At 71.8% G+C, this 56435-nt stretch carries 53 protein-coding genes and 4 pseudogenes (2 of these 57 running past the window's edge); 34 read left to right on the forward strand and 23 right to left on the reverse strand.

Annotated elements, in window-relative coordinates:
* Positions 1–29, reverse strand: the 5' end (the start) of a protein-coding gene (locus MDN94_RS24900) for a SpoIIE family protein phosphatase (protein ID WP_482728075.1). 1858 nt of this gene lie to the left of the window's left edge; only the first 29 of its 1887 coding nucleotides appear in the window; it begins with the start codon at positions 27–29; its stop codon lies beyond the left edge, outside the window.
* A 294-nt stretch (positions 30–323) separates the two neighbouring features.
* Here MDN94_RS24900 and MDN94_RS24905 point away from each other — a divergent pair, with 294 nt between their 5' ends.
* The gene (locus tag MDN94_RS24905; protein WP_482728076.1) at positions 324–1268 is read left to right on the forward strand and encodes a lytic polysaccharide monooxygenase auxiliary activity family 9 protein; all 945 of its coding nucleotides are present in this window, start codon (positions 324–326) and stop codon (positions 1266–1268) included.
* Between the two features lie 196 nt (positions 1269–1464).
* Positions 1465–2442 carry a glycosyltransferase family 2 protein gene (locus tag MDN94_RS24910; RefSeq protein ID WP_482728077.1) on the forward strand — a complete coding sequence of 326 codons (978 nt, stop codon included), beginning with the start codon at positions 1465–1467 and terminating at the stop codon, positions 2440–2442.
* Here MDN94_RS24910 and MDN94_RS24915 read toward each other — a convergent pair.
* Entirely contained in the window at positions 2417–3925 is a 1509-nt protein-coding gene (locus tag MDN94_RS24915) for a DUF6056 family protein (protein WP_482728078.1), read from the reverse strand. The two genes, MDN94_RS24910 and MDN94_RS24915, sit on opposite strands and share 26 nt — an antisense overlap.
* 123 nt (positions 3926–4048) lie before the next feature.
* Here MDN94_RS24915 and MDN94_RS24920 point away from each other — a divergent pair.
* Together MDN94_RS24920 and MDN94_RS24925 are read left to right on the forward strand one after the other, a co-directional pair.
* A pseudogene (locus MDN94_RS24920) lies at positions 4049–4300 on the forward strand (transcriptional regulator); the annotation flags it as partial.
* Positions 4301–4314: 14 nt separating this feature from the next.
* On the forward strand, positions 4315–5079 hold the full coding sequence (locus MDN94_RS24925; protein ID WP_482728236.1) for an MFS transporter: 765 nt from the start codon (positions 4315–4317) through the stop codon (positions 5077–5079).
* Positions 5080–5139: 60 nt separating this feature from the next.
* On the opposite strand, the gene MDN94_RS24930 is transcribed toward MDN94_RS24925, so the two are convergent.
* Positions 5140–5268, reverse strand: coding sequence for a hypothetical protein (locus MDN94_RS24930; protein WP_482728079.1), 129 nt, complete (start codon positions 5266–5268; stop codon positions 5140–5142).
* Between MDN94_RS24930 and MDN94_RS24935 the strand changes: the two are divergent.
* Positions 5248–5456: pseudogene (locus MDN94_RS24935) on the forward strand (coagulation factor 5/8 type domain-containing protein); the annotation flags it as partial. The gene MDN94_RS24930 and the pseudogene MDN94_RS24935 sit on opposite strands and share 21 nt — an antisense overlap.
* Positions 5457–5582: 126 nt before the next feature.
* On the opposite strand, the gene MDN94_RS24940 reads toward MDN94_RS24935, so the two are convergent.
* Both MDN94_RS24940 and MDN94_RS24945 read right to left on the reverse strand, forming a co-directional pair.
* Entirely contained in the window at positions 5583–6218 is a 636-nt protein-coding gene (locus MDN94_RS24940) for a hypothetical protein (protein ID WP_482728080.1), read from the reverse strand.
* Complete coding sequence (locus tag MDN94_RS24945; protein ID WP_482728081.1) at positions 6215–7888, reverse strand: serine/threonine-protein kinase; 1674 nt, start codon at positions 7886–7888, stop codon at positions 6215–6217. The genes MDN94_RS24940 and MDN94_RS24945 overlap by 4 nt, the downstream gene beginning before the upstream one ends.
* A 250-nt stretch (positions 7889–8138) precedes the next feature.
* Between MDN94_RS24945 and MDN94_RS24950 the strand changes: the two are divergent.
* Positions 8139–9273: pseudogene (locus tag MDN94_RS24950) on the forward strand (S1 family peptidase).
* A 150-nt stretch (positions 9274–9423) separates the two neighbouring features.
* Here the strand turns inward: MDN94_RS24950 and MDN94_RS24955 are convergent.
* A complete protein-coding gene (locus tag MDN94_RS24955) occupies positions 9424–11067 on the reverse strand; it encodes an FAD-dependent monooxygenase (protein ID WP_482728082.1) in 1644 nt (547 codons plus the stop codon).
* Positions 11068–11287: 220 nt separating this feature from the next.
* On the opposite strand from MDN94_RS24955, the gene MDN94_RS24960 reads away from it, so the two are divergent.
* The 5 genes from MDN94_RS24960 to MDN94_RS24980 all read left to right on the forward strand — a co-directional run bounded on the left by MDN94_RS24960 (position 11288) and on the right by MDN94_RS24980 (position 15798).
* The gene (locus MDN94_RS24960) at positions 11288–11557 is read left to right on the forward strand and encodes a hypothetical protein (RefSeq protein ID WP_453465749.1); all 270 of its coding nucleotides are present in this window, start codon (positions 11288–11290) and stop codon (positions 11555–11557) included.
* A gap of 377 nt (positions 11558–11934) precedes the next feature.
* Positions 11935–12639: a response regulator transcription factor gene (locus MDN94_RS24965; RefSeq protein WP_482728237.1), complete on the forward strand. Its 705-nt coding sequence runs from the start codon at positions 11935–11937 to the stop codon at positions 12637–12639.
* 28 nt (positions 12640–12667) lie between these two features.
* Positions 12668–14650 carry a sensor histidine kinase gene (locus MDN94_RS24970; RefSeq protein WP_482728083.1) on the forward strand — a complete coding sequence of 661 codons (1983 nt, stop codon included), beginning with the start codon at positions 12668–12670 and terminating at the stop codon, positions 14648–14650.
* 96 nt (positions 14651–14746) lie between these two features.
* Positions 14747–15088 carry a sortase-dependent protein gene (locus MDN94_RS24975; RefSeq protein WP_482728084.1) on the forward strand — a complete coding sequence of 114 codons (342 nt, stop codon included), beginning with the start codon at positions 14747–14749 and terminating at the stop codon, positions 15086–15088.
* An 80-nt stretch (positions 15089–15168) separates the two neighbouring features.
* The gene (locus MDN94_RS24980; RefSeq protein ID WP_482728085.1) at positions 15169–15798 is read left to right on the forward strand and encodes a class F sortase; all 630 of its coding nucleotides are present in this window, start codon (positions 15169–15171) and stop codon (positions 15796–15798) included.
* 16 nt (positions 15799–15814) lie between these two features.
* Here the strand turns inward: MDN94_RS24980 and MDN94_RS24985 are convergent, their stop codons facing one another.
* Positions 15815–16726: a PaaX family transcriptional regulator C-terminal domain-containing protein gene (locus MDN94_RS24985; protein ID WP_482728086.1), complete on the reverse strand. Its 912-nt coding sequence runs from the start codon at positions 16724–16726 to the stop codon at positions 15815–15817.
* Positions 16723–17367, reverse strand: coding sequence for a GNAT family N-acetyltransferase (locus MDN94_RS24990; RefSeq protein ID WP_482728087.1), 645 nt, complete (start codon positions 17365–17367; stop codon positions 16723–16725). Before MDN94_RS24990 ends, MDN94_RS24985 begins: the two co-directional genes overlap by 4 nt.
* A gap of 104 nt (positions 17368–17471) precedes the next feature.
* Between MDN94_RS24990 and MDN94_RS24995 the strand changes: the two genes are divergently transcribed.
* A complete protein-coding gene (locus tag MDN94_RS24995) occupies positions 17472–18536 on the forward strand; it encodes an alpha/beta hydrolase family protein (RefSeq protein ID WP_482728088.1) in 1065 nt (354 codons plus the stop codon).
* A gap of 783 nt (positions 18537–19319) precedes the next feature.
* Here the strand turns inward: MDN94_RS24995 and MDN94_RS25000 are convergent.
* A complete protein-coding gene (locus MDN94_RS25000) occupies positions 19320–20060 on the reverse strand; it encodes an NAD(P)-dependent oxidoreductase (RefSeq protein WP_482728089.1) in 741 nt (246 codons plus the stop codon).
* A 97-nt stretch (positions 20061–20157) separates the two neighbouring features.
* On the opposite strand from MDN94_RS25000, the gene MDN94_RS25005 reads away from it, so the two are divergent.
* Both MDN94_RS25005 and MDN94_RS25010 read left to right on the forward strand, forming a co-directional pair.
* Entirely contained in the window at positions 20158–20838 is a 681-nt protein-coding gene (locus MDN94_RS25005) for a TetR/AcrR family transcriptional regulator (RefSeq protein WP_482728090.1), read from the forward strand.
* 117 nt (positions 20839–20955) lie between these two features.
* Entirely contained in the window at positions 20956–21525 is a 570-nt protein-coding gene (locus MDN94_RS25010) for a DinB family protein (protein WP_482728091.1), read from the forward strand.
* Positions 21526–21666: 141 nt separating this feature from the next.
* Here MDN94_RS25010 and MDN94_RS25015 read toward each other — a convergent pair whose 3' ends face one another.
* Complete coding sequence (locus MDN94_RS25015; RefSeq protein WP_482728092.1) at positions 21667–22221, reverse strand: pyridoxamine 5'-phosphate oxidase family protein; 555 nt, start codon at positions 22219–22221, stop codon at positions 21667–21669.
* A gap of 223 nt (positions 22222–22444) precedes the next feature.
* Here MDN94_RS25015 and MDN94_RS25020 point away from each other — a divergent pair, with 223 nt between their 5' ends.
* Both MDN94_RS25020 and MDN94_RS25025 read left to right on the forward strand, forming a co-directional pair.
* Positions 22445–23665: an MFS transporter gene (locus tag MDN94_RS25020; RefSeq protein WP_482728093.1), complete on the forward strand. Its 1221-nt coding sequence runs from the start codon at positions 22445–22447 to the stop codon at positions 23663–23665.
* Positions 23666–23714: 49 nt separating this feature from the next.
* Entirely contained in the window at positions 23715–24077 is a 363-nt protein-coding gene (locus MDN94_RS25025; RefSeq protein WP_482728094.1) for a DUF952 domain-containing protein, read from the forward strand.
* An 88-nt stretch (positions 24078–24165) separates the two neighbouring features.
* Here MDN94_RS25025 and MDN94_RS25030 read toward each other — a convergent pair whose 3' ends face one another.
* Both MDN94_RS25030 and MDN94_RS25035 read right to left on the reverse strand, forming a co-directional pair.
* Positions 24166–24552 carry a VOC family protein gene (locus MDN94_RS25030; RefSeq protein ID WP_482728095.1) on the reverse strand — a complete coding sequence of 129 codons (387 nt, stop codon included), beginning with the start codon at positions 24550–24552 and terminating at the stop codon, positions 24166–24168.
* 191 nt (positions 24553–24743) lie between these two features.
* Entirely contained in the window at positions 24744–25358 is a 615-nt protein-coding gene (locus MDN94_RS25035; protein ID WP_482728096.1) for a dihydrofolate reductase family protein, read from the reverse strand.
* 324 nt (positions 25359–25682) lie between these two features.
* On the opposite strand from MDN94_RS25035, the pseudogene MDN94_RS25040 reads away from it, so the two are divergent.
* Together MDN94_RS25040 and MDN94_RS25045 are read left to right on the forward strand one after the other, a co-directional pair.
* Positions 25683–26120 (forward strand): annotated as a pseudogene (locus MDN94_RS25040) (LacI family DNA-binding transcriptional regulator); the annotation flags it as partial.
* 136 nt (positions 26121–26256) lie between these two features.
* Positions 26257–27738 (forward strand): hypothetical protein, encoded by a 1482-nt coding sequence (locus MDN94_RS25045; RefSeq protein ID WP_482728097.1) that lies wholly within the window; start codon positions 26257–26259, stop codon positions 27736–27738.
* A gap of 195 nt (positions 27739–27933) precedes the next feature.
* Here MDN94_RS25045 and MDN94_RS25050 read toward each other — a convergent pair whose 3' ends face one another.
* On the reverse strand, positions 27934–28953 hold the full coding sequence (locus MDN94_RS25050) for a PRC and DUF2382 domain-containing protein (RefSeq protein ID WP_482728098.1): 1020 nt from the start codon (positions 28951–28953) through the stop codon (positions 27934–27936).
* A gap of 192 nt (positions 28954–29145) precedes the next feature.
* Between MDN94_RS25050 and MDN94_RS25055 the strand changes: the two genes are divergently transcribed.
* Positions 29146–29532, forward strand: a complete 387-nt coding sequence (locus MDN94_RS25055; protein WP_453458719.1) for a VOC family protein — start codon at positions 29146–29148, stop codon at positions 29530–29532.
* Positions 29529–30164 (forward strand): TetR/AcrR family transcriptional regulator, encoded by a 636-nt coding sequence (locus MDN94_RS25060; protein ID WP_482728099.1) that lies wholly within the window; start codon positions 29529–29531, stop codon positions 30162–30164. Before MDN94_RS25055 ends, MDN94_RS25060 begins: the two co-directional genes overlap by 4 nt.
* A gap of 7 nt (positions 30165–30171) precedes the next feature.
* On the opposite strand, the gene MDN94_RS25065 is transcribed toward MDN94_RS25060, so the two are convergent.
* Positions 30172–31062 (reverse strand): LLM class flavin-dependent oxidoreductase, encoded by an 891-nt coding sequence (locus MDN94_RS25065; RefSeq protein ID WP_482728100.1) that lies wholly within the window; start codon positions 31060–31062, stop codon positions 30172–30174.
* A 160-nt stretch (positions 31063–31222) separates the two neighbouring features.
* On the opposite strand from MDN94_RS25065, the gene MDN94_RS25070 reads away from it, so the two are divergent.
* The 4 genes from MDN94_RS25070 to MDN94_RS25085 all read left to right on the forward strand — a co-directional run bounded on the left by MDN94_RS25070 (position 31223) and on the right by MDN94_RS25085 (position 38352).
* Positions 31223–32701: an aminotransferase class I/II-fold pyridoxal phosphate-dependent enzyme gene (locus MDN94_RS25070; protein ID WP_482728101.1), complete on the forward strand. Its 1479-nt coding sequence runs from the start codon at positions 31223–31225 to the stop codon at positions 32699–32701.
* 214 nt (positions 32702–32915) lie between these two features.
* Positions 32916–35090 (forward strand): SpoIIE family protein phosphatase, encoded by a 2175-nt coding sequence (locus tag MDN94_RS25075; RefSeq protein WP_482728102.1) that lies wholly within the window; start codon positions 32916–32918, stop codon positions 35088–35090.
* 143 nt (positions 35091–35233) lie between these two features.
* Positions 35234–35962: an SDR family NAD(P)-dependent oxidoreductase gene (locus tag MDN94_RS25080; protein ID WP_482728103.1), complete on the forward strand. Its 729-nt coding sequence runs from the start codon at positions 35234–35236 to the stop codon at positions 35960–35962.
* A 161-nt stretch (positions 35963–36123) separates the two neighbouring features.
* Entirely contained in the window at positions 36124–38352 is a 2229-nt protein-coding gene (locus MDN94_RS25085) for a catalase (protein ID WP_482728104.1), read from the forward strand.
* Between the two features lie 67 nt (positions 38353–38419).
* Here the strand turns inward: MDN94_RS25085 and MDN94_RS25090 are convergent, their stop codons facing one another.
* The gene (locus MDN94_RS25090; RefSeq protein WP_482728105.1) at positions 38420–39157 is read right to left on the reverse strand and encodes a class E sortase; all 738 of its coding nucleotides are present in this window, start codon (positions 39155–39157) and stop codon (positions 38420–38422) included.
* 154 nt (positions 39158–39311) lie between these two features.
* On the opposite strand from MDN94_RS25090, the gene MDN94_RS25095 reads away from it, so the two are divergent.
* Both MDN94_RS25095 and MDN94_RS25100 read left to right on the forward strand, forming a co-directional pair.
* On the forward strand, positions 39312–39761 hold the full coding sequence (locus MDN94_RS25095) for a helix-turn-helix transcriptional regulator (RefSeq protein ID WP_482728106.1): 450 nt from the start codon (positions 39312–39314) through the stop codon (positions 39759–39761).
* Positions 39762–39817: 56 nt separating this feature from the next.
* Complete coding sequence (locus MDN94_RS25100) at positions 39818–40267, forward strand: VOC family protein (protein ID WP_482728107.1); 450 nt, start codon at positions 39818–39820, stop codon at positions 40265–40267.
* A 68-nt stretch (positions 40268–40335) separates the two neighbouring features.
* On the opposite strand, the gene MDN94_RS25105 is transcribed toward MDN94_RS25100, so the two are convergent.
* The 3 genes from MDN94_RS25105 to MDN94_RS25115 all read right to left on the reverse strand — a co-directional run bounded on the left by MDN94_RS25105 (position 40336) and on the right by MDN94_RS25115 (position 44298).
* Positions 40336–41472: an FUSC family protein gene (locus tag MDN94_RS25105; protein ID WP_482728108.1), complete on the reverse strand. Its 1137-nt coding sequence runs from the start codon at positions 41470–41472 to the stop codon at positions 40336–40338.
* 315 nt (positions 41473–41787) lie between these two features.
* The gene (locus MDN94_RS25110; protein WP_482728109.1) at positions 41788–42669 is read right to left on the reverse strand and encodes a diacylglycerol/lipid kinase family protein; all 882 of its coding nucleotides are present in this window, start codon (positions 42667–42669) and stop codon (positions 41788–41790) included.
* A gap of 30 nt (positions 42670–42699) precedes the next feature.
* Complete coding sequence (locus MDN94_RS25115) at positions 42700–44298, reverse strand: FAD-binding oxidoreductase (protein WP_482728110.1); 1599 nt, start codon at positions 44296–44298, stop codon at positions 42700–42702.
* Positions 44299–44381: 83 nt separating this feature from the next.
* Between MDN94_RS25115 and MDN94_RS25120 the strand changes: the two genes are divergently transcribed.
* Positions 44382–44981: a TetR/AcrR family transcriptional regulator gene (locus MDN94_RS25120; protein WP_482728111.1), complete on the forward strand. Its 600-nt coding sequence runs from the start codon at positions 44382–44384 to the stop codon at positions 44979–44981.
* Complete coding sequence (locus MDN94_RS25125; RefSeq protein WP_482728112.1) at positions 44978–46594, forward strand: glycerol-3-phosphate dehydrogenase/oxidase; 1617 nt, start codon at positions 44978–44980, stop codon at positions 46592–46594. Before MDN94_RS25120 ends, MDN94_RS25125 begins: the two co-directional genes overlap by 4 nt.
* A gap of 195 nt (positions 46595–46789) precedes the next feature.
* Here the strand turns inward: MDN94_RS25125 and MDN94_RS25130 are convergent, their stop codons facing one another.
* A complete protein-coding gene (locus MDN94_RS25130) occupies positions 46790–47203 on the reverse strand; it encodes an SRPBCC family protein (protein ID WP_482728113.1) in 414 nt (137 codons plus the stop codon).
* 399 nt (positions 47204–47602) lie between these two features.
* On the opposite strand from MDN94_RS25130, the gene tgmA reads away from it, so the two are divergent.
* Positions 47603–47794, forward strand: coding sequence for a putative ATP-grasp-modified RiPP (gene tgmA / locus MDN94_RS25135; RefSeq protein WP_482728114.1), 192 nt, complete (start codon positions 47603–47605; stop codon positions 47792–47794).
* Between the two features lie 12 nt (positions 47795–47806).
* Positions 47807–48736 carry an ATP-grasp ribosomal peptide maturase gene (gene tgmB, locus MDN94_RS25140; RefSeq protein WP_482728115.1) on the forward strand — a complete coding sequence of 310 codons (930 nt, stop codon included), beginning with the start codon at positions 47807–47809 and terminating at the stop codon, positions 48734–48736.
* Positions 48737–48840: 104 nt separating this feature from the next.
* On the opposite strand, the gene MDN94_RS25145 is transcribed toward tgmB, so the two are convergent.
* Positions 48841–49239 (reverse strand): DnaJ family domain-containing protein, encoded by a 399-nt coding sequence (locus tag MDN94_RS25145; protein ID WP_482728116.1) that lies wholly within the window; start codon positions 49237–49239, stop codon positions 48841–48843.
* 693 nt (positions 49240–49932) lie between these two features.
* On the opposite strand from MDN94_RS25145, the gene MDN94_RS25150 reads away from it, so the two are divergent.
* Positions 49933–50739: a CAP domain-containing protein gene (locus MDN94_RS25150; protein ID WP_482728117.1), complete on the forward strand. Its 807-nt coding sequence runs from the start codon at positions 49933–49935 to the stop codon at positions 50737–50739.
* 120 nt (positions 50740–50859) lie between these two features.
* Here MDN94_RS25150 and MDN94_RS25155 read toward each other — a convergent pair whose 3' ends face one another.
* Positions 50860–51690 carry a DUF427 domain-containing protein gene (locus MDN94_RS25155; protein ID WP_482728118.1) on the reverse strand — a complete coding sequence of 277 codons (831 nt, stop codon included), beginning with the start codon at positions 51688–51690 and terminating at the stop codon, positions 50860–50862.
* A 409-nt stretch (positions 51691–52099) separates the two neighbouring features.
* Between MDN94_RS25155 and MDN94_RS25160 the strand changes: the two genes are divergently transcribed.
* The gene (locus tag MDN94_RS25160) at positions 52100–53089 is read left to right on the forward strand and encodes an aldo/keto reductase (RefSeq protein ID WP_482728119.1); all 990 of its coding nucleotides are present in this window, start codon (positions 52100–52102) and stop codon (positions 53087–53089) included.
* Between the two features lie 179 nt (positions 53090–53268).
* On the forward strand, positions 53269–54699 hold the full coding sequence (locus tag MDN94_RS25165; RefSeq protein ID WP_482728120.1) for an amino acid permease: 1431 nt from the start codon (positions 53269–53271) through the stop codon (positions 54697–54699).
* A 68-nt stretch (positions 54700–54767) separates the two neighbouring features.
* Here MDN94_RS25165 and MDN94_RS25170 read toward each other — a convergent pair whose 3' ends face one another.
* Positions 54768–55205, reverse strand: coding sequence for an SRPBCC family protein (locus tag MDN94_RS25170; protein ID WP_482728121.1), 438 nt, complete (start codon positions 55203–55205; stop codon positions 54768–54770).
* A 48-nt stretch (positions 55206–55253) separates the two neighbouring features.
* Complete coding sequence (locus MDN94_RS25175) at positions 55254–55451, reverse strand: hypothetical protein (protein WP_482728122.1); 198 nt, start codon at positions 55449–55451, stop codon at positions 55254–55256.
* Positions 55452–55855: 404 nt separating this feature from the next.
* Here MDN94_RS25175 and MDN94_RS25180 point away from each other — a divergent pair, with 404 nt between their 5' ends.
* Positions 55856–56435: the beginning of a ribonuclease J gene (locus MDN94_RS25180; protein ID WP_482728123.1), read on the forward strand. The gene runs 1106 nt beyond the window's last position; 580 of the gene's 1686 nt are visible here — the first part of the coding sequence; its start codon is at positions 55856–55858; its stop codon lies off the right edge, out of view.

Raw genomic sequence — 56435 nt, forward strand, 5'->3', positions numbered from 1 at the left:
GGCCAGGACTGGAATCCGACCCCTGTCACCGGTCACTCCCCGCTGTAGGCAACGACGTCTTCTGAGAGTCATGTGACGAGGTATCAGCGTAGAACCACCATGCCCGCCGTGCGGAGACGCGATCAACCGGACACCTGAAAGGATGATCCTGTCGCAGAAACTGGACTTTCTCGCCGGGGTTCCCCGAGTGCGGATTCTGTTCGCCGGGGCGCCGGTCCCGCGCCGCCCGGCCCGTAACCGCCCGCCCGCCCCCGACGGTGAACGCCCGCGCCGCCCCGCCCGTACAACACGGCAGCCGTCGAGCCCGAGGAGGTCAGCAGCCGATGACCGGACGTCGCCGTACCCCTGTTGCCGTCGCCGTCGCACTGACCGGCGCCGTACCGCTGCTGCTGGCCGCCGGCGGACCCGCCCTCGCCCACGGGACACCGACCGACCCGGTCAGCAGAGCCGCCGTCTGCGGACTCGACGGAGCACAGCGCGCGTCGGGCGCGTGCCGGGCCGCCGTCGCCGCGAACGGGGGAGCGGCGCTCGGTGCTTGGGACGATCTGCGGCTGCCCGGCGTCGAGGGCAGGGACCAGGAGGCCGTACCCGACGGACAGTTGTGCAGCGCGGGCCTCGACGCCTACCGCGGCCTGGACACCGTCCGCACCGACTGGCCCGCGACACCGCTGAAGGCGGGTGGCACATTCACTCTCACCTACCGCTCCAGCATCCCGCACGAGGGAACCTTCGAGCTGTACCTGACCCGGCAGGGATACGATCCGTCCACGCCGCTGCGGTGGGCCGATCTCGGCCCCCGCCCGTTCGCGACGGCCACCGACCCCGCGCTCACGGACGGCGCGTACCGGATCAGCGGACGTCTGCCTGCGGAGCACACAGGACGGCATGTGCTCTACACGGTATGGCGGAACACGGACACTCCCGACACGTACTACTCGTGCTCGGACGTAGTCCTCACACCCGGCGACGACGGGCAGGCCGCGACGCAGCAGGGAACTCCGCCCGCGCAACAGCCCTACGACCCGGCCGGCCGGACCTCCGGCCCGGCGACGCCGGGACCGCCCGCCGACCCCGCTCCGTCCCAGGCGCCCGGGGAACCACCGCCCGGCGCCCCGGCTCCGGCACCGTCCTCCGGCCAGGCCGTCCCGGCGCCTGCGGGCAGCGCCTTTGGCGACCGTCCCATGGTCCTGTTCGGTGCGGCAGCCGCCGCCCTCGCCCTCGTCTCCATCTGCGGATCGGTGGTCCTGCGGCGCCGGAACCGTCTCTGACAACACGCCACCGAAGGACCGCGAGAGAGACCGGCTTCCCGGCCGGGGCACGCCCTCCGACAGCTCAATTCCGGGTGACGAACAGGCACCGGAGCCATCATGAGAGCAACCTCCGCGGCCCGTCGGCCCTCTTCCCTCCATGCAACGGGCCTACCGGGAAGCACAGCCCGCCCGCACCACAGCTGCATGGAGTGACATGACAACGGTCCACACTTCGGTCGTCGTGCCGTGCTTCAACGAGGACGACGTGCTCGACCTGTTCCATCAGGAACTCGTCGCGGCACTCGAGCCGACCGGCACGGTATTCGAGATCTGCTACGTCGACGACGGCAGCGGCGACGGGACCGGAGCGCGCCTCAAGCAACTCGCCGCCGTGGACCCACGCGTCCGCTACACCTCCTTCAGCCGCAACTTCGGCAAGGAGTCCGCGATGCTCGCCGGACTGCGCATGTCCCGCGGGGACGCCGTCGTACTCATGGACGCCGACCTTCAGCACCCGCCCCACCTCCTGCCCCGCATGCTGGAGCTGCACCGCCACGGCTACGACCAGGTCGTCGCCCGCCGCGACCGCACCGGCGAAGGCACGCTTCGGACGGTCCTCAGCCAGGGCTACTACCGGCTCGTCCGCCGCTTCATGGACGTCGAAGTCCTCGACGGCGCGGGGGACTTCCGGCTGCTGTCCCGCAGGGCCGTCGAGGCCGTGCTGAGCATGCCCGAGTCCAACCGCTTCTCCAAGGGACTCTTCTCCTGGATCGGCTTCGACACCGTCAGCTTCGCCTACTCCAATGTGCAGCGGGCCGCCGGAAGCTCCAAGTGGGGCGGCCGGCGGCTGCTCAACTACGGCATCGACGGTCTGCTGTCCTTCAACACCCGCCCGCTGCGCCTGGCGATCCACACCGGCCTGTGGCTCTTCCTGTCCGCGCTCGCCTACACGGTGTGGATCATCCTCAACGTCGTCCTGGACGGCGTCGACACCCCCGGCTACGCGACCCTGATCGCGGCCATAGTGGGACTCGGCGGAATCCAGCTCGCCACCCTCGGGGTCATCGGGGAGTACGTGGGCCGCATCTACCACGAGACCAAGCGCCGCCCCCACTACGTGGTACGGGAGACCGAGGAGACCGGCGCCACGCAGCCCGGCGCGCCTGTCAGGGAAGCCGCTCTGAGTAAGTGACCTTGTCCAGGCGGTAGTAGTCGGCGACGCACTGGGCGGGCCACACCTTGCGCCCCTGTTGACCGAACGGCTCCAGCATCCTCGCCACCGGCGTGGGCGTGTACGGGAGTTCCCTCGCGCCCCGTGCCGCTCCCTCGCGCAGATACCGGTCCTGGCGGTCCCAACGCTCCGCCCGCACCTGCATGTCGCGGCCCAGATCGACCAACGGGCCCACCAGACTCAGTACCGTGGCCGCGCACACGGCGGCCACGGCGGCGACGGGCACCGCGGAGCGCCGGCTGCGTACGTACGGCAGCAGCGAGCGCCCCAGGAAGGCCCCGGCCACGACGAGGAGCCCCACGAGGAGCAGCAGGTAGTCGTTCCATGTCCGTTCGGTGGTCACCACCCGTTCCCCGAAGACCGGATAGGTGATGACGGTGCACAGCCAGCCCGCGACCAGGAACGCCGCCACGCCGAGCCCCATCAGCAGCAGCGGCCTCGGCAGCAGCACCGGGGCCCGGCCGGGCCGGCCCCGCGCCACCAGCCCCAGCAGCACTCCGGCGGCCACCGCGCCCAGATACTGCCAGGTGCCGAATACCCTCCCGAGGATCTCCGCGTAGCCGTGCAGCGAACCCAGCAGCGAGTCGGGGGACAGCATCGACGCGTTCTCGGCGCCGTAGCGCTCACGGCGGTTGCGGGAGCCGGGGGAGAAGAACAGCAGCAGGGTCCCGACCACGACACCGGCCGCGCCCGCCAGCGACCAGATCCGGGCGACGCGGCGCACCGGCTCCGCGAGAATCCGGTGTGCGAAGAGCACCACGCCCGCGAGCACCACAAGCGCGACGACCGACGCCTCCTCTGACAGAGTCCCCATGAACGCGCCGGCGAACGCGGCCGACACCACCGCGGAGATCCTGCCCGCACGGCCGCGTGAGCACAGCAGCGGCAGCACGGAAGCGCACGCGAGCACCGGCGCCACCGTGTGCGACACGGACGCGGCGGGCCAGTAGAACGTCTTGTACGTGTTGGGTGTTGCGAAGAGGAAGACGGCGCAGACCATCGCCGCGACGAACAGCGGCACACCGCGCGGCACCTCCTGCCCGGCCCTGCGCAGCACCTGTACGACCAGGGCCCACAGCAGCACCAGCATGACGAGCCCGCTGACCGATCCGAACCACTGGTGACCCGCGACCGGGAACTCGGCGTACAGACCGACGAGCAGGCCGTTGCCCAGCCGCCCGTTGTCGGTGAACCAGAACTTGCCGACCAGTCCCGAGATGCCGTCGTCCCGTACCACCGGCAGGAAGCACCACTCGTCGGCGCTGGGCCGCACATGACGTCCGAACCACGACGCGACCGCCAACAGCCCGAGTGGCAGACACGCCAGGACGAACGGCCAGACCCCGGCCCACGCCGCCGGACCACCACGCCGCCCCGCCGCCACCGGCTCGCCGTGGTCGTCCACTTCACTCGCGACGGTGACGCCCGATGCGCCGACGGCCATATCACCACTGCCTTTCCGCAAACACTGATCCGGCACCGAAGAGGCGAATTCCCGGTGCACCGTTCCATCAGCATCCAGTGGCAGCCGGCCGTGAAGCGGGTGACGCGCACGGGTGGACGCTCGGAGGAACGTCCAGCGGTGCTGATGCGGCATGCGGTGGCGGATCTGGAGGCGTCGCCGGTGGATGGCGAGCGGCACGTACGGATGGCGCATCTGCGGCTCACCGAGGAGCAGTTCGCGCAGCTGGGGGCGCGGTTGCAGGCTCTGGCGGACGAGTACCGGGAGCTGTCCGATCCGTCGCTGCCGGACGCGTCACTGGTCTTCGCACTGTTCCACCCGGCACCGCGCGAGCAGGCCGAGGGGGGCACCAAGTGACCTCGGTACGGAAGTTGCCGATCGGGTTCGGACGGCTGTGGACCGCGCAGACGATCTCCTCGCTCGGTGACGGGGTGTCGCATGCCGCGCTGCCGCTGCTCGCGTTGACGTTGACGCGGGATCCGATGGCGCTCGCCGTCGTTACGGCCGCCGGGACGCTGCCGTGGCTGCTCTTCGGGGTGCTCGGCGGTGCGCTGGTGGACCGCTGGGACCGCCGGCGCACGATGTGGGTCATGGACGCGGCGCGTGCGGTGCTGCTCGCGACACCGGCGGCAGCGGCCGTGCTCGACGTGCTGAGCATTCCGCTGCTCGCGGCCGTCGCCTTCCTGCTCGGCCTCGGCGGACTCTTCTTCGATACGGCCGCCACGGCCTATCTGCCGGATCTACTCGGCCGAGACCCCGCACTCCTGGAGCGCGCCAACTCCCGCTTGCGCGGCGCCCAGACCGCCATGTCCGGCTTCGCGGGGCCGCCTGCGGGCAGTGCGCTGCTCGCGCTCGGGCGGGCGCCCACCTCATGCCGGGTCGCCTCCACCTCCCGCATGCTGGCCATGTGCGCCGCCCTCATCGGGGCTTTCCTCGGCGGCTGGCTGGCCACCGCCTACGACATCCGCACCCCGCTCTACGCCGCCGCCGTCCTCCTGGCGATGACGGCCGTCACGGCATCCATGACCAGCAACCGCCGGGTCGAAGCGGTGCTGCGTGCCGCCGCCCCGGCCGGCGGCCCAGACCACCCGGCATCCAGGGATCCCGCCCAGGAGAGTGCACGTGACTTGTTGTGACGCCTGCCGCGAAGGCGTTACAACGAGTCGAGCGCCAGGCCCCGCGGGGCGCAAGGAGTGTCAGTGCGTGGCGATCTTCTCCAGGTTGATCTTGTTGTGGGCCGCGTCCTCCAGCAGCCCGTACCCGCCGGCCGCCTCCTCGCCGTCCGGCAGATCCCATGAAGGAGGGGGATGGGCAGCTACTGCCACTACAACGTGGATCCGACGTTCCGGCAGGACGACTGCTTCAAGGCCCCGGTCAAGCCCGGCGTGAGTTCCACAGCCTGCTGGTCGTCCCGCTCAGCGGCCACGGCCACTACGAGCACGTCATCGACGACATGGGCTCTCCCACGTCAGGGACCTCGACGGCGCCTTCGACCGTCGTCGACTTCCCCTGACACGGCGACAGGCGGGCCGGCGCCGACGGCCCGCGGCCGCACGGGAGGGAGGGGCGTATCCACCGGTACGGGCACGACGGTGCCCGTCCGGCGGGTACGCCCCTCGTCCACCGTCAGGGAGAGTCCTTACGGGCAGCGGTAGGTGAACCGCGCCTCCGCGGAGTGCCGGGACGGCGAGACGACCCTCAGTTCCGCACTCGCGCGGTACTCGCCCCGTCCCTCGAACGTCCACAGCAGGTGCAGCCGGGCCTGCTTCTGGCCGCGCACCACCCGCTCGCGCAGCATCCCCGAATCGGTGCCGTCGCTGCGCACCCAGCGGTAGGTCAGAGTGCCGGGCCGGCCGTCGGTCCGGACCACGCCGACGACGTCGGCCGTCCCGCCGCAGCCGGGCCCGTCCGGCGAGGTCCTGACCACCACGTCCCGGACGGCCACCCCCGGCCCGTACCGCTGCCAGGCGAGGAATCCGAGCACGGCCAGCAGCACGGCGGCGGCCAGGGCGTACCGGCGCAGGCCGCGTCCGCGCCCGCGCGGCCCGGGGCCGTCGGCGGGCTGCCCGGCGAGCGTCCCGTGCCACACCCCGGCGGCCGTGGTACCGCCTCCGTGCTGCCGCACGAACGCGGTCACTCCCGGGCCGAAGCGCAGGACGTTCCCCTCGACGCGGTCGGGGACCGGCCCCGGTTCGGGCCGTTCGAACCAGTGGCTGCCCAGGGCGGTCGCGCTGTACTCGTCCGCGTCGCCCGCGGGCGTGTGTGGGTCGTTCACAGGACCGGGCACCCCCTCCTGGTCAGGAGCTGCTGCATGGATGTGCCGCTCGCCGCCGTCGGATCGGTGCCGGCCTGCACGGCCCAGTAGCAGCCCGTGCCCTGGAACGTGTGGTCCAGAGCGAGGGTGTACTGCGTCGCGCCGCTCCGCTCGAAGGACTGTGTGCTCTCGACGGCGCCCAGGACCCCCTTCTCGTTGCTCGTGAACCACGAGACGACGACCTTCACGGGGCCGGTCCCGGAGGTGGCGACGTCGACGGTCGCGGCGGCCGTGGACGTGCCGGTCTGCCGGAAGCCCGTCACGGAGACCGACTTGACCTGCACCGGCGCGACGGTCGGCGGGGTGCTGGTCGTCGGTTGCGTGGACGGCTCGGTGGAGACGGTCGGAGTGGGGGAAGCGGCCGGCGCGGACGTCGTCGGCGGGTCCGGCGGCGTGGACGACGTCGCGGGCGACGGGTCCGCGGGCCCGGTGGTCGTGCTCGCCGACGGGGAGAGCGGGACACCGTCCGACGGCGACGGCCCGGGGCCGCCGTCCCCCTCCGCCACCGGCGAGGCCGAGCCGCCCGGCATCGCGCTGGTCGTCGCGACGGCCTGCGCGGTCGTCCCGGTGCCTGCGTCCTCACCGGCCCGCGCCGCGACGGTGATCACCGCGACCACGGCCAGCGCGGCGACGCCGACGAGCGCCTTGCGCAACGCCGGCGGCACATACCCGCCGGCGCCGATGCCCGAGCCGATGCCCGCGCCCGCGCCGGGACCGGCGCCGATGGACGTCGTCGCGCTGTCGGTGGTCCCCGCCGGCCCCCCGGCCGACGGGAACAGCAGGGGCAGCAGCGCGGCGAGCGCCGCGAGCTTGCGCTGGCCCCGCTCCTCCCAGTCGGGCCCGTACGCCGCCCGGGCGATCTTCTCGAGCTCGGCCACGAACGCCGCCGCGTTCGCGGGCCGTTCCGCCGGCGACTTGGCGAGCCCCCGCCGGATGAGGGGGCGGACCGGCTCGGGTGCGTCATGGTCGGGGACCGGCGCGCCGATGTGCTGCAGCGCCAGCTCGGCGAAGTTGTCGCCGCGGAAGGGCTTGCGGCCCGTCAGGCACTCGTAGAACGTGGCGGTCGCGGCGTACACGTCGGCGGCGGGCGAGGCCGGTTCGCCGTTCCACTGCTCCGGCGCCATGTACGCCGGGGTGCCCGCCACTCCCGGTGTGCTCCCTCGGTGCGCGGCGATCCCGAAGTCGACGAGCTTGGAGGAGCCGTCCGCCGCGACGAGCACGTTCTCCGGCTTGTAGTCCCGGTGCACCACCCCCGCGCCGTGCGCCGCGGCGAGGCCGAGCAACGAGCCCTTCAGCACGGCCAGCGCCGCCTCAGGACCGGTGGCGCCCTCCCGGAGCAGCAGTGTACGCAGCGCGATGCCGTCGACCAGCTCCATCACGATGGCCGCGCCCTGCGGCGCCTCGACGTACTCGTAGAGCCGCACCACGTACGGGGTGTCGAGGCCGCCCAGCAACTGGGCCTCGGCGCGGAACTCATGGACGAAGCCCGAGTCCGCGCGCAGCTGCTCGCTGAGGTACTTCACCGCCACCGGCACGCCGGTGGAGTCGTGTACGGCGAGTACGACACGCCCGCAGCCGCCCGCCCCGAGCTCCCGGGACTCGGTGTACCCGGGCACCGACCAGGTGTTCATCATGTTCCCCCTGCCACGCGCTGTCCCCACCACAGACACATTTCTTTCACGTCCGGTTCCCGCGGGGAGGCTGCGTGTGCGGCGCCCGCGAACCTACGGCGCGTACTTGGCATGGACCTGACCCTGGAGTTCCGCTACGCTCCGGCCGGGAGCGATGAGAGCGCTCTCAAACCGCCTCTCGACACGCGCTCCAGTACGGCCTGTTCCATCCCCCACGATGCTGGAACAACGAAAGGTCAACGCCTTGAGCATGACAGCCATACGTACGGGCCTGTCCGCACTCCTCCTCCTCGGCTCCTGGACAGCGGTCGGCGCCGGCCCTGCGGCAGCCTCCGCCCCCACTGCCGAGCCCAAGCTCTCCACCGGCCTGCTCGCGGCCATGCAGCGCGACCTGGGACTCGACGCGGACGAGGCGACAGCACGCCTCGCCGCGGAGAAGACCGCCACCGCCGTCGAAGGAAAGGCCCGCCGCGCCGCCGGAACGGCCTTCGGCGGCTCCTGGTTCGACGCTGACACCGGCAGACTCACGGTGGCCCTCACCGACTCGGGCAAGGCCCGTGCCGTACGGGCGACCGGCGCCGACACGGCACTCGTCCGCCACAGCGCCCGGCAGCTGGACGCGGTCAAGCGTGAGATCGACGCCCTGAAGGCGCCCGCGGGCGTGGCGAGTTGGCACGTCGACCCGCAAGCCAGCCGGGTCGTGGTGAACGTCGTCGCCTCCGAGCGCGGTGACAACGATGTCCGGGCCCTTCCTGGACCGCGCGAAGGACGCCGGCCCGATCACGGTCAGGGAGACCGCTCAGGCCCCGACGCCGTTCGCCGCCGGGACCGTCGGCGGCGACCCGTACTACACGGGCAACGTGCGATGCTCCATCGGCTTCTCCGTGCACGGCGGCTTCGTCACGGCGGGCCACTGCGGACGGGCCGGCGCGGCGGTACGCGGCTGGGACGGTACGCACATCGGCACCTTCCAGGGCTCCTCCTTCCCCGGTGACGACCACGCCTGGGTCAGCGTCGGCAGCGGCTGGTGGACCGTGCCCGTGGTCCTGGGCTGGGGAACCGTCCCCGACCAGCTGGTCCGCGGCTCCGCGGAGGCGCCGATCGGCGCCTCCGTCTGCCGCTCCGGTTCCACGACGCGCTGGCACTGCGGCAACGTCCTCGCCAAGAACGAGACCGTCAACTACAGCCAGGGAGCGGTCCATCAGATGACCAAGACCAGTGTCTGCGCGGAACCGGGCGACTCCGGCGGCTCGTTCATCAGCGGCGACCAGGCGCAGGGCGTCACCTCCGGCGGCTGGGGCAACTGCTCCGGCGGCGGCCAGACCTGGCACCAGCCGGTCAACGAGATCCTCGGCCGCTACGGGCTGCGTCTGCACACCGCCTGACGCACCCGCACCACACCCGAACGATCCCGGGAAGGCGCGGGCCACCACGGCGGTGGTCCGCGCCTGTCCCCGTCCCGCTGCCGGGCACATCAACGTGCCCGGTCGCCACCCGCCGGCGGCACGTCCGCCGACCCCCGGCCGCCGCCCGGGTCAGAGCCGCAGGACCTTGGCGAGGTGCGCCGACAGCTCGGACAGGGACGGCGGCGTCCGCCGCAGCGCCACGTAGCCGTCCGGGCGGAGCAGCAGAGCGGTCGTGCCCCGCACGTCGTAGACGCGCCCGAACTCGCCGCGAGTGTCCCGCCACCCCTGGGGAAACGTGCCGTCCGCACCGATGGGGGCCGCGACGTCGGGGTGCAGGACGAGAGTGGACGCCACCTGTCCGTGCGTCAGACGGGCGGCCTCGTCCGCCAGGCCCGCGCACGACTCCCAGTCGCTCCCGTCGTCCGCGTACAGCAGCAGCGTGTGCGCGTCGCGGCGGCGGAGCACGTCGAACAGCCGAACCGGGAACGTGGCGATCGGTCCCACCAGACCACCGCAGTCGGGCGCGCGGTCGCCCGCGTCGGGACCGGCGTGGCCGCTGCCGCGGGAGGCGACGACCGGGCTGTCCGGGTAACCCACGAGCAGTTGGGCCTCGCGCAGCATGACCATCTGCGGGTCCTCGGGATCCGCCTGGACGCCGCCCGCCGTCGCATGGCGCACGGTGCGCCCCACCACCTCCTCGCCCACCGGGCGACGCTCGGCGTCGTAACTGTCGAGCAGGCTCGGGTGCGCGGTCCCGGCAACGGCGAGCGCGAGTTTCCACGCCAGGTTGCAGGCGTCCTGGATGCCGGTGTTCATGCCCTGGGCGCCGGTCGGCGGATGGATGTGCGCGGCGTCGCCCACGACGAAGACCCTGCCCCGCGAGTAGCGGTCCACCAGCCGGTGGCTGATGCGGAACACCGAGGACCAGCGCAGCGCCGACGCCGTGGTGGGCTCCGGAGCCAACCGGTCGAGGACGGCCTGCACATCCTCCAGCCCTGGCGCTCTGCCGCCCTGAAGTCCGTGCGCCACGCTGTCGGCGTCCCGCTGCTGCCCGAGGGACAGCTCCGGCGGCACCAGCATCGACATTCGGTAACGGCGGTGTCCGGGCAGCGGGATGCACACCAGCAGATCGTCGGCGGCGCCGTCGCCGACATGTGCGGCCCGCACGCTGTAGCCCGGCGGCATGCCCCAGTCCACCTCGACGTCCGCGAGCATGTACTCCTCCGGGAAGGCACCTCCCTCGAAGGTGAGGCCCAGCGACTTGCGGACGACGCTGTGTGCGCCGTCGCAACCGGCGAGGTAACGGGACCTGATCTCCTCCCTGCGTCCGGACGGTGTGGTGACCGTGCTCCACACCCCGTCCTCGTCCTGGGCGAACGACACCAGCTCCGTCTCCCGTTCGACCCGGGTGCCCAGACGGGCGAGGTGCTCCTCGAGGATCCGCTCGGTCTCGCACTGCGGCAGGGCGGCGAAGCCGTACGGGACGTCCGGCGGCAGTTTGAGTTCGATCCGCATGCGTTCCACGCCGTTCACGTACGCCAGCTGGCCGCGCATGGGAGCGGCAGCGGCCAGGGCGTCGCGCGCGATCCCCATCCGGTCCCAGATCTCCAGTGTCCTGGGCTGGATGCCGACAGCCTTCGCATAGGGCAGCCGGGCCGGCAGCCGGTCGATGACACGGCACGTGACACCGCGTCCGCGCAGTTCGGCCGCCGCCGTGAGTCCGACGGGGCCCGCGCCCACCACCAGCACATCGGTCCGCTCCATATCCGGCATCTCCTGTCGGAGCCCCGGCGCGCGGGGCGATCGGCCCCGTTTCTCATGGTCGCCCCCTGGACGGGGCCGCGTCGACTCGAGCGACACGGCCTGCGCCGTTGCCCGGCGTGGCCTTTCCCGAGTGCGCTGAGGCCCGCCGCCGTGCTGTGCGCGCAGGCGGGTGAGGGCGGCCCGCCGGCCGGCCCACCCACTGTCAGTGGCGGCTGCGACGCTGGACACCATGGACGAGCAGATCATGCGCGGACGCGTCTACGGTGCCGACCACGACGATCCCGACCCCGGCCCGCGGCCAGGACACGACTACGTCGAGCTGGTGGGCGGACCGCTCGACGGGCTGTTGCTGGACGTCACCGGCTGGACGCCCCGGCAACTGCACGAAGGAGCCGCGCTGGCCACCGAGCTCGGCCGTTACGGAGCGGGCGGCCGCTCACTGTACGGACCGAGGAACGGCACGCCCAGGCTCTTCGACTGGGAGGAGGACACGCCCTGAGCCACCGGGCCCGACGCCGCCCGGTCCGCCCGCGCGAACCGTCAGGGTGCCCGAGTTGCGAGCAGGCGTCGCAGCGCCGTCGGCGTACGCCCCAGGTACCGGCGCTTGTCCTGCACAGGTGCGCCTGGTCGGCGAAGCCGAGATCCGCGGCGAGGTCGCCCAGGCTGCTCGCACCCCAGGCGGTCCAGGGCCTCGCCGGCCCCATCACGGAGACGGTCGACCAGGGAGCGCGCATGATCAAGCAGACGTTGGAGACGGCGCCCACCCGGGACGACTGGCCGAGCGGCCCTCAAGTGTGGCCGCGGCTCCGGCGGGGGCGGCCCCCGGAGAGGCGGGCCATGCACCCGCATAGGATCGAGCGCGTGTGCGCACACGTCATGGTCGCGGAAGACGACGAGAAGCAGGCCGAGTTGGTCCGCCGTTACCTGGAACGGGAGGGCCACACGGTCACGGTCGTACGCGACGGCCGCGCCGCCATCGAATCGGTCCGGCACCGCGCACCCGACCTGCTCGTCCTTGATGTGATGATGCCGCGGGCCGATGGCCTGGACGTCCTGCGGGTGCTGCGCGCCGAGGCCCGAGAGCTGCCGGTGCTGATGCTGACCGCCCGCTCCACGGAGGACGATCTCCTGCTCGGCCTGGACCTGGGCGCCGACGACTACATGACCAAGCCGTACAGCCCGCGTGAGCTGATGGCCAGGGTCCGCACCCTCCTGCGCCGTCCGCGGCTCGCCGCCGCGGGCGACGCGGAAGCCTCCTCCGCCCTGTCGGTGGGCACCCTCGTCGTGGACCCGGACCGGCACGAGGTGAGCGTCGACGGCGCCCCGGTCGACTGCACCCCCGGCGAGTTCCGCATCCTCCACGCGCTGGCGACCGAACCCGACCGGGTGTTCACCCGCCAGCGGCTGCTGGCGCAACTGCACGGCTTCGACCGCTACATCAGTGCCCGCACCGTCGATATGCACATCATGAACCTGCGCAAGAAGATCGAGGCCGCACCGCACCGGCCCGCCCGGCTGCTCACGGTCTTCGGCGTCGGCTACAAGCTGACCGACCCGAGCGCCTCCCGTGTCCCGTCCTAGGCCCCGCCCGTCCCGCCCCGGGCCTGCCGTGTCCCGCGGCCCTGTGCGGGGCGAGCGGCTGCCGCTCCGCAGGAGCCTGCTCGGCCGGCTGCTCGCCGTCTCCGCCCTCGTCGCCGTCTGCTCGGTCGGAGCGACCGCGTGGATCGCCGTGCAGACCACCTCCGGCGCCATCAAGCAGGAGCAGGGCCAGAACCTGGCCGACGACGCCCGGATCTACCACACCCTCCTCGGCTACGCGGCGACCCACCCCGGGTGGGACGGAGTCGAGGCGACCGTACGCGACCTGGCACGCCGGACCGGTAGGCGCGTGGCCCTTACCACCGAGGAACGGGAGCCGATCACCGACTCCGCCACAGGAGCCTCGCCGCCGGGACTCCCGCCCCGCGCCTCCGCGATCGTGGACGCGCTCTCCACGGAGACCGCCCTGGCTCCCGTGTCCGGCGACGGTTCCGAGGCCGGCGCCGACCGCATCGACCCGCGCGCCGTCGGCCCCTTCCGGCTGCCGGAACACGAACGCGTCGCGCTGCGGAAGATCGCGGAACGGACGGCCGACTGCCTGCGCGGGTACGGCATCGGCTCGGACATCGCCGCCGGCCCCAGCGGGCGTCCGCGCATCGAGGTCCTGGGCGACGACTTCGAACGCGTCCAGTCCACCACCGCGTGCGTCGCCCGGGAACTTGACGAGCCGACCGCGACCGAGGCCAAGGCACTGGCCGCGCTCAACAAGCTCACCGACGCGTGCCTGAGCCGCCAGGGCCGGGAACCCGTCAAGCTGACCCTGGGCCTGTCCTGGCGCAGCCCGCGAGCCGCGGCGCTACCGGGTGCGGACGGGTCCGCCCGTGTCACCGAGGACGCCGTGCCGGCGCCCGCCCCGACCGTGGCCCCCGCCCCGGCGGAGGTCCCGGCGCCCGCGGAGCCCGGCAGCGACGCCGACGACCGTGCGGTGGCGTCCTGCGTCACCACCGCACGCAGCGAACAGCTCAGCGCGTATGTCGCCTCGCCCGCCCTGCTGTTCATCGGGGACCCCGTCTCCACCACCGTCCCCGGTTTCGATCTGTCACCCGCGAACACCGCCCGGATCGCCGGCGCCGCGGCGCTCGTCCTGGCGCTCACCGTCGGGGCGTCCGTGCTGGCCGCCGCCCGGGTCGTACGCCCGCTCCTCGCGCTCACCGGCGCGGCGCAGCGCATGAAGGACGGCGGATACTCCGACGTGGCCCCCGTCCCGGTACCGGCCGGCGCCGTCAACGAGGTCGGGCGGCTGGCCGCCGCCTTCAACGACATGTCGGCGCACCGCGCGCGCATGGAAGGACAGCGCAAGGCGCTGGTCAGCGATGTCGCCCATGAACTGCGCACCCCGCTCAGCAACATCCGCGGCTGGCTGGAGGGAGCACAGGACGGCGTCGCCGACGTCGACGGCGCCTTCGTGTCGTCCCTGCTCGAAGAAGCGGTACAGCTCCAGCACATCATCGACGACCTCCAGGACCTGGCGGAAGCGGACGCCGGCGCGCTGCGCCTGCACCCCGAGCCGGTGCGGATCCACGACCTGCTCGGCCAGGTCGCGGCAGCACACCAGGGCCTGGCCGAGACGGCGGGCGTCACGCTGACGGTGGTCCCGGCTCCGGCCGGCCTGCCGGGGGAGTTGACCGCGGACCCGGTCAGGCTGCGCCAGGCGGTCGGCAACCTCCTCTCCAACGCCGTACGCCACACCCCGCCCGGCGGCAGCGTCACCCTGCGCGCCCACGAGGACGCGGGAACGGTGCTGATCGATGTGAGCGACACGGGTGAAGGACTGTCGCCCGAGGACCTACCTCACGTCTTCGACCGGTTCTGGCGCGCTGAGAAGTCGCGCAGCCGACGGACCGGCGGCAGCGGACTCGGGCTCGCGATCGTACGGAAACTCACCGAGGCGCACGGCGGCACGGTGCATGCGGTGAGTACCGAGGGGAAGGGTTCCGTCTTCACCCTGCGGATCCCGGCGGGCGGGCCGGCTGACAGCGGCCGTGGAGCCTGATGGGATGACGACAGCGTTCTGACAGCTTCCTCACAACTCCACGCCAGCATGGCGTTTGCCATCAAGGCACACCGAGTTGGAACGGAGCCACCCCACATGTCCCACCGTCTGTCCCTGCGAGCCTTCGCTGTCGCCACGGTCGCGGCCGGCGCGCTCGCGGTGCCGTCGACCGCCGCTCTCGCCGACACCAGTCCCGCCCCCGCCCCGTCGGTCGAGCCCCGCGAGGCTGCCCGGAAGACTCCCGCCCCCGCCGAGCCGACCGTGACGAAGGACAAGGAGGCGAAGGTGACACCGCGCGGCGGCGTCGACGCCGGTGAGCAGCCGGCCGGGACCGCCACCGGCGGCAGCAACGCCGTGACCCTGGCGGGAACGGCCGGGGGTCTCGCCGTGGTCGCGGGCACCGTCACCCTCGTGATCCGTCGCCGCAGCAACGGCTGACACCCCACGCCCGAACACAGCGGCGCCGCCCTCGGGCGGCGCCGCACTCGTGCCGACACGCCTGGAGACCCGGAGAATTCATGCCGCACACGCACCAACGGACTTGGTGGACCCGCCCCTTGGCCGTGGTCGCCGTCATCGGCTGCCTCGGCCTGGCCGGCTGCTCTGCCGACTCCGTCGACCCCACCGGCACGACGGCGACGCCCCCGGACACCCGGGCCACCCCACCATCTGACGGCTCACCGCCCCTGTCCGATTCGGCCGGTTCCGGTGCACCCGCGCGCGTGAGCATCCCCTCGATCGGCGTGGACAGCGCGTTGATCCGCCTCGGCCTCAACGAAGACGGCACCGTCCAGGTCCCATCCGCCGAACAGGGCATGACCGCAGGCTGGTACACCGGAGCAGCGGTCCCCGGCGAGCCCGGACCCGCCGTGATCATCGGCCACAACGACACCCGTTACGGCAAGGCTGTCTTCCACGACCTCGCCAAGGTCACCAAGGGCGCGGACATCGCCGTACGCGACGCCTCCGGCGAAACCGTCCACTTCACCGTCACCGCCAAGGAAACCGTCCGCAAGAACGCCTTCCCCACCGACAAGGTCTACGGCGCGACCGACGACCGCGCCCTGCGTCTGATCACCTGCTCGGGACGGTTCGACAGCGAAGGCCACCCGGTGGACAACCTCGTCGTCTACGCCGTACTGCGCTGAACAGTGCTGTTCACACTCACCGCTCGGGTCCGGCCGGCCTGCGCCGCTGTCGTCCGCGCGCGGCGCGGTCCGCCGCCCCTCGGGTGATGTCGGCGTAGAGGCGGAAGAGGGCCGGGCGGGCTTCGCCGCCTTCTTGTTCTCGCAGGGCCGCCCAGCACCGGGCGACGACCTTCCGGGCCTCGGCACCGGGCCACGGCCGGGGCAGGAGCTCGGGCGGCAGCAGCGGGTCGGGCTCCATGGCGCGGGTGAGTTCGGCGGCCAGTTCCACCGCGACGGTGAGGAGTTCGGGCGGGGAGAGACCGGCAGGGTCGGTCAGCCGGTCGAGGCGCGGCCGGGCCAGGCGGCCGAGGCGGTGGTAGCGGTCGGCGATCTCCGGCAACGGCCAGAGCGCGCGGGCGAGTTCGGCAGGATCCCGGTCATCGCCCCTGCGCAGGTCCGTCGAGGTGAGGAGCGTGAGCCCGCCATGGGCGCCGAGGCGGTGGGCCGCTTCTTCGACGTACGGTTCCCACGCGTTGGCGCACACGTAGAGCCCGCCCTGGAGCGGGGCGCCGCCGAGGTGGACGAGCGTCTCACGCAGAAGGTCCCGGGACGTGCGCTCCGATTCGGGCACCGCGAATGCGGCCAGGTGCCAGACACCGTCCCACGGCGCGAGCCCGGCGTCCTGGTCGAACGCGTGCCGGAGGAAGTCCGCGTTGGGGGCGAGGGCACGCACGGTGTCCAAGGTCGCGTGCAGCCGCGCCTTGCGGCCCCGGCCCTCGTGGGTGAACCGGCCCTCCGCCACGAGGCGTTTGACGCACAGCCGCACCTGCTGGTCGCTCATGCCGAGGGTGTTGGCGACTGTGTACAGCTCGTCCGCGTCGACGGTGCTGTCCTCGCGGATCAGCGCGTGGACGAGCATGCGGGTGGGGATCTCGATGCGGTCGGTCATGGTGTGCGCTGTCCTTTCGGCCCGTTCGCCTCGACAGGGCGGCGCATGCTGGTCACCGCGCCGAACCCCAGCAGCCCGCGCAAGTAGGGCGTCTGCTCCGTCCGTACGGCCGTGAAGCCGCGCCGTTCGTACAGGGCCCTGGCGCGCGGGTTGGTGTCGATCACGTCCAGTCTGATCTCCCGGCAGTCGTGCTCCGCCGCTACGGCGGCCACTTCCTCGAGGAGCAGACTCCCGACGCCGCGGCCGCGCATGCCCGGGTCCACCGCGATGCCGTCCATGACGAGCTGCCCGGCGGCCGGGTGGCGTTCGAAGAGGGCCAGCAGCAGGAGCCGGTGCAGTCCGCGCAGGTGTCCGTAGGCATGGAGCACGGCGGAGGCGGAGCCCCCGGTCAGGGCCCGGCCGTCGAGCTGGTAGCCGGCGAGGCCGACGAGTTGCCCGTCGAGGAGCGCGCACACCGCCCGATCGGCGTTCAGGTGAGCGGCGATGAAGGGCACCGCCTTTTCCGGCGGGTTCAGGGCGGGGCCGAGTTTGCGGCCGAAGGCGTCCCAGTACAGCTCGGCCGCCCGCCGCTCGGCTCCGGCCGGAACGCCCCGCCGGACCGTCACCGGCCCCGTAGCGGCGCCCGTCTCGTCCTGTCCCATGCCGTGCTCCCCTCGCTCAGTCCCGTCTCGAGGCTAAAACTATCATTCATGCGACGATCGTTCTTGCTCTGATAGTTTTATGAACCCGAGTAGAGGCGGATCTCATGAATCAGAAGACCCGGCCCCGACGGCGCCGTCCGGGCATCGCCGCGTGGTCACTCGTCATGGTCCTGGTCGTGGCCACCGGCCTCGTGGGCGTGGTCCTGTGGCAGAACTCCTTCGAGATGGACGAGCAGCGGGTCTCGATCCGCCACGGCGGCCACATGCTCAACGGCGTACTGGCCACGCCCAGGGACGGCCGCGAACGCCACGGCCTGGTCGTGTACATCCACGGCGACGGCCCCATCGACGCCACCCACGAAGACGGTTACAAGCCCATGTGGGAAGCGAACGCCAAGGCGGGCTACGCCTCCCTGTCCTGGGACAAACCCGGCGTCGCGGGCGCACCCGGCGACTGGCTCGAGCAGTCCATGGACGACCGGGCCGACGAGGCGGCAGCCGCCATGGCCTGGGCGCGAACCCGCCCGGACATCGACGGCGACCGGATCGGGCTCTGGGGCGCCAGCCAGGCGGGCTGGGTCCTGCCCAAGGTCGCCGCCAGAACGCCCGTCAGCTTCGTCATCGCCGTCTCACCCGCGATCAACTGGCTCCGGCAAGGCCGCTACAACCTCCTCGCCGAGCTGCGCGCCGACGGCGCGTCGCCCGCCCGCACCCGCGCCGCGATCGCCGAGAGCGACGCCACCCGCCGGATGCTGGCACGCCATGCCACCTTCGAGGAGTACGTCAGGGCGCGGGGCGGCGACGCGGACGGCATGACCGCCGGTCGCTGGGGCTTCATTTCCAGGAACCGCACCGCGGACGCGACGCAGGACCTCCGCGCCCTGCGCCGCGTCCCGGTGCTGCTGATCCTCGCGGGCCAAGACCGCAACGTGGACACCGCCGACACGGAGCGGGTCTACCGCAAGGTGCTGGACGCAGGCGGTGCGTTGACGGTCACCCGTCACCCGGACGCGACCCATACGCTGCTCAAGCAGTCCGTCGAACAGTCGGATCTCAAGCTCACACTCACCGCGCTCTTCGCCCCCCGCTCGCTCTTCGCGGACGGATTCCTGGACCGCCAACGACAGTTCCTCAACGGTCTCGGCCGCGGCGCTGACGCCACCCCATGACCCTGACGGCACACGCCCGTGGGCCCGCCCGCGTCGCACGGCCGGGGATCCGGCGGTGCCGCCCGACAGTCACCGGTGGCGCGATGCGGGTTCATGGACATCAGCGATTCGTCGTTGTCGCGCTGCCTGCGCGGCAGCAGTGCCGCCCCGGGGGGACCGTCCGCGATCTGTGCCAGGCCCTGAAGGCTGATCCGGCCGGGTACCGGCTGCTGCGGGAAGCGGTAGACCGGTCGGCGGCCCGGGCCGCACCGCCGACGGACCGCGCCACCGGTCCCGCGACCGTGGCGGGGACCGCGGAGCCGGCGGGGGAGCGGGGACGGCGGGGCCGCCTCCCGCGGCGTGCGCTGCGGCGCCGAGGGCCTGCGCCGCGAACCGGAGCGCTGGTGGGCCTCGTCGTAGGCGGCGACCTCGGCGCGCTCGTCCTGCCGCCGCCCGGCCCGACCGCCCCGCCCGCGACCTCGCAGGAGGCGCCGGTGCGGGGACCGCAGGCTCCCGCTGCAGGTCAGATCCTCGTCAACCGGGCCACCGGGGCCTGCTTGGACCACAGCCTCGACGAAGGTCCGTGCTCCTTCAAGTGCAACGCACTCAGCTACCGGAATTGGACGCTCAAAGCCGTCGACGGCACATCTGAGCCCGAGACTCATCGCCGCCGGGCGGCGACGCGTAGAGGACCTCGTCGACGACCCCGGCCCGCGGGGTCGTCACACGGCCGGGCGAGATGGGAGCGCTCGAGGACCCGCGCGCAACGGGGGGGGCACCGCCCCGAGCCTCACCGGATGCGGATCACGCCGCGCCCTGCGTACGGGCATGGGCGAGGGCCGACGGGGCCAGCCGGCCGACGATGGCGGGGGCCTCCCGGACGAGGGCGTCGTCCTCCACCGCGGCGACCATGAAGAGGGCGAAGTCCACGCGACGGGTCAGGTTGCTCGCGAGGACGGGATCACCGACGTGCCGGCTCCACACCGGCAGGCCCTCGCTCTCGCCCTCCTCCAGGTCGCTGCCGCGGACGACCGTCCAAGCGGTGTCGCTGGCGAAGATCGTCCGGCAGGCCTCCACCTGGTCGTCCAGGTCGGCCACACGGGCCAGCCTGGCCAACCGCCCGAAAACAGCCACGAACGCCCTGAGCTTGCGCGTGTAGACGTCCTTTCCGTCGCGGGTGATGTGCCAGCCGCAGGAGAACACCAGGCGCGCCCCCGCGGGCGCCGCGTCGAGCACGGCCCGGGCCGTGCCGGAGGAGTAGTTGTTCATCCCCCACGGAGCCAGCACCGTGAGCACGCCCTGACACCCCTCCACCGCCCGTGCGACGGCCGCACGGTCGTCGGTCGCCCCGGGGACCACCGTCATCCGCCCCTCGAACTCGGCGAGCTTGCCGACACTCTGCTCCCGGCACACGCCCACCACTTCGTAGCCCCGGTCAAGCGCGTGCCGCACCATGTACCGTCCGAGCTTGCCGGACGCGCCCACGACGCACACCTTCTTGCGCGGGCCCGCTCTTCGGGACTCCTCCGAGCTGTTCGGCTCCATGACCTTCGCCCTCCCCGTCCTCGCCCCAGCCTTACTTCGTAAGGGTGTGCCTTACGAAGTAAGGTTGTCAACCTGCAAGCAACCCGAGGAGGAATCCGTGGCCACCGAGCCCGCCCGCACGCCGGCACCGCGCCGCCGACCCCTCAGCAAGGACACGGTCCTGCGAGCGGCGCTCGCACTCGCGGACGAGGCCGGCACGGGCGCGCTCACGATGCGCAAGCTCGCCGACCGGCTCGGCGTCGAAGCCATGTCGCTCTACCACCACGTCCGCAACAAGGAAGCGATCCTCGACGGCATGGTCGACCTCCTCTTCAGCGAGATCGAACTCCCGCCCACGGACCTCCCGTGGCGGCCCGCGATACGACGCCGCGCCGTATCGACACGCGACGCGCTGATCCGCCACCCGTGGGCGATCGGCCTCATGGACTCCCGCAGCAATCCCGGCCCCGCGACACTGCGCCACCACGACGCGGTCATCGGCTGCCTACGAGCGGGCGGCTTCACCATCGCCGGTGCCGCGCACGCGTTCTCCGCACTCGACAGCTACATCTACGGATTCGCGCTGCAGGAGCTGAGCCTCCCGTTCGAACCGTCCGCCGGTATCGACGACCTGGCCGACTCGATCCTGCAGCAGATGCCCGGCGACGAGTTCCCCCACCTCACCGAGATGATCGTCCACCACGCTCTCAAACCCGGCTACACGTACGCCGCGGAGTTCGAAATCGGGCTCGACCTGGTCCTCGACGGCCTGCAACGAAGGCGCGAAGCCTGGCCGTGACCCCTCCGCAGAACCCCACGACGCTTCAAGGCGCCGCATGTTCACCGAGTCGTCCGCACAGACGCGATCCGTCGCAAGGAAGAATCGTGTGGCGCACGGGGGCCGTCGCAGATCACCATGCAGCGTATGAATGATCAACCCGCACGATGGACCCGGGCAACCGTCTACCCCGACATGTGGGCAGACCCGGACGACGACCCCCGCAACAAGGAAAGCGTCAGTCCGGACGGCGAGCTCGCGACGCTGCTGGACTTTCTGACGGGCTACCGCATGACCCTGCGGATGAAGTGCGAGGGCCTCGACCCGGAGCAACTGGCCCGTCGGTCCGTTCCGCCGTCGACGATGTCGCTGCTCGGCCTGATCCGGCACCTCGCCGAGGTGGAACGGGACTGGCGCAACTGGATCACCGACGACGACCCCCTGCCGAAGCTGTACGGCCGCCGTGACGCGGACTTCGACGACGCTGCCGCCGACCAGGCCATGGTCGACGCCGCGTACACCGACCTGGAGCGTGAACAGGCGGCGACCGACGCCGCGTTGGCCGAGCACCAGGATCTGGGTGCTCGGGTGGGGAAGGACAAGACCTCGATCCGGGAGCTGATGGTGCATCGGATCGAGGAGTACGCCCGCCACTGCGGACACGCCGACCTGCTGCGCGAGTGCGTCGACGGAAGAGTGGGCCAGTGACGAAGGCCGTACTGCACAACCACCCCCGCCGGCAGGGCGCCGCCGACTGACAGCCTCACAAGTGACGGGCCCCTGCCCGCATCGTCGACGCGGGCAGGGGCCGGGCGCCGTGCGGTGCCCGTCCGGTGCGCACAGCGCCGCTCAGAACACCCATCGCGTATGGCTGTAGACCCCGTTGTCCCGACCGAAGCCGTACGCCGTGACCGGCGCCACCGCGAAGACCACCGCACCCCCCGTCCGGATCGTGTCCCCGAGACCGTGGAACGTGCCCTCGGGCGAGGTGATGTGCGGGCCGTACTTCGCCTCGTGCACCGCGACCACCTCCTCCAGCACCTCCGGATCAGTGACCTGCTCCGCCTTGCCCTCGACCACGATGTCGAAGCCTTCGGTCAGCGCATTCCTGCCGGTGGTCAGTGCGCAGTGCGCGTTGTCAAAGAGGTTCTTCGCCTTCTGCTCCTGCGGGCCGGTGGAGAAGTACAGCACCCCGTCGTGCCACGCCGCGATCACGGGTGTGACATGCAGCCGGCCGTCGGGCCGCACCGTCGACACCCAGAAGATCTCGGCGGCCTCCAAGTGCCGTAGAGCCTCCGACCACTCGACGGCGGTGACACCCGCGGCACCCGGGCGGGGATTGAGTGCGGAACTGTAGCGGGCATCGAGCTCGGCCGTTGGCTGCTTGGCCGGTCCTGTGGGCATGGCGGATCTCCTTCTCGTCCCTGTCCCAACGACCGGCGGCCCACGCGGACATCATCACCGCACCCGTTCGTGTCCATCTGCACGCTCCACGAGGGACAACCGCATGCCACGAGCTACCGCCTCCGACCCCGCCACGGGCAGCTCCGGCACACACCCCCGATGCCGCACTCGCGACGCAGCAGGGTCCGGCCGCACGCGCCGGGGCGCTCGTAAGGTGAGCCGCATGATCGTCCGCAAAGGTGAGGGCCACCGTCCCGGCTACGTCGCGGCAGCCCTGGTGTTCGCCATCGGCATGGCCGGCACGACCCTGCCCACGCCGCTGTACGGGCTCTACCAGCAGGAGATCGGCTTCTCCGAGCTGATGGTGACCGTCGTCTTCGCCGTGTACGCCGTCGCCGTGATCGCTGTGCTGCTCGTCGGCGGAAACTATTCCGACGCGGTCGGGCGCCGGCCCGTCCTGTTCTGTGCCATGGCCCTGTCCGCCGCAAGCGCCGGATGCTTTCTGCTGGAAACCGGCCTCCCCCTGCTCTTCGCCGGGCGGCTTCTCTCCGGATTCGCGGCCGGACTGCTCAGCGGCGCGGCGACCGCCGCCGTCATGGAACTCGCCGGACCCGGACAGCGGGCCCGGGCCGGGTTCGCGGCCACCGCGGCGAACATGGGCGGCCTCGGCTGCGGACCGCTGCTGTCCGGGATCCTCGCCCAGTACGCGCCCCGCCCGCTGGAGCTCGTCTTCTGGGTCCACATCGCCTTGCTCGCCGTGGCCGCCGTGATCATCCTTTTCCTCCCGGAGACCGTCGAGCGGCCGAAGCGCTTTCCCCCGCTCAACCCGCAGGGAATCTCCGTACCCCCCGAGGTGAGAGGAGTGTTCGCCCCCGCCTCCGCCGCGGCCTTCGCCGGCTTCTCCCTCCTCGGACTGTTCACCGCCCTCGCCCCCAGCTTCGTGGCCCGGACACTCGACGTGCACAACCTCGCCGTCACGGGATCGGTCGTCTTCTCCGTCTTCCTCGCCTCCACCGCAGGACAGTCACTGAGCGAACGCATCGGCACCCGGCGCGCGCTTCCCATCGGCTGCGCCGTCCTCATCGCCGGCCTCCTGCTCGTCGCCTCGTCGCTCGTCGCGGAATCCCTCGCCGTACTCGTGGCCGGCGCCTTGTGCGGAGGCGCGGGCCAGGGACTGGCGTTCCGGGCGGCACTGTCCCTCGTGGGCGGGGCGGCACCCGCCGAACACCGCGGCGGCACCATCTCGGCGTTCTTCGTCATCGCCTACACCGGTATCTCACTGCCGGTGGTGGGCGTAGGAGCCGCGGCCCAGTTGTGGGACCTGCGCACCGCGGGGCTCGTCTTCACCGGCTGCGTGATACTGCTCGCCGCGGGCGCGGGCGCCTACTCCGCACTGAGACCGCCGACCGAATCCACCCGGACCCGCGACGAAACCGGCCGGTGAACCGGTTCGACCGGCCAGGCGCCCGCGCCGACTGCTGTACAACCTTGAGATGATCTACCACGTTGTCACGGAAAGAGACTGGACGGCCGACCCGGACCAGCCCTACACGCCCGCATCCCTCGCCGAAGACGGCTTCGTCCACTGCTCCCCCGACGAGCCGACCACCCTCGCCGTCGTCAACGCCTTCTACCGCACCACGCCGAGGCCGCTCCTCGTGCTCGTCCTGGACGAGAGCCGTCTCAGGGCCAGGACGGAACGGGAGGCGGCCGTCCCGTCCCCGCCGCCCGGAGTCCCCGAAAAAACCCTGTTCCCCCACGTGTTCGGTCATATCGACCGCGACGCCGTCGAGCAGATCCTGGAAGTCACCTGGGACGAGCACGGCCGGGCCACAGGAACGAAGAAGATCACCTGACCCGTCGGGCCGGGCGGGTCCACGCGTGCGTCGGTCACCGCGCGCGGTGGTCTCGCGGCCCGAGCGCGGTCCGCGGCCCTTTGGGACTTCAGGGGCGGTAGCGCAGCGGGTGGTTCTCCGGCACCTCGACGACCGCGATGCGGACGCCGTCCGGGTCCGCGATCCACATCTCGATCAGCCCCCAGGGCTCTATCACCGGAGCGCGCAGCACCTCCACGCCGGCTGTTCGCAGCTCCTCGAACGCCGTCTGCACGTCCTCGACCTGAAGCCACAGCTCGAGACCTGGTGCCGGCGGGTTCTCGGAGCGCCCCGAGACCTCCAGGAATCCGCCGCCCATGAAGTAGACCGTGCCACGTTCCGGTCCGGTCCCGAACTCGCGACTGACGGCGAGTCCCAGTGCTCCGCCGTAGAAGGCGCGGGTGCGGTCCGGATCCGTCGGGTGCAGCAGGACCCTGCTGCCGAGTACATGCACCATGCCTTGAAACTATGCCGTCTCCGGCCCGCCGGGCCGGAGATTGCGTTTCGTGCCTCGATCGAGCCACGGATCGGGCAAGGGCGGACAGCGGCGAAGGCCGAACTCCCGACGAGATGTCACGCGGCCCGCAGCGGCCCCGGTCCTCGCCGAGGACTCGGACTGCTCGGAGCGGGAGTCCCGCTGAGCCGTCGTCAGAGCACGTCGTAGGTCAGGTGCGTCGCCGTGGATGTCGAGGTCACGCTCCGCTGCACCAGCGTGCGCGGCGCTCCGCCGGTGAAGAGGGGCGTCCCGGCGCCCAGCACGACGGGCGCCAGGTGCAGGCTCAGCACGTCGACCAGCCCGGCGTCGAGCGCCGAGCCGATGGTGGCGCCGCCGCCCATGAGGACGACGTCGAGGTCCTTGCCGCCGGCCGACGACGCCGCCTCGGCACGCTCGCGCGCGGTGGCGACGGCGTCGGGCAGACCGGTGGTGACGAACGTCCAGTCGAGGCCGGTGAGCCGCACCGATTCCGGCGGTGAGCTCGTCACGACGACGAACGCGGGTCTGCCGACCTCGCGGGCGCCGTAGCCGGTCTCGTCGTCCCAGCCGTTCGGCCCGTCGACCACGTCGAAGAGCCGACGGCCGAGGACGACGGCGCCGGAGCGCGCGGTCGCCTCCCGCAGGACCCGGCGGTCGTCCGGATCGTCGGAGAACGCCCAGGTGTGCAGTGCCTCGCCGCCGGTGCCCAAACCGTTGTCCGGGCCGGGATCGGGTCCGGTGACGAATCCGTCGAGGGAGACGGAGATGTCGGCGATGATTCGAGTCATACCAGGGCAGACCCGATCCGCCGCCCGAACTCATCGCTTACGCACACACAGGCGTGCACCGGCTGCGAACGGTGGCGCCTCAGGCAGGGCAGCGGCATGCCTCGGCCGCGATCCCTGGCAGCGCCCCGGAGCCGCTTCTCCGGACGCCGGGGGTCCGCCTGCTCAATCAGTCCCACCGCTCCGTGGCCGGGGCGCTGCATCCCTATCGTGGTCGTCGTGGCGCGGTGCCGCCCGGCGTGCAGCCGCCGGAGTGCCGGCCACACGCCGTCACAGCGGTACTGCCGCATCGAGAGCCAAGGAGTGTGCGCCCCGCTGGTGCTGCTGAGGGAGCAGCACGCCGCGGCGGGGCTGAAGGCCGACGACGCCCTGGTGGTCGTCACCGGCGGTTACGGGCGGGAGGACGGGGTGAGCGCCATGGCCGCCCTGCTCGACCGCGGCGAGCGGCCCGACGCGGTCTTCGCGTACAACGACCTCATCGCCGTCGGAGCGATGCGCACCCTCATCGAACGGGGACTGACCGTCCCCGGCGACGTCGCCGTGGTCGGGTTCGACGACATCGAGGAGGGCCGCTACGGGTGCACCACGCTGACGACGATCTTCCCGGACAAGGAGGCCATCGCCAGGCTGGCCGTCGACAGTCTCGTCGAACGCCTCGCCGGCGGCACGGCCCCCGAGCCCCGGCGTCAACGGCCGGGATACCGCCTCGTCGTCAGGGAGTCGACCACCCGCCCGCCGCGGTCCGCCCGACCCGCCCCGCGCTGACCCCGGGCCGACCCGCCGCCGCGCACCCGCGCACCCGCTGACACCCCGCAGGCGACGCCTGAAGTACCGCGTCCACAAATAGCCGTCGTGCGGCGGCCGTCCGGCTCCGCCACGCGGGACCGGGTACGGTGCTGATGTGCTGATCACAGCGGAGAACCGGGAGAGTCCGGCTCCGGGTACCGCGCTGCTCCTCGCAGCCGCCCCGGCCGGCAAGGGGCGCCTCATCGACGCCGCGTCCGTGCTGCCCGCGCTCGCGGCCGTACCGGCGGACGTCCTCGCCGGTACGGCCGGTGCGGCCGCGGCCACGGTGATCGAGCTCGCCGACCCGCTCGATCCCCAGACCGTCCTGACCCGCATCCGCGCCGCCGCCGCCTCGCCCGGACCGCTGCACCTGTATCTGGCGGGGCAGTTGCACGTGGACCGAAAGCAGCGGCAGCTGCACCTCGCCCTCGCCCGCACGGCACCGGCGACGATGCGCTACACGGCGCTGCCCTGGCACTGGCTCGCGGGCGAGTTGAAGACCCGGCGGCCCGGAACCACCACGGTGGTGCTGGACCTCGTCGCCGACGCGGAGGCCTGGCAGCAGGTCACCGGCGGCAGGCTGCTCCTCGGCGACGGGACACGGACGTATGGACGGATCGCCCCGGCTCCCGGCCGCCGCACCGTCGCCGCCCCCCTCCATCTGAAGGCCGTGGCCGCGATCTGGCGCAGCGGGGCGCGCCCGCCGCTCCCGCATCTCCACGAACAGGCCGCCGCGCAGTCGGCGTCCCAGGACGCTCCCGACGGCGCGCTGCTGTTCGGCATCGCCCCGTCGAACACCCCCTCGACCGCCGCCGCGTACGCCGGGCCCCCGCTGAGCCACCCCGCAGGACACACGTCGGGACCGGTGCACGGGCACGCCGCGATGCCGGGCCCGCGCATCGCACCGGCCCCCACCGACGCTCGCGCCCCGGCCAGGGCAGACGCGCATCCGGTGAGCCTTGGCGCCACGGGGACGGACGCGCATACGGCGAACCTCGCGGCCGAGCCGCGTCCGGCGGGCCCCGCCGCCGCAGGGGCCGCTCCGCACCCGGCGGGCCCCGCCGCCGCAGGGGCCGCTCCGCACCCGGTGAGCCTCGCCGCCGCAGGGGCCGCTCCGCACCCGGTGAGCCTCGCCGCCGCAGACGCCGACCCGCATCCGGCGATCCTCGCCGCCGCGGGGGCCGGGCGCCACGACGAGGCCGCGGCCGCCGCGGCCGCGTGCGAGAAGGAGGCGCTGCGCGCCCACGGTCCCGGCTCCGTCCAGGTGCTGCACTGGCTGGAGGTACGGGCGGACCTCGCGCGGCTCGCCCAGGACCCGGCCCGCAGCTGCGAGTTGTGGATGACAGCCGCCGATGTGCGGCTCGGCCGTCAGCAGACCACCGACGATCCGGACGTCGAAGCTGCAGTGGACCGTGCGCATCACCAGTGGGAGCAGGTCGGGGACGCGGCGCGGGCACGGCAACTGGCCCCGGCCCTGGTGGCGTTGCGACGGCGGGTGCCGGGACGTCAGCGCGGCGCGCTCCAGTTGCTCCAGCGGCGCCTGGAGCAACTGCACGACCACCGCGCCGGCACAGCACCCTCGGCACCGGCTCGCTGACGCGGCCGCCACCCGTGGAGGCACTGGGTACGCAACCCGCCTGGTGGCAGCGTCGTACGCGTAGGGACGGGCAGGCGACGCGACAGTGAGGCGGACGACGCCCGACCGGTTCTCGCAACCGCCGGGCCGTCCGCCTCGTCACCCTCACCCCGCAACACGCGACCGTCTCAGGCCGCTCCGGTGCGTGTCGGAGTGTCAGACAGGTCCGCCCGGGCCCCGGCGCTCGTGCTTCTCGCGCGAGGCCCGCTCGGTGCCCTCGTCCGGCATCTCGGCTTCGATCCGCTCCTTGCGGACCCGGCCCTTGACCGTCTCCTGCTGCGTGTGCTCTTCGGTCGTCAGTCGGACACGCTCGACCGGCTCGACGCGGGTCTCCACGACCGGCCGCTCCTCGTAGAGGGTGACCTCGTGCTCGGCCTCTGAGATCTCCGGCCCGGACAGTGCCGCGCCGCGGTTGGTCTCGGTGATCGGCTCACGCTCCACGCGCACCTCGTCGTGGCGGAGCGCAATCGTCTGCTGCTCCTCCTCCATGACCACGTACTTGCGCAGCCGCGCACGGCCGATCTCGTGACGCTCGGTGCCGACATGCATGGTCTCCTCGGACCGGGTCATCGCCGAGTCGGTGTCTCCCCGGCGTTCCTGGCCCGGCATGCCCCGGCGTTCACCGGCCATGTCGCGTCCGTGGGTCCGGCCGCCCGCTGCCGCGCGTCCGTGGGTCTGCGTTTCGCCCGCCATGCCCTGGCCGGCTCCGGCCCGGCTCCTGCCTGCCGTACCGGACTTCCCGGCCGCACCTGCGGCTCCTGCCGCACCGGCCGCGCCGGACCTGCCCTCCTGGCCCGTTCCGCCGGAGTGGGCCAGGCCGCCCCCGGAGGGCTGGTCGGCGAGCTTCCACGCGGAGTCCCAGTCGATGCGGTAGTGCCGGTACAGGCGCTCTTCCTCCTGCGCCGAGAGATGTCCACCTGCCTCCACGTCGACGTTGGGGGCGTCCTTGATCGTGTCCTTCGGATAGGGGACTTCGAGGTGGTCCTCGACCATGTTGGCGTCCCGGATCGGCACGAACGATTCGTTGCTGCCGAACAGGCCCGTCTGCACGCTGACCCAGTCGGGCTCGCCGGTGGCGTCGTCGAGGAAGACATGTTTGGCATTGCCGACCTTGTTGCCGTCGGCGTCGTATACCGGGTGGTCCAGTACGTTCCGGATCTGTGCTTTGGTGATCACGGTTCCTCCTTCTCGGACGTCCCTGAACGCCCGGGTAGCCTCCAGGAAAGCGGCTAAACGGGACAAAGAGTTAGATAACTCCTTTGCTGTAACGGCCTGCTGCCCCGTATCGCGCTGCTGCCTCTTGCCGGGGGAGGGGCGCGAGGTTTACGATACGAACCGGATCGGATTCAAATGAGGGGGATGAACGTCATGCGAGTGAAGGACTTCGACCATCTGGTGCTCAACGTCCAAGACGTCGAACGAGCCCTGGAGTTCTACTGCGGGCCGCTCGGGCTCGAGCCCGTACGTGTGGAGGAGTGGCGTGCGGGCAAGGTGCCGTTCCCGTCCGTGCGGATCACCCCCACGACCATCATCGACCTGGTCAGTCGCCCCCGGGGCGAGTCCAACGTGGACCACATATGCCTGGTCGTCGACCCTCTGGACTGGCAGGAGGTCATCGACTCCGGCGTGTTCAAGGTTCTGGAAGGGCCGGTGGAACGTTACGGCGCCCGGGGTGACGCATGGTCGCTCTATGTGCAGGACCCCGACGGCAACACCGTCGAACTGCGCTGGTACCCACAGGACGCCGCGCAGTGACACCCCCCGTGGCCGGCCGTCCGCGCGACCCGGCGATCGACGCCGCGGTGGTGGCCGCGACGCTCGACGTGCTGCGCGAGCACGGATACTCCCGTTTCGCCCTCGAGGCGGTCGCGGCGAGGGCGGGCACCACGAAGGCGTCCATCCGGCGGCGTTGGCCCACCCGTCAGAGCCTGGTGATCGACGCCCTCGCCTCTGTGCTGGTCACGCCCCCGGTGCCGGACAACGGCTGCACCCGCTGTGACCTGACCCAGAGCGTCGGCGTGCTGGCGGAGGCGCTTCTCGACCGGCTGCCCGCGGGCGTACTCGCCCCGCTCGTCGCGGAGTGCGCGCACGACGCCGCTCTGCACGGGCGGTTGATCGACGTGCTCGTGCAGCCCAGCAGGCACGCCGCCATGGTCGCGGTGCGGCGCGCCGTCGACCGCGGCGACCTGCGGGCCGGTGTCGATCCGGACCTGCTGGTCGATCTCCTGGCATCGGTGGTCTACCAGCGGGCGCTGTTCGGCGACACCGTGGCCGGTCGGGCGGCCGCACGCCCACTGGTGGACCTGCTGCTGCAGGGTGCGGCGGTCGACTTCGACCATCTGGTCAGGGTGAGCGAGATGCCCGCGCACGCCAGACACCGGCACTGACGCCGCGTCAGGGGCCGTCGGCCGGACGGGGAACGAGCGGGCGCACCTCTTCGGCCACGAACCGTACGAATCCCTCCGGGTCCGGCTCGTCGGCCGTCGGCTGAAGCACCACGGTGTCCGCTCCCACGTCCACGAGCCGTTGGACGGCCTTGGCCACCGCACCCGCGTCGCCCGCCACGCCGAGCCCGGGTGTCGACGCCCCGCCGGAGCGCTCCAGTTCAGCCGTGAGACGGTCCTCGGCGCCGGTGCCGATCGCGGTGTGGAGATAGACGACGATCTGGTGACGGCCGGTGCGTCCGGCCGCCGCGCGGCCCTCGCCGATCAGCCGGCGGGCGTTTCGGACACCCTCGGGCGCAACGGCCGCGTCCAGGATCGTTCCGTCGGCCGCCTCGCCGGTCAGCCGCAGTGAGCGCGGCCCGGTCGCCCCGGCCAGCACCGCGGGAGCCGTCGTCGGAGGCCAGTCGAGGGCGACGCCGTCGAGCTTCACGTACCGGCCGTCCACCGTCACCCGCTCACCCCGCAACAGGGCCCGCATGGCGGTGAGATGCTCACGCAGGAGCGTCAGCGGCGACTCGACGCGCGCGCCGACCTGCCCCATCCACGCCTGGACGCCGTGCCCGACGCCCAGGGTCACCCGGCCGGGGAAGAGTCGGTGCAGCGTGGCGGCCTCCATCGACGTCAGGGCGACGTTCCGCAGGGGGACCGGAAGCAGGCCCACGCCCACCCGAAGACGCTCCGACCAGGCGAGGGCGGCGGCCGCGGTGGCGACACCGCTCTCCAGGAAGCAGTCCTCCCAGAGCCACAACTCCTCCAGCCCGGCGGCGTCCGCCGTGCGGACCACCTCGCGCAACCGTTCGGGAGGCAACTGCGGACGGAAGACTGCGCCGAGAGAGGTCATGCAGAACCAATACCCGCCGGGCAGCGCCGCCCACAACCGCTTTTCCTGACGGCGGCGAAGCGGCCGCAGGTCCGCGCGCGCCGAAGAGGAGCCGCGCCGGAATGCCCCGTTCGGCCCAGCGCGTCAGTTTTCGTGCCGCCTCGAAGGGAAGCGGAGTCACATGGACCACTCACGGACACCGGTACTGGAAGCACTGGCCGCGTACCACGCTGAGAATCAGACCCCCTTCACGCCGCCCGGGCACAAGCAGCACCGCGGCGCCGACCCGCGGGTCCGCGCGGTCATGGGCGACGAGGTCTTCCGGTCCGACGTGCTCGCCATCAGCGGCCTCGACGACCGGACCTCCTCGCACGCGGTGCTCGAGCAGGCCCAGGAGTTGATGGCGGATGCCGTCGGGGCGGAGCACACCTTCTTTTCCACCTGCGGCAGTTCGCTGTCCGTGAAGGCGGCCATGCTGGCCGTCGCAGGCCCGCACGAGAAGCTGCTCGTCGGCCGGGACGCGCACAAGTCCGTGGTCTCCGGCCTGGTGCTCGCGGGCATCCGGCCCGTGTGGGTCGAGCCCCAGTGGGACGCGGAGCGGCGCATGGCACACCCGCCGTCCGCCGACGCCTTCCGTGCCGCTCTCGCCGACCACCCCGAAGCCCGTGGTGCTCTCTTGACGACACCCACCCCCTACGGGACCTGCTCGGACCTTGCCGGCATCGCGGAGGCGTGCCACGAGCACGGAGTACCGCTCATCGTGGACGAGGCGTGGGGCGCCCATCTGCCCTTCCACCCCGACCTGCCGACGTGGGCCATGGACGCCGGGGCCGACGTGTGTGTCACCTCGGTCCACAAGATGGGCTCCGGGCTCGAGCAGAGTTCGGTGTTCCACCTCCAGGGCGATCTCATCGATCCGACGGTCCTCAAGAGCCGTGAGGACCTGCTCGGTACGACGAGTCCCTCCACGCTGATCTACGCCGCGCTCGACGGCTGGCGCCGCCAGATGGTCGAGCACGGCCGTGCCCTGTACGACGCGGCGCTGGCCCTGGCCGGCGATGTCCGGGGCAGCATCGAGGACATCGACGGCATGCGGGTCCACGGCAGGGACGATCTCTGCGGTCCCGGCCGTGCGACCGACATGGATCCGCTGCAGGTCGTCATCGACGTCAGCGCACTCGGCACGACCGGCTACCGGATCGCGGACCGGCTGCGGCGCACTCACCGCGTCAACCTCCATCTCGCCGACCACCGGCGCATCAGCGCGCAGCTGACCCACGCGGACGACGAGACCTCCGCGGAGCGTCTGCTCGCCGCCCTGCGGGACGTGTCGGCCCAGGCGCCGCAGCTGCGGCCGGCGCCCGAGGTGGAGGTGCCCGACCCCGCGGACCTGCGACTGGAGCAGGTCATGCTGCCCCGTGACGCCTACTTCGGCCGGGTCGAGCACGTCCCGTGGGAGAAGGCCGTGGGCCGTGTCAGCGCCGAGATGCTCACCCCTTACCCGCCGGGCATTCCCGCCGCACTGCCCGGCGAGCGCCTGAACGAGGCGGCCCTGCGGTATCTGCGCAGCGGTGCCGACGCCGGCATGGTCGTCCCCGACGGCGTCGATCCCGAGGTAAGGACGGTGCGGGTGACCGTCGAGGACCGGCCCGGTTCCTGAGCGTTCCCGAGTCGACGGCTCAAGGGTGCAGGCTGCCAAGGTATGGGCGTAATGTCCACAAATGATGAAACCTGTACCGTGTCGCGCCCCGATCGGCCCCCCGGAAGGCTCCGGCCCGGGCCTCCGGCCCGGTCGGCCCGCACCGCGTGTCCGCCCGGCGGCGCCGCGCGGCGCGGGTACGGCACGGTCCGCCCCGGCCGTGAAGGACTAGGTCATGGCATCGGCCGACGAGGAAGACGGCGCCGTTGAGGCACTGCAGCGGCTGCTGTCCCGGATGCTGAGGGAGACCGGCGGGTACGGCGGCGGGGTCTACGTACTGCCTTCGGGGAGCCAGGTGCTCAGCGCCGTCGTCCTCGCCGGAGTGCCCTCCAGCCTCGCCATGCCGTGGGCCAGGGTCGGTGTCTCCGCCTCCGGCCCGCTCGCCCAGGCGGTCCGCGAGGACCGCCTGATCTGGGTGGGGGCAGAAGGCGAACTGGCGCGCCGCTACCCCCGCCTCGGGCTGGCCCTGCCCTACTCGTTCTCCCTCGCCGCCGCTCCCGTCACCAGCACCGGCCGCACGTGGGGCGGAGTCCTGGTGCTCTGGCCCGGCTCGCAGTCCATGGAGATCGACCCTGCTCGGCGGAAGGCCGTCGAACGGACGTGCGGTCACATCGCGGCAGCCCTGCGCCGCGCCGAGGAGAACGGCCACCCCGTCCTGCCGGATGCCGAACCCCGGCTGACGCCGGTACCTCGCGGGCGCCGTGTCACCCAGTCCCAGGCCTTCGCCGCGGTGGACTACGCCGAACGCCTGCCGGAGGGCTGCTGCGCCCTCGACCTCGACGGCAGGGTCACCTTCGTCAACGCCAAGGCGGCGAAGCTCGTCGGCTCCGACATGGTCGCCCTGACGGGGGCGCGGCCGTGGGAGCTCCTGCCGTGGCTCGACGATCCCGTCTTCGAGGACCGCTACCGGTCGGCCGTCATGAGCCGTAGGCCCACTTCGTTCACCGTGCGGCGCCCGGACGGCCTATGGCTGTCCCTCGAGCTCTACCCCGACGCACGGGGCATCAGCGTCCGCATCTCTCCCTCCCGCCTGGGCGGCGGCGAGACCACCGCCCACCCCTCCACCGAAGCCGCCACCGGGGCGCCCGCCACGGCCGCCGACCCGCCCGTGCTCGAGCAGACCGGCACCGCCGCGGCACGGCCCGCGCCGCGCGCCGATGTCCTCTACCGGATGGCGCACCTCGCCGCCGCGCTCACAGAGGCGCTCAGCGTGCCCGACGTGATCAAGCTCGTGGTGGACCAGATCGCACCGAGCTTCGGCGCCCACGCCGTCGCCCTGCTCGCAACCCACGCCGGCAGACTGCGGCTGCGCGGCCACAGGGGCTACGGCCCCCAGGAGGCCGAACACCTCGGCGGAGTTCCCCTGGCACCCGACAACCCCAGCGGGCGCGTGGTGGTCACCGGCGAGCCGGCCTTCTTCGCCTCCCGCCGCGAACTGGAGCAGGCGTTTCCGAACGCCGTCGGCGACGACGGCCATCAGGCATGGGCGTTCCTGCCGCTCGTGGCCGCCGGCCGCCCACTCGGCTGCTGTGTCATGGCGTACGACCGCTCCCGACCCTTCGCACACGACGAACGGGCCATGCTCACCGCGTTCGCCGGCCTTGTCGCCCAGGCCCTCGACCGGGCGCAGCTCTACGACACCAAGAGCGGTCTCGCCCGCAGCCTCCAGACCAGCCTGCTCCCGCAGACCCTGCCTTCGCTGACGAACCTTCAGGCCACCGCCCGTTACCTGCCCGCCACTCGCGGAATGGACATCGGTGGCGACTTCTACGACCTGATCCGCCTCGACGACACCGCCGCCGCGGCCGTCATCGGCGATGTCCAGGGCCACAGCGTTCCCGCGGCCGCGCTGATGGGCCAGGTCCGTACGGCGGTCCGCGCGCAGGCCCTCGCCGGAGCGTCCCCCAGTGACGTCCTCGCCGGCGCCAACCGCCTGCTCACCGACCTCAACCCGGGCCTCTTCGCCAGCTGCCTCTACGTCCAGATCGATCTCACCCGCGGCCGCGCCTGCCTGGCCACGGCGGGCCACCCGCCGCCGTTGCTGCGCGACCCCGAAGGCAAGACACGGACCCTGGCCGTGCCACCGGGACTGCTGCTCGGCATCGAACCGGTCGCCGACTACCGGTCCGCCGAGGTCACCCTGCCGCCCGGCAGCGTCCTGGCCCTCTTCACCGACGGGCTGGTGGAACGACCGGGCACCGATATCGGGGTGGCCATCGACGAACTCGCCCGCTTCCTTGCCGTCGGCGCCCGGGACCTCGAGGTCCTGGCCGATCAGCTCATGCAGGCGCTGCCCACGGGCGACCGGACCGACGACACAGCGCTGCTGCTGCTCCGGTCGATGCCCTGACCGCAGGGCCCGGGCCGGCGGCTCCCGGTCCGGCGCCGCCCGCCCGCGGCCGACGGGCCGCCCGCACGGGCCGGGACGAGGCAGCCCAGGAGGGGGGATTAGAGTCGGTCCGCATCGCCCGCCCCACAGCACCGGAGTCCGCCTTGCGTCAGCAACTCACCGTCGTCACCGGCGGAAGCCGCGGCATCGGCGCCGCGGTCTGCGCCCGCCTCGCCGTGGAAGGCCACGACGTGGTCGTCGGCTACCGGTCCGACGAAGCCGCCGCGCACGAGGTCGCCAAGGCGGTGCGCGTGGCCGGCCGGCGCGCCCTGGCCGTCCGCGTCGACACCGCCGACGAGCAGTCCGTCGACCGTCTCTTCGACGGCGCGGCCGAACTGGGCACCGTCACAGCCCTGGTGAACAACGCCGGCATCAGCGGGCCCAACGGCCGCCTCGCGGACGCCGATGCGGAAGGGATGCGCCGAGCGCTGGAGGTCAACGTGTGGGGATATCTGCTCTGCGCCCGCCGTGCCGTCCGTGACATGACCGCCTCCGGCGGCGGTGCGGTCGTCAACATCTCCTCCGCGGCCGCCACCCTCGGCAGCCCCGGCCAGTACGTGCACTACGCGGCCACCAAGGCGGCCGTCGACGCGATGACGACGGGGCTGTCCAAGGAGGTCGCAGCCGACGGCATCCGCGTCAACTGCGTGGCCCCCGGCACCATCTGGACCGAGTTCCACGAGGACCCGCAACGGCCGGCGAAGGTGGCGGTCAACGTGCCCATGGGCCGGGCCGGACAGCCGCAGGAGGTCGCCGGCGCGGTCGCGTGGCTCCTCTCGAAGGACGCGTCGTACACGACGGGAGCGGTGCTGCGCGTCGCGGGCGGCATGTAGGGCCGGCATCAAGGGATTCGCCCTTCGCCGACGCGGTCCGTCTTTCCACCGGGATGGGTGTATCCGGACTGCCGTGCCTTTGCCGGGGCAGAAGAATCGGCCGAGTATGCCGATGCGCCGGAGACACTCCGGCGTCCGGCACCCGTATCCGTGGAGGACGCATGAACCGGAAGAACTCCGGAGCCGAAGGCGGCATCCCCGGCAGGCCGTCGCCGCAACCGCCGACCGTCGACGAACCGATGGAGCCGAGGGAGCCGCTCCCACCCAAACCGGACCAGAGCGGACCGGCGACCGTGAGCCCGACGGGACAGGAGACGGGAGCGGACCAGGCGGCCGTCGCCCAGACCGGTCCGTACCTGACCACGGCACAGGGTGCCCGGCTTCCCGACACCGACCACTCCCTGAAGGCCGGCAGCCGCGGCCCCGTCCTGCTGCAGGACCACCATCTGCGCGAGAAGATCACCCACTTCGACCACGAGCGCATCCCCGAGCGGGTCGTCCACGCGCGCGGCGCCGCGGCGCACGGCGTCTTCCAGGGCTACGGCACCGCCGCGCGGATCACCAAGGCGGCGTTCCTCGGCAAGGGCGTCGAGACGCCGGTCTTCGTACGCTTCTCCACGGTCCTCGGCTCCCGCGGCTCCGCCGACACGGTGCGCGACACCCGGGGCTTCGCCACCAAGTTCTATACGACAGAGGGCACTTTCGATCTCGTCGGCAACAACATCCCGGTGTTCTTCATCCAGGACGCGATCAAGTTCCCGGACATCATCCACGCCGGCAAACCGCAGCCGGACCGCGAGATCCCGCAGGCGCAGAGCGCCCACGACACGTTCTGGGACTTCGTCACCCTCCACACGGAGGCCACCCACCACACCTTGTGGAACATGTCGGACCGGGGCATCCCTCGCTCGTTCCGCATGATGGAGGGCTTCGGCGTCCACACCTTCCGGCTGGTCAACGCCGTGGGCGACACGACGCTGGTGAAGTTCCACTGGAAACCGAAGCTCGGCGTGCACTCCATGGTGTGGGAGGAGGCGCAGATCACCGGCGGGATGGACCCCGACTTCCACCGCAGGGACCTCGCCGATGCGATCGAGGCGGGCGCCTACCCGCAATGGGAACTGGCCGTCCAGACCTTCCCCGACACCCCGGAGCAGACGTTCGAGGGCATCGACCTGCTCGACCCGACGAACATCGTCCCCGAGGAACTGGCGCCGGTGCAGCCGATCGGACTGCTGACCCTGAACGCCAACCCGTCGAACTTCTTCGCGGAGACCGAGCAGGTCGCCTTCCACCCGGGCCACCTCGTCCCCGGCATCGACATCACGGACGACCCGCTGCTGTCCGGTCGGCTCTTCTCGTACCTGGACACCCAGATCAGCCGGCTCGGCGGCCCCAACTTCGCGCAGATTCCCGTCAACCGCACTCACGCGCCGGTCAACGACATGCTGCGGGACGGCATGCACCAGACCGCCGTGCACCGGGGTGTGGCGCCCTACCGGCCCAACTCGCTCGACGCCGGTTGCCCGTTCCAGGCGGGGGCCGACCTGGGCGCCTACGTCGAGGTGCCCGTCGAGGTGCCGGCGGCGAAGAAGGTCCGCGAGGCGCCGGACTCGTTCGCCGACCACTTCAGCCAGCCCCGCCGGTTCTGGCTCAGCATGTCGCCCGTGGAACGTGAACACATCATCGCCGCCTACTCGTTCGAGTTGGGCAAGTGCTACGAGCAGGCGATCAAGGAGCGTGGTCTACGGGTCCTCGCCAACATCGACCCCGAGCTGTGCGCCGGTGTCGCCGCCGCCCTCGGCCTGCCCGCGCCAGGGCCGACGGAGCCCCTCGCGTCCGTGGAACCGAGCCCGGCGCTCTCCCAGATCGGACAGACCTGGCCGCTGGACGGCCGCGTCATCGGGATCGTCGCCGACGCCGACTGCGACCTCGACGGAGTCCGTACCGTGCGACGGTCCGTACTGGCGGCGGGCATGGTTCCGCTGGTCGTCGGCCCCGACGGAGGCGTGCTCGGAGACGGCGGGGAACCGGTGGCCGTGCAGCGTACCTTCGCCACCGCGCGCTCGATCGAGTTCGACGCCCTGCTTCTCGCCGGAGCCCCCGGCCCGGCAGCCGATGCGATCGGCGCCCGCGACGCCAAGGCCGGCGACCCGGCCGGGGGACGCGGCGGCGCGTCCGATCCGCGGGTGCTGCTGATGCTGTCCGAGGCGTACCGGCACGGCAAGGCGATCGGGGGCTGGGCAGGCGCGGACAGCGTGCTCGCGGCCGCCGGCGTGCCCGCCGACGCGCCGGGAGTGGTGACCGGCCGTGGCGAGGAGGGAACGCTGGAGGAGATCACCCGGCTCCTGGGCAGCCACCGGGTGTGGGAACGCTTCGCGACGGCCTGACAACCGGCACGGCGCCGCCCGGCCCCGGTCCCCGCCGCGGGACCGGGGCCGGGCGGCGCCGTGCCGTCTACTGGTCGGACACCTCGCGCAGCACGCCTATCTTGTCGATGCGGTGCTCCGGGTTGCCCTTGTCGTCGCGCCAGAAGTTGCCCGCCGCGTCGTCCTCGGGAGTCGCGCAGGTGGAGAGGGTGATCATCGCCTTGGTGGGCCGCTCGCCCGGGTGACCCGGTACCGCGGCCCGCTGCTCGGCGAGCGAACGCTCCGAGCGGAACGACGTCTGACGTGTCTCGGTGATCACGTACTCGTACACCGAACCACCCGCGGTCACGAACACGGAATCGCCCTTGTCGAGCGCCGGGAGGTCCCGCATGGGTCCACCGGCGGAGAGGCGGTGCGCGGTGACCAGGTAGTTGCCGACCTCGCCCGGTCCCACGCCGCCCCGTTCGCCGTACGGACTCGCGGCCACACCCCGGTTCTGGATCCGGGTGCCCGGCCAGTCGTCGGTCGTGCCCTCGTACGGCACGACACGCAGGTCCTCCAGCCCGATGGCCGGGACGGACAGCACCGCGGTCTCGGTGCGGGGATCGAATGCCGGGGCCGGCGGCTCCGTGGAGATGGGCGTACCGGAGCCCGGGGCCGATGTGGCGGGGCCCGGCACGCCGGCCGTGGCCGACGCCGGTGCCACGGCGCTGACGGCGGCCTTGCCGGACGCGCCGGAGCTTTCGGTCGCTCCGGCGCCGGCACAGCCGGTGAGGAGGACGGCCACGCCTGCGAAGGTGGCGGGTGCTGTTCGGGAGAGCATCATGGGCAGCCGGAATCCGTAGCCGGGAACGGGCAGGCACGACAGAGTCGCCGTTGCCTGTATGTGCTTAAAACGCCACGATCCGACCAGATGTTCCCCTCGTCCGTCAATGCCCGCCGCCCCGGCTCGCGCCTCGCTGTCAGTGCCCCGTGCCAGCATGGGCAACGTGACGGACCCGGCTCATCTACGGCAGCTGCGCCTCGCGAAGGACGCGATGGACCGCGACTGGGCCGAGCCGCTCGACCTCGACGCCATCGCCGCCCACGCCGGGTACTCCCGCTACCACTTCGTCCGTGCCTTCAAAGCCGTGTACGGGCAGACACCGGGCCAGTACCTGTCCCGCCGCCGGGTCGAACGGGCGGAGGAAATGCTCCGCACCGCGAACCTCTCCGTCACCGAGATCTGCACGCTCGTCGGCTTCACCAGCCTCGGCACGTTCTCCGCCCGCTTCAAGAGGCAGACCGGACTCTCACCGAGCGAGTACCGCGCCAAGCACGTCGGCCGCGGCGCCGCCCTGATCCCCGGGTGCTACGCGATGCTCTGGGCCGGCGGTTTCTCCCCGTCCCGTGTTCCGGACAGGCCCAGCAATTCTGAAGAAGCAGGCTGAGGCCCCCTCTGCCTACGGTGGCAGGGCCGCAGAAACCTCTCATCCAGGAGCACGAAATGATCAAGGGCCTCGCCATCTCCACCGTCTGGGTGCTCGACCAGGACCGTGCCAAGGAGTTCTACACGCAAAAGCTCGGCCTCGAGGTGCGTACGGACATGACCATGGGCGAGGGAGGCATGCGCTGGCTGACGGTGGGCGCCAAGGGCCAGCCCGATGTGGAGCTGACCCTGATGGTGCCGACCGCGTCCTCCATGGACCCCGAGTCCGCCGAGGCCATGACGACCCTCGTCTCCAAGGGCGTCCTCGGCGCGGGTGTCCTCGCCACCGACGACATCCACGGAGACTACGAGAAGCTCAAGGCACGCGGCGTGGAGTTTCTCCAGGAGCCGCAGGAGCGTCCTTACGGCACCGAGGCGATCTTCCGCGACGACTCGGGCAACTGGTTCTCATTCACCCAGCGCCGCCGGGACGGCGACCTCGACCCCGGCAAGGACTGGGCCTGCTGATACGTCCCGGACCGGCCGGGCCGGGCACGAGGACGATCCGGACGCGGCGGGCAGGCGCCGGCGGGGCCTCACGTCTGCCGGGCCGGAGCGGGTCCGGTCTCCAGCGCGTACAGCAGCTGCTGTGTCTGGGCCGCGAGCCCGCCCACCGCGGTCGCCGTCTCATGGTCTTGCGCCGGCAGGTGGCGCTTGAGCAGGCGATGGGCCTCCCAGGCCCGGCCCATCGCCTCCTTGCGCACGTCGCCGTCGGGCGGCGGGGCGACGGCCGGCGCGGCCCGGTCCGCCTCGCAGACGTCCGCCATGGCGCGGAACAGCTCCGGCAGGCAGCGCAGAGCGGGCTCGGGCGGCGAGGCGAGGCTGCGCCATTCACCGGTCGTGTCCACCAGAGTCGCCGTGACCGACTCGAGCCGCTCGGCGATCACCGTCCAGTACGTGTCCCAGTGGCCCGGGGGCGGGGCCGGGTGGCGCCGCAGCCGGTGCCCCGGATTGAAGCGGTAGCTCTCCTGCGTCCACCCGCGGGCGCTGCGCAGGTCCTGCACGGGGCCGCCGAGCCGCCGGGCTCCCTCGTGCCACTGCTCGGCGCTCGTACGGTCGTAGCCGCTCTCCACGTCGTCGGCCATGGCGCGCAGCAGGTCCGTGCTGTCACGGCCGAGCCGGTCCAGGCTGTCCCGCACATCGCGGAGGTGGACCGGGGGCAGGACCAGGGCGTTCACGCCGATGCCGATCACCGCTCCGACGAGTGCCTCGAAGAGGCGGTGGGCGATCGCCGTCCCGGAGAAGGAGCTGTACGCGAGCACGAAGACGGCGGTCGTCGGCGCGTAGACGCCCTGGTCGCCGAAGCGCGAGTAGTTGCCCAGCAGCACCGCCGGTGGAAGGGCGAGGGCCATCGCCGCCATGGTGTTGCCGGTCAGCGCGGCCGCCCCGGTCGCCAGCAGCGTGCCGAGCGCGATGACGACGAGTTGCTGGGTTCCGGCCCGAAGCGAGCGGTAGACGGTGCTCTGTACGAGGACCACCGCCGTCCACGGGGCCATCAGGGCCATCGGCGCATTCCACCACCAGCCGACCAGTGCCCACGCGAGAACGGCGGCGCCGGCGGCCTTCAGCGACTGGACCGCCAGGTCCCGCTCCGGCCCGGCCTCCGTCAGGGCCCTGCGTACGGAGGTCCGCACCGCGGACAGCTCCCACGCCGCCCAGCGCCGCAAGGCCACCGGTCACCTCCACTTCGTGCACCGCCACCGACCGGCCCGGCCGGACGCGACATCCATCACGGCGTCACAGGGTCCGTGCACGTGTAACCAGCGGACGTCCGCCGAACCCTCCCGCCCCCGCCGGCGGTCGCAGCCGTGCCCCGCAGGCGGAGTCGGCCGGCGTCGGTCAGCGCGGGCGCGGTGGCCGCGAGCCTGTCCCGCCGGAGGTGAGCCGGGTGGGCAGCGCGCCCGCGAACTGCCCGTGGCCGGGCGGAAGCCGATGATCGCCTGCGGGCCGCTGGTCGCGCCGAGCGGGTCGTACGGCCGGGCCCGGCGTCAGCCGATGACGTTCAGTGCTCCGGGCTGGACCCTGACCGTCACGGGAAGGGCCGCGTCGACCTCGCCGTCCGCGCCGTACGGCACGCTCCGGTCGGCCTGGATGCGGATCTCCCGGCCTCTGAGGATCTCCACCTGCGGGCGCTCAAGGTGCGCCCCCGTCTTCAGCTCGTTCATCATCGCGAAGAACAGCCGCTTGGGGGCGTGACCGATGACGACGACGTCCAGCAGGCCGTCGTCGAGCCGCGCGCCCGGCGCGATGTTGCGACCGAAGCCGTAGAAGCCCGAGTTGGCCGCGACGACCGTGTAACCGCGCCGTTCGTGCTCGGTCCCGTCGACGGTTATGCGGTACGTGGCGGGCCGCCAGCCGAGCACGGCCCGCAGACCGCCCGCGTAGTAGGACGCGGCGCCCCGCAGCAGCCGCGAGGCGTTGGCGTGGTGGTTGGCCACGGCGTCCACGCCCGCGTACACGCTGCCCAGCACCGATGTTCCGGCGTGGACGGCGGAGGTGACCTCGATGGTGTCGACCGGCCGCGGTGAGCCGTTCAGCAGCAGGTCCGCCAGCTCCTCCGTCCGTGAGGGCAGGCCGAGCGCCCTGGCGAAGTCGTTGCCGCGCCCGGCGGGGACGACACCGAAGACGGCGTCGGAGCCGCTGAGCGCGCCGCCGACGCGGCCGGCCATGCCGTCACCGCCGACGGCCAGCACGACGTGCCCCTGCCCGGCGGCCTGCCGTGCCACCTCCTGGGCGTGCTCCAGACTGCGGCTGTACTGGGTGTCGAACCGTGCCCCGGCCTCTCTGAGGAGGCGGGCCAGCGGAAGCAGAGCCGCCGTACCGCTCGACCCGCCCGCGGCGGGATTGACGACGGCGGTGAACTGTCGCATGAATGCGCCTCCGGAAGGCAAGGGGGCCGGTCAGCGGACGGGGATGAGCACGCCGGGGTTGAGTGTCCCGGCCGGGTCGAGCTCGGCCTTGAGGGCCTGAAGGATACGGACCCCGAGCGGGCCGATCTCCCGCGCGTACCAGTCGCGGTGATCGGTGCCGACGCCGTGGTGGTGGCTGATGGTGCCCCCGGCCTCGATGATCGCGTCGTTGGCGGCCCGCTTCGCCGGCGCCCAGTGGGCCACCGGGTCGTCCCCCTGCGCGCTGACCACGGTGAAGTACAGCGACGCGCCGTTCTCGTACACATGGGAGATGTGGCACATCACCAGGGGCGGAGTTCCGGCCTCGGTCAGCGTGCCGGTGAGCGCCTGGCGCACCGCCTCGTAGAGGCCCGGCAGGGCGGACCAGAAGCACGCCGTCTCCAGGGTCTCCGCGAAGGCGCCCGCGTCGAGCAGCGAGTCGCGCAGGTAGGGCGCGTTGTACCGGCCGTGCGCCCAGCGTTCGCCGGGCTCCTCGCCGACGTACTCGCCACCGCAGGCGAGCAGCACCTCCCGGGCCCGGGCGCGCCGGTCGGCGGTGTCCCGCGCGGTGCCCTCATAGCCGGCGATCGCCATACAGCCGGCGGGTGTCCCGCCCTCCTGCGTACTGCCGATCCGGTCCGGCTGGGCCAGGCCCACGAAGGTCTCCGTCTCGTCCGACAGGCGCAGCACGGTCGGACGGGGCCCGTCCTGGGCGAGCCTGCGCAGGGCCGCGGCGCCGGCCTCGAACGACGCGAAGCGCCAGCCCTCGTAGACCCGGATCTCCGGCAGCGGCCGGATGCGTACGGTCACGGAGGTGATCACCCCGAGCGCGCCCTCGGAGCCGAGGACGAGCTGCCGCAGGTCGGGGCCGGCGGCGGAGCGCGGGGCCCGCCCGACCTCCAGGGTTCCTTCCGGGGTGGCGAGGGTGAGGCCCAGCACCATCTCGTCGAAGCGGCCGTAGCCGGCCGAAGCCTGGCCGCTGGAGCGGGCCGCGGCGAAACCGCCCACGGAGGCCCACTCGTAGGACTGCGGGAAGTGGCCGAGCGTCCAGCCCAGCTCGCCGAGCAGCTCCTCGCATCGCGGTGCGCGCATGCCCGGCTGGAGGACCGCCGTGCGGGAGATCTCGTCGACGGAGAGCAGCGCGTCGAGCCGGCGCAGGTCCAGCGCGACGAAGCAGTGCTTTCCCTCGGGGGCCAGCCCGCCGACGACGGACGTGCCGCCGCCGAAGGGGACGACGGCCACCGCGTGTTCGGCGCAGGCCCGCAGGACGGCCGTCACCTCGTCGTGGCTGCCCGGCAGCACGACGGCCGCCGGGATGTCGTCGACATCGCCGGCCCGGATGCGCAGCAGGTCGGGTGTGGACTTGCCACGGGTGTGCCGGACACGGCTCTCCGCGTCGGTGCGCACATACTCGTCCCCGCCCACGCACTCGGTGAGCGCCGCGCGTGCGGCGGCGGTGAGCGCGGACGGCGGGACGTCGATCGCCTCGAGCGAGGCAGGGCCGTTCTCGTCCGGTGTCACGCCGAGCAGATCGCGCAGCAGGCCGGTCACCGTGTCCGGCAGCGGGGCTGCCTTGGCCGGGTCGCCCCAGCCGCTCCACAACATGTCCACTCGGCTGTTCCTCACCATCGGTTACGCGGGGTTTTCGCGGGGCGTACTGCCGCGCGGCCCGCACTGGCATTACACTGTGACAGATGACGCCCATTCGTCACAACCATTCGGACGGAGATGCCGTCCTCGACGCGGCACGCGACTGTGTCCTCGCCGTCGGCGTACGCCGGACCACGCTCACCGACGTCGCGCGGCGCGCAGGGGTCTCCCGCATGACCCTGTACCGCCGCTGGCCCGACGTGCGCACCCTCGTCGGCGACCTGATGACCAGGGAGTGGATCGCCCTCGCCGTCGGCGCAATGCCCGAACCGGAACCAGGCGCACCCGCACGACAGAGGCTGGTCGAGGGCCTGGTCGGCGGCGTCACCGCCTTCCGCGCCCACCCGCTCTTCCACAAGATCATCGACGTGGACCCCGAGCTGCTGCTCCCGTACATCCTCGACCGGCGCGGCGCCAGCCAGGACGCGCTGCTGGGACTCATCGCGGGCGGCCTGGCAGAGGGTCACGCCGACGGCTCTGTGCGCCGGTCCCACCCCGACCGGCAGGCCCGCTCGCTGCTGCTCGTCGTGCAGTCCTTCGCGCTCTCCCTGCGCACCATGACCGAGGAGGGCGAGCCCGAACTCGCCGACAGGGCCTTCCTCGACGACCTGCGGACCATCCTGGAGAGGACCCTCACACCATGAGCCGCCCGAGCCGTTCGAGCCGCCCGGACCATGCCGCCGGAGCGGCTGCAGGGCCCCCGCTCCCAGCACCGCTGGCGGCCTCCCTGAACGCCCTACGCCGCAGCCGCGAACTGGCCCGGCTCGCCGAAGGCGCCACCGTCGACGTCCTCGTCGTCGGCCTCGGAGCCACCGGCGCCGGAGCCGCCCTCGACGCCGCCTCCCGCGGACTCACCGTCGCCGCGATCGACGCCCACGACCTCGCCTTCGGCACCTCACGCTGGAGCTCCAAACTGATCCACGGCGGCTTGCGCTACCTGGCCACCGGCCATCTCGACGTGGCCCACGAGAGCGCCGTCGAGCGCGGCATCCTCATGGAACGCACCGCCCCCCACCTCGTACGCCCGCAGCCCTTCGTCCTGCCGCTCACCCCTCTCGTATCCCGCGGCCAGGCCGCCGTGACGTGGGCGGGGCTGCGCGCCGGTGACCTCCTGCGGGCCTCCGCCCGCACCTCGCGCACCACCCTCCCCGGGCCCCGTACGCTCTCCGCCGTCGAGACCCGGCACATGGCGCCCGTGCTCCGGCCGACGGGGCTGCGCGGCGGTCTGCTCTCCTGGGACGGCCAACTCACCGACGACGCACGCCTGGTGACCGCCGTCGCCAGAACCGCAGCCGCCCACGGCGCCCACATCCTCACCCGGACCCGCGCGCTCGCGGTGAGCGGGACCGGCGCCCGCGTCCGCGACGAACTCACCGGCGAGGAACTGGAGGTTCGGGCCCGCACCGTCATCAACGCCGCAGGCGTATGGGCGGGCGGCCTGGTCGACGACGTCCGGCTGCGACCGTCTCGCGGCACGCATCTCGTACTGCGCTCCGAGGATCTGGGCGGCCTCACCGCCGGCATGCACATCCCGATCCCAGGGGAGTCCAACCGCTTCGTCCTCGTCCTGCCGCAGGGCGACGGCCGGGTGTACGTCGGACTCACCGACGAACCGGTCGAAGGGCCGGTGCCCGATGTGCCGGACGTGCCGGAGACGGACATCGGCTTCCTTCTCGACGTCCTCGGCTCGGCCCTCGACGTACCCCTGCGCCGCGACGACGTGGTTGGCGCCTTCGCCGGCCTGCGGCCGCTCCTGGACACCGGCCCGGTGGCAGGCTCCGCCGGACCCGGCCGGACGGCCGACATCTCCCGCAGGCACGCGATCCTCACCTCGGCCGGCGGTGTCGTCACCGTCGTCGGCGGCAAGCTCACCACCTACCGGCGCATGGCCCAGGACGCGGTGGACGCCGCACTCGTCGCCGGCGGCGTGAGCGCCGGCCCCAGCCGCACCGCCGTCCTGCCGCTCGTGGGGGCCGCCCCGGCGGGCGTGCTCGCCCGTCTCGAAGCGCCCCGGCGCCTGGTCCGCCGCTACGGAGTGGAGGCACCCGCCGTCCACGCCCTCGGCCTCGCGGACCCGGCCCTGGCCGCGCCCGTCGTCCCGGGCCACCCCGTCACCAGGGCCGAGTTCGTCTGGGCGGTACGGCACGAGGGCGCCCTCGACGCATCGGACGTGCTGGACCGGCGCACCCGCATCGGTCTCGTCGACGAGGACCGCCGGGCGGCGCAGGACGCGGCCCGCGAGGTGCTGGAACACTGACCTGCCCCGGCGGACGGTGGCGCCCGGCCGGCAGCCGGGCACTTCACGTGCCGACGTTCCACAAGGCATGGCGGGGGGCGTCCGTCCTCGCGGGCGCCGTGTCACCCTGACGCTGAACGCGTCCGGCTCCGCGGCCTTCGGCCCGAGCGGCCACCGGTTGCTCGGCCGGCTGCGTCCTCCACTCCGAGCGGTGGTTCAGCCGGCCGCGCCTTCGATCCTGATCCGCACCTGCTCCTCGAGCCGCCTCAGGCTCTGGTCGAGGGCGTCGTTCACAGCCTTCCCGCCAGGGTCGTGCGACTCGTCGAAGAACGACAGGTGGACCGTGACCTCGCTGGCGCCGGAGCCGATTCCGGCGACTTGGAGCCACCCTGCGTAGGCGCCCCCGTTCCGCGTTCCCCACTCGACCCGCATCTGGTCCTTCTCGGCCTTCAGGAGCGCGGGCATGTCCTCGTCCGTGCGGTCCTCGTGCACGGTGACCGCCGGCAGTTCCTCGGCTCTGACGTGCAGGGCCTCGGGCAGCCAGCTGTCGAGCTGGTCCACCTGGGCAGCCTGATCGTAGACATGCTCGGGGAGAGCGGGCATCGTGTGAGAACGCTCATATTCGCTCATCAGTGCACCAATCCTTGCCGATCCAGGGAAAACGGAATCCTCGACGAACGCTTTGCCTCGACGGCGTGACGTGAAGCTTCGACGCCGGTCGGCCCACCCGTTCGCCGGGATGTCCCGAATCGGGGAGGTTTGGAGTGTCGCCTCGGTCACGTTGGGGCCATGGTGTGAAACCTGTGGGGCTGATGGTGCGTCTGTCTTGGCGGCGCCGGGAGGCAGCGGAAGGCAGTGCAGGGGTGGCGGGGTGCCGCCGCGGAACTGTCGGCCGGTGGCCTCAGGTAGGGGAGCCGTAGAGGAACAGCATTCACATGGTCACGGTGCGTAATGAAACCATTACCTCTCAAATACGTACTGTCACATGAGGAGCCCGGGCAGGCGCGCACGGGCAGGGGAGGAAAAGACATGAAACCGTTCGCGTGGAACTATGCACGCCCTGCTGAGCCGGCCACGGGCATTGCGCCCTATGCGTACGACGCCACCTTGCAGTTGAACGTGCTGTCCGACGGGAGGCCCGCCATCATGGACCGGGGTCTGCTCGCCGCTGCGGGGACGACGACCTCCAAGGCCGGCTCCGCGACCCACTTCGACGACTGACCGGCGTGCGACGTGACAGTGCTGGTGCTCACGTGCGAGGCGGATGTCACCGCTGACATGGTCGTGGCGGAACTGCACGAACTGGGCGTCCCGCTCGTCCGGTTCGACCCCGCCGACCTCCCTGGCGCAGGGGCTCTCTCCGCGGAGTACGTGCGCGGGGAGTTCCGCGGATATCTGTCGATCGGCGGCCGTGTGGCGAGCATGCAGGGCCTGCGGTCCGTCTGGATCCGCAGGCCCGGCGAACCGGCGGCACACGCCGCCGAACCGTCCGAATGGCTGAGCGTCGAGACCGCCCACGCCCTGTACGGAATGCTCGACTGCACGGGCGCGCGGTGGATGAATCATCCCAGCGCCGCGGCCAAGGCCAGGCGCAAACCCTGGCAGTTGCGTGTCGCGCACCAGAGCGGCTTCCCGGTGCCGGCCACGCTGCTCACCACCCATCCGTCGATGGCCCGTCAATTCGCCGAGCAGTACAGGAACGTGGTCGTGAAGTCGGTGTCCGGGAAGTCGCCCGGGGATCCGCCGATGGCGCTGCCGACCACGCTCGTGCCGCCGGACGCCGACTTCTCCGGAGTGGCCGCGGCACCGACGCTGTTGCAGCGTTATGTCGCCAAGCGTGCCGATGTCCGGTTGACGAGTGTGGGGGACCAGCACTTCGCCGCACGCAAAGCGGCGGAGCCGGGTCAGGTCGACGGCCGTTACGGGGACACGGGCCACGAGTGGGAACCGGTGGAAGTACCGGCCCAGGTGGCCAGGGCCGTCGAGGCGTACAAGAAGCAGGCCGAACTGGCTTACGGTGCCTTCGACTTCGCGGAGGACTCGACGGGCACATGGTGGTTTCTCGAGTGCAACCAGGGCGGGCAGTTCGGCTTCGTGGAGCTGGAGACGGGGCTGCCGATCGCGCGGGCGGTCGCGTCGTGGCTGGGGGCCGAGCCGGCCTGATCGAGCGGGCGGCGTCGCTGCGGTCCCGGCCGGGGCGACGGGTCCAGGCTTCAGCGCCGCGGTGCGGCGGTTGCAGGGGCGCGGCTGCGCTGTTGTGCGGCCGCTCAGGTGCGGCGGCGCCGCCACTCGCCGACGACGGTTTCCACGTCGTAGGGTTTCAGCCCGAGGGGCGGGCCGGGTGGTGGCCGGCGGATCGCCGCCGCGATCTTCTGGTTGATGTCCTCCACGATGCGCCGCACCGTTGACTCCGACGGTGCCCGCGCGACTTTCTCCAGGGCTTCTTCCGCCTCTTTGCGCAGCGCGAGCGTCGGAGGCAGGAAACCGAGCCCCTCGCGGTGCATCTTCCCCTTGATCCACCACATCTCGTCGTACGCGTCACCGGCGGCAGGAAGAGGCCTTCCGAAACCGGGCAGATCACGGAACTCGCCGCGCTCCGCGGCTTCGCGGATCTGTTTGTCGACCCAGGACTCGAAGCTGACGCCTGGCGGTTTGCGCTCGGTCATGCGCTCCAGCGTACGTCGCCGTCCTGCCTCACAGGGCCGGTCTGCGGACACCCGAATGTGCCCCGTTCGGGACGCGGTCACGAGCCCGCCCGCCGGCTCTCGGCCGTGTTCGACCCCGCCGGTATGGCTACTCACCGTCACGGGCGATCTTGGGGCCGCAGAGGCGGCGGACCGTTGTCGCCAGAGCCCGCAGCGCACTCGGAATCGCTCGTCGTGGGGCGGCAGTGCGACGCCGCGCGGCGGGCCCGCCTTGCCGTGGCGACCCGAACGCGAAGCGGAAGCAATGGTTCCGTGACATCCGCCACAGCGGGTTCCGGGCATCAGGAGGGGCGATAGTAGAAGGCACCCTTGGTGACATAAGGGTATTTGTCCCTTTCGGTAGGGACATACCTCCGCACGCCGTTCGACGGTCCTCGATCCTCCTGGCTCATGTGCCCGCCTTCCCGCTGTCGAAAGCCTTCTGGCGGAGCGTCAAAAGGTCCGGGAGGTTCCGCGTGCGGGGCCAGCACGCCCTTGCGTCCATAGCAAGGGCTGACCGGGTCTACGACCCGGGGTAGTAGCGGCGCTCGTTGCCCTCCGTGCGCGGCCGTCCTAACAATGGCCGCCCCGCAAACGGCGCCGCCGCAGGTCGCACACAGACGGGCCGGGCCAACAGATCTCGGTGGCGCTCCGCGATGACAATCGAGGTCACACATGAGCAAGCACCGCAGAACGACGCACTACCGGAAGATAACCATCGCCGCTGTCGCCGTGGCAGCCGTGGGCGTGCCCTCCGCCGCCATGGCCTGTATGGACACACAGGGGAGCCAGGACAGCCGGTCCCACGACAGATGGCAGAGTGCGCATCACGGCCAGCGGTGGGACGGCCGGCGGTGGGACGGGGACGAGTCGGACCGCCGGTGGGACGGAGGCAACTGGGACCGTAAGCCGGCCGAGCACGGGTCGCCGAGCCCCACCACGACAGCGACCACACGGAAGCCGGCCACGCCGAAGCCGGCGGCACCCAAGCCGGTGGCACCCAAGCCGGTGGCACCCAAGCCCTCCGTGACCAAGCCGGCAGCGCCAGAGCCGACCGCGCCGTCGACCACCCCGTCGACCGCGCCGTCCACGGCGGCGCCTGCGTCCGGCGACGTGGCCCGCGTCGTGGCGCTCGTCAACAGTGAGCGCAGCAAGGCCGGATGCTCCCCGGTGACGTTGAACGCGAAGCTGACCAAGGCCGCGCAGGATCACAGCGAGGACATGGCAGCCCACCGGAACATGTCCCACACGGGCTCCGACGGGTCCGACGCGGGCGCCCGGATCACGCGCGCCGGATACAGCTGGAGCACCTACGGCGAGAACGTCGCCTACGGTTACGCGACTCCGGAGAGCGTCATGGCGGCCTGGATGGCCAGCCCCGGTCACAAGCGCAACATCCTCGACTGCGGGTTCAAGGAGATCGGCGTCGGCCTCGCACAGCCGGACAGCTACTGGACGCAAAACTTCGCCACGGCCCAATAGGCGCCACCGCGAAAAGCCGGCGCGTCGGCGCGAGGCCCTGCCGTGCTCGAGCGGCGGGGCCTCGCCGCGCGTCCGCGCCGGCGAACATCGCGCCGCCCGGCACGGTCTCCCACGACTGTGTCAGGACGCCCCGTGCGACGGCGTGCTGAAGAACGAGACAGGGCGTTCCAGGCGCTCGCCGTCCAGCACGATGTCGACGGACTCGTTGTAGAAGGCCACCCGGTCCTTGATGATCGCCACGGCGGGCAGCGGATCGGGGTAGCTCCACGCGATGTCGGGCCGTACGTCGCCGCTGCCCGCCCACGACCAGTAGTCCGTGGCCACCCCCTTGTACGGGCAGCGGGTACGCGAACCGGTCGGGGTGAACAGGTCGAAGCGGACGTCCTCGCGCGGGAAGTAGTAGCGGACCGGCAGGTGCGTCTCGAACAGCAGGACGGGCGTACGCGTGTCCGCCACGACTGTGCCCTCGATCTCCACCTGGACGTGCCGGCTGCTGGGCAGGGCGTCCACCCGCTTGTGAGGATCACGAGGGTGCACGAAGATCTCCTCGTCCTCTTCGTACCAGTGGTCGAGCACGTTCCGGCCGAACCATTCGAAACTGACGTGACCCGCCAGCTCCTCGCCGGCATAGGTCCAGGCCGCCGCCGGGACGGTCCCGTCGGCGAGCACGAGATCGTAGAAGAGTGTCGCGCCCCCATGACGCCGGGGGTGGGCAGGGCGTGCGGTCTCCCGCAGCAGATCCATGCGCACGTCGTCGGCCGGAAAGGCGTACAGCGGCACGGGACGGCCGGGCTCCCACACAAGAACCGGCCGGCGGCTGTCCACGATCGTGACGTCCCCCTTCGTGGCACGCACCCAGCGTTCGCTCGGCTCCCAGATCACGCTGTCGATCGTCTCGGGCCGACGTCGTACGACCGGCACGGACGGCGCGTCCCCGCGGGGTGTGGTCATCGCTCTCCCTCCTCGCTCCGGCGCGGTCCGCCGGGGGTGATCGGCAACCGGCGCCCCCGCGCCGTCCTCCCTGTCCACGCTGCTCCGGATCACGGTCGCCCGCAAGCGTCCTCTCCGAGCCGACCCGACCCGAGCTCGGCCGACCCGAGCTCGGCCGACCCGACCTGGCGTGCCTTCGGCGGCAGGGCGGAGGGCGGTCCTTGACTTGGAGTGCACACCAAGACCTAGCGTTCATGGCACGGCCGCACCGGGAAGGTGCCCGGGCGCCCGGGCCTGCCGTGCCTTCGCGCCGAGCAGCGCGCCAGGGCTCCGGACAAATGCCGACGCGCCGCGGAGGCGCGCGACGAGCCACGGACGCCGCGCCCACCGAACGGAAGAGACAAGACCGCAACGAAAGGCTTCGACGAACATGAAGCAGCGCAAGCTTCGGGACCTTGAGGTGTCCGCCCTCGGTCTCGGCTGCATGGGAATGTCCGCCTTCTACGGTTCCACGGACGAGGACGAAGGCGTCAGGACCATCCAGCGCGCCCTCGAGATCGGTGTCACCTTCCTCGACACCGCGCAGATGTACGGGCCGCTCACCAACGAGACGCTGGTGGGACGCGCTGTCAGGGGACACCGGGGCGAGTACGTGATCGCGACGAAGTTCAACTACCGGATGGACGACGCCGTCGCGGGCGACATGAGCACGGTGGGGCGGCAGGACGGTTCCGCGGAACACGTACGCAGCTCGATCCACGGATCGCTCGAACGGCTCGGCACGGACTACATCGACCTGTACTACCAGCACCGTGTCGACCCCCGCGTGCCGATCGAGGAGACCGTCGGCGCCCTGGCGGAACTCGTCGCGGAGGGCAAGGTGCGCCACATCGGACTGAGTGAGGCGGGGGCCGAGACGATCCGCCGCGCCAACGCCGTCCACCCGATCACGGCCGTCCAGACCGAGTACTCGCTGTGGACCCGCGACCCGGAGGCCGAGGTGCTTCCCACGTGCCGTGAGCTCGGCATCGGGTTCGTCCCCTACTCACCGCTGGGGCGCGGTTTCCTCGCGGGCCGGTTCTCCTCTCCCGACCAGCTCGACGCGGGAGACTTCAGGCGCAGCGGCCCGCGCTTCACCGGCGACAACCTCAAGACGAACCTCACGCTCGCCGAGAAGGTCAAGGAGATCGCCGCGGAGAAGGGTGTCACAGCGGCGCAGCTCGCGATCGCCTGGGTGCTGGCACAGGGCGACGATCTGGTCCCGATCCCGGGCACCAAGCGCCGTGCCTACCTCGAGCAGAACGCCGCCTCGCTGGACGTCGAACTGACCGAGGACGACCTCGCACGCATCGCCGCAGAGCTCCCCGAGCCGGCCGGCGAGCGCTACGACGAGGCCGGGATGGCGGCAGTGAACATCTAGGGGCCGATGCCCGAAAGTGTCCACGCAGCACTGGCCGGGCGCCGGTCCGTGAAACCGGTGTCCGGCAATCTCCCCGGAAACGTCACCTCAGCGACACCGCATGTCGTCTCCTGCCACTGCCCGGCCTGGGCCATCATGAGCCGCCATCGGACGACAGCAGTCTGCGAAGAGGTGAACTCATGGCAGGGCTCCGGACGGGCCAGGGCGTATTGCGCCGTAAGCCCATCGAACAGATCGAAGAAGGCGTTCCGAGCGAGCAGCTCACGAGAACGCTGGGCCTCGGACAGCTGACGGCCATCGGTGTCGGCGGCATCATCGGTGCCGGAATCTTCGCCCTCGCCGGCGCCGTCGCGAACGGCACCGCGGGGCCCGCGGTGCTCGTCTCGTTCCTGATCGCGGGCGTGGCGAGCGCGGCCGCGGCCTTCTCGTACGCCGAATTCGCGGGCCTGATCCCGAAGGCGGGTTCGGCCTACACCTACGGCTATGCCGTGCTCGGCGAGCTGGCGGGCTGGTTCATCGGCTGGGACCTGCTGCTGGAGTACACGGCGATCGTGGCCGTCGTCGCCATCGGGATCTCGGGCTACTTCGGCTTCCTCCTGGGCGCGATGGGGGTGGACCTGCCCGCGTGGATGCTCGGTGCACCGGGCACGGGGGAGGGGCACCAGGTGGATCTGTTCGCCGTGGTCCTGTGCCTGTTCACCGCGTACCTGCTCACCCTCGGCATCAAGAACGCCGCCCGGTTCGAGACGGTCGTCGTCGTGCTGAAGGTCCTGGTCGTCCTGCTGGTGATCGTGGTCGGCGTCTTCCACATCGACACCGCCAACTACAACCCCTTCTTCCCGTACGGCGTCGGCGGGGCGTTCACGGGTGCGGCGACCGTCTTCTTCGCGGTGTTCGGGTACGACGCCATGTCGACGGCGGCAGAGGAGTCCAAGGACGCACAGCGCCACATGCCGAAGGCGATCATCTATTCGCTGGCGATCTCGATGGTGCTGTACGTGCTGGCCTGTCTGGTGCTGACGGGCATGCAGAACTACTCGGAGATCGACCCGGAGAGCGGTTTCTCCACGGCCTTCGAGTCGGTGGGCCTGCCCGGTCTCGCGAACCTCATCGCGGTGGGCGCGATCATCGGCATCCTCACCGTGATGTTCACGTTCATGCTGGGTGTGACACGGGTGTGGTTCTCGATGAGCCGCGACGGGCTGCTGCCGCACTGGTTCGCGAAGACGCATCCGACGCGGCACGTCCCGGTGCGGGTGACGTGGATCGTCGGGGTGGGCTCGGCGCTCATCGCCGGATTCCTGCCGATCGGCGAGGCAGCGGAGCTGACGAACATCGGCATTCTGCTGGCGTTCGTAGTGGTGTGCATCGCGGTGATCGTGCTGCGCTACCGGCAGCCGGACCTGCCGCGGAAGTTCCGCTGCCCCGGGATGCCGTTCGTCCCGGCGATCGGTGTCGCGTTCTCGCTCTGGCTGATCACGTTCCTCGCGTGGCAGACCTGGCTCCGGTTCGCGGTGTGGCTCATGATCGGCCTGGTGATCTACTTCGGCTACTCGTACCGGAACTCGAACCTGGCGCGGGAGAGCGGAGCAGGGCCGAAGCGGCCGTGACACGCGGGCGACCGGGCACGGCGCTCCGTCCCTGGTGATCCCTCACCGGAGCAGGCGCTTCTCACGCTTCAACCGTGCTCGCGGACCGCGATCCTGGCGAGCTTCGTCAGCATCATGCCGTTGCGGATCGCGACGACGTAGTCCACGGGGAGTCCGTGCATCCGGGTGCCGGGGCCGCGGAGAGGATGCCAGTCGAGAATGAAGAGGGTGTTCTCGCCCCAGGGGATCAAGTTCATGGCGATGCGGGCCGCGCCGAAGGGATCTGCCTTCGCCTCCAGTTCCAGCCGCCGGCGCGGTTCGCAGATGCGGACGACGCAGGTGTCGTCGAGGGCCAAGGGGCCGACCCCGACCCGGACTTGCAGACGGGCGCCCACCTCCGGCCAGTCCGGGTCCGCGGCGAGAACCTGCTGGGTTCCTGTCACCCACTCCCCGTAGCGATGTCCGTCGCAAAGCAGACTCCAGACCTCGGAGGGTGAGCTCAGGATCAGACGACGGTTCCGGGCCATGAGGACACGCCCTTCTGGCGAATGGAGGACTCACGGAGGCGCTGCCGCTCATGGCTCCCAGGAGTCTGCGTCGGCCACGGCGTTCATGCAGCTGCGGCAGTAGTCCTCATGGTCGCAGGCTCCGCCCGATGCCGGTGCCGCGATGAAGATCCGCGTGCACAGGGTGTTGCCGTTGCCGTCAAGGGCATGCCACAGGAGGCCACTGCCGGTCTCCGTCGCCACGTGCTCGGCGCACATGTTGTACATCGGCCACCTCCCGGTCGAACTTTCTTACGGTCCGACTCAAGAGAAACCCACGCCGGTCGAGGTGGCCATTCAAACGATCCGAACCGGTGAACCGGGAGATCGAGGAGCTCTGGGGCTCCTGCTACGCGGCAACATCACCTCAGCGGCTGCTCCGGCGTCACCCTCACGGGGGATGTCGCCCGTCCCGGCCCGCAGTTCCCGCCGCTGGTCGGCGACCCGCCAGGCCGGCGACCCGCCCCACGGACGCGGTCCCGGCCGCGGATGCCGGCGGCGTCGGCGCCGAGGGGCCCGGCACAGAGCCGTTCACGGTCGACGAGAGCGTCCGCCGTCTGTTGCGGTGGACCGCGCCTCCGTGGGATCCACCCAGTGGATCACTTCCCGCGGACTCTCGGTAACGTCAGGGTATGAGTCATCCGCATCCCGAATTGAAAGCCGCTCCTCCGCTGCCGGCGGGAGGACTGAGGGTCGTCGCGCTGGGCGGACTGGGCGAGATCGGCCGCAACATGACGGTGTTCGAGCACGCCGGAAAGCTGCTGATCGTCGACTGCGGCGTCCTGTTCCCCGAGGAGACACAGCCCGGGGTGGACGTGATCCTTCCGGACTTCACCTCCATCCGGGACCGCCTGGACGACATCGTCGCCGTCGTCCTGACCCACGGACACGAGGACCACATCGGGGGCGTGCCCTATCTGCTGCGCGAGCGGTCCGACATTCCCCTCGTCGGATCGAAGCTGACACTGGCCTTCCTGGAGGCCAAGCTGAAGGAACACGGCATCAGGCCGCGCACGGTGCGCGTCCGCGAGGGCGACCGGCGCGGCTTCGGCCCCTTCGACTGCGAGTTCGTCGCCGTCAACCACTCCATCCCGGACTCGCTCGCCGTGGCGATCCGCACCAGTGCCGGCATGGTGCTGCACACCGGTGACTTCAAGATGGACCAGTTCCCCCTGGACGACCGCATCACCGACCTGCGCGCCTTCGCCCGGC

Source organism: Streptomyces sp. WAC00040, from assembly GCF_056835925.1.

Coding starts and splice junctions, on each gene's coding strand:
- MDN94_RS24905 (WP_482728076.1), top strand. CDS start 324: ATGACCGGACGTCGCCGTACCCCTGTTGCCGTCGCCGTCGCACTGACC.
- MDN94_RS25070 (WP_482728101.1), top strand. CDS start 31,223: ATGGACCACTCACGGACACCGGTACTGGAAGCACTGGCCGCGTACCAC.
- MDN94_RS25125 (WP_482728112.1), top strand. CDS start 44,978: ATGAGCCGCCCGAGCCGTTCGAGCCGCCCGGACCATGCCGCCGGAGCG.
- MDN94_RS25020 (WP_482728093.1), top strand. CDS start 22,445: ATGATCGTCCGCAAAGGTGAGGGCCACCGTCCCGGCTACGTCGCGGCA.
- MDN94_RS25015 (WP_482728092.1), bottom strand. CDS start 22,221: ATGCCCACAGGACCGGCCAAGCAGCCAACGGCCGAGCTCGATGCCCGC.
- MDN94_RS25090 (WP_482728105.1), bottom strand. CDS start 39,157: ATGATGCTCTCCCGAACAGCACCCGCCACCTTCGCAGGCGTGGCCGTC.
- MDN94_RS24915 (WP_482728078.1), bottom strand. CDS start 3,925: ATGGCCGTCGGCGCATCGGGCGTCACCGTCGCGAGTGAAGTGGACGAC.
- MDN94_RS24975 (WP_482728084.1), top strand. CDS start 14,747: ATGTCCCACCGTCTGTCCCTGCGAGCCTTCGCTGTCGCCACGGTCGCG.
- MDN94_RS24960 (WP_453465749.1), top strand. CDS start 11,288: ATGGACGAGCAGATCATGCGCGGACGCGTCTACGGTGCCGACCACGAC.
- tgmA (WP_482728114.1), top strand. CDS start 47,603: ATGAAACCGTTCGCGTGGAACTATGCACGCCCTGCTGAGCCGGCCACG.
- MDN94_RS25075 (WP_482728102.1), top strand. CDS start 32,916: ATGGCATCGGCCGACGAGGAAGACGGCGCCGTTGAGGCACTGCAGCGG.
- MDN94_RS25095 (WP_482728106.1), top strand. CDS start 39,312: ATGGGCAACGTGACGGACCCGGCTCATCTACGGCAGCTGCGCCTCGCG.
- MDN94_RS25120 (WP_482728111.1), top strand. CDS start 44,382: ATGACGCCCATTCGTCACAACCATTCGGACGGAGATGCCGTCCTCGAC.
- MDN94_RS25035 (WP_482728096.1), bottom strand. CDS start 25,358: ATGACTCGAATCATCGCCGACATCTCCGTCTCCCTCGACGGATTCGTC.
- MDN94_RS24955 (WP_482728082.1), bottom strand. CDS start 11,067: ATGCCGGATATGGAGCGGACCGATGTGCTGGTGGTGGGCGCGGGCCCC.
- MDN94_RS25000 (WP_482728089.1), bottom strand. CDS start 20,060: ATGGAGCCGAACAGCTCGGAGGAGTCCCGAAGAGCGGGCCCGCGCAAG.
- MDN94_RS25175 (WP_482728122.1), bottom strand. CDS start 55,451: ATGTACAACATGTGCGCCGAGCACGTGGCGACGGAGACCGGCAGTGGC.
- MDN94_RS25010 (WP_482728091.1), top strand. CDS start 20,956: ATGCAGCGTATGAATGATCAACCCGCACGATGGACCCGGGCAACCGTC.
- MDN94_RS24990 (WP_482728087.1), bottom strand. CDS start 17,367: ATGGGACAGGACGAGACGGGCGCCGCTACGGGGCCGGTGACGGTCCGG.
- MDN94_RS25145 (WP_482728116.1), bottom strand. CDS start 49,239: ATGACCGAGCGCAAACCGCCAGGCGTCAGCTTCGAGTCCTGGGTCGAC.
- MDN94_RS25170 (WP_482728121.1), bottom strand. CDS start 55,205: ATGGCCCGGAACCGTCGTCTGATCCTGAGCTCACCCTCCGAGGTCTGG.
- MDN94_RS25165 (WP_482728120.1), top strand. CDS start 53,269: ATGGCAGGGCTCCGGACGGGCCAGGGCGTATTGCGCCGTAAGCCCATC.
- MDN94_RS25110 (WP_482728109.1), bottom strand. CDS start 42,669: ATGCGACAGTTCACCGCCGTCGTCAATCCCGCCGCGGGCGGGTCGAGC.
- MDN94_RS25085 (WP_482728104.1), top strand. CDS start 36,124: ATGAACCGGAAGAACTCCGGAGCCGAAGGCGGCATCCCCGGCAGGCCG.
- MDN94_RS24995 (WP_482728088.1), top strand. CDS start 17,472: ATGAATCAGAAGACCCGGCCCCGACGGCGCCGTCCGGGCATCGCCGCG.
- MDN94_RS25160 (WP_482728119.1), top strand. CDS start 52,100: ATGAAGCAGCGCAAGCTTCGGGACCTTGAGGTGTCCGCCCTCGGTCTC.
- MDN94_RS25055 (WP_453458719.1), top strand. CDS start 29,146: ATGCGAGTGAAGGACTTCGACCATCTGGTGCTCAACGTCCAAGACGTC.
- MDN94_RS24910 (WP_482728077.1), top strand. CDS start 1,465: ATGACAACGGTCCACACTTCGGTCGTCGTGCCGTGCTTCAACGAGGAC.
- MDN94_RS24965 (WP_482728237.1), top strand. CDS start 11,935: ATGGTCGCGGAAGACGACGAGAAGCAGGCCGAGTTGGTCCGCCGTTAC.
- MDN94_RS25150 (WP_482728117.1), top strand. CDS start 49,933: ATGAGCAAGCACCGCAGAACGACGCACTACCGGAAGATAACCATCGCC.
- MDN94_RS24980 (WP_482728085.1), top strand. CDS start 15,169: ATGCCGCACACGCACCAACGGACTTGGTGGACCCGCCCCTTGGCCGTG.
- MDN94_RS24985 (WP_482728086.1), bottom strand. CDS start 16,726: ATGACCGACCGCATCGAGATCCCCACCCGCATGCTCGTCCACGCGCTG.
- MDN94_RS25155 (WP_482728118.1), bottom strand. CDS start 51,690: ATGACCACACCCCGCGGGGACGCGCCGTCCGTGCCGGTCGTACGACGT.
- MDN94_RS25100 (WP_482728107.1), top strand. CDS start 39,818: ATGATCAAGGGCCTCGCCATCTCCACCGTCTGGGTGCTCGACCAGGAC.
- MDN94_RS25130 (WP_482728113.1), bottom strand. CDS start 47,203: ATGAGCGAATATGAGCGTTCTCACACGATGCCCGCTCTCCCCGAGCAT.
- MDN94_RS25030 (WP_482728095.1), bottom strand. CDS start 24,552: ATGGTGCATGTACTCGGCAGCAGGGTCCTGCTGCACCCGACGGATCCG.
- MDN94_RS25065 (WP_482728100.1), bottom strand. CDS start 31,062: ATGACCTCTCTCGGCGCAGTCTTCCGTCCGCAGTTGCCTCCCGAACGG.
- MDN94_RS24945 (WP_482728081.1), bottom strand. CDS start 7,888: ATGAACACCTGGTCGGTGCCCGGGTACACCGAGTCCCGGGAGCTCGGG.
- MDN94_RS25025 (WP_482728094.1), top strand. CDS start 23,715: ATGATCTACCACGTTGTCACGGAAAGAGACTGGACGGCCGACCCGGAC.